Annotated in this window: 52 protein-coding genes (1 of these 52 running past the window's edge); 23 read left to right on the top strand and 29 right to left on the bottom strand. The window is 59.7% G+C overall.

Annotated features, from left to right (window positions below; genetic code table 11):
* Nucleotides 1-211: 211 nt before the first annotated feature.
* Entirely contained in the window at nucleotides 212-1,405 is a 1,194-nt protein-coding gene (gene fabV, locus FW800_RS01880) for an enoyl-ACP reductase FabV (RefSeq protein ID WP_046072680.1), read from the bottom strand.
* 277 nt (nucleotides 1,406-1,682) lie between these two features.
* Between fabV and FW800_RS01875 the strand changes: the two genes are divergently transcribed.
* The 4 genes from FW800_RS01875 (at nucleotide 1,683) to FW800_RS01860 (ending at nucleotide 4,849) form a co-directional block, all read left to right on the top strand.
* Entirely contained in the window at nucleotides 1,683-2,507 is an 825-nt protein-coding gene (locus FW800_RS01875) for an aspartyl/asparaginyl beta-hydroxylase domain-containing protein (protein ID WP_446436850.1), read from the top strand.
* Nucleotides 2,508-2,655: 148 nt separating this feature from the next.
* Entirely contained in the window at nucleotides 2,656-4,029 is a 1,374-nt protein-coding gene (ppnN, locus tag FW800_RS01870) for a nucleotide 5'-monophosphate nucleosidase PpnN (protein WP_078820649.1), read from the top strand.
* A gap of 170 nt (nucleotides 4,030-4,199) precedes the next feature.
* Complete coding sequence (locus FW800_RS01865; protein ID WP_078820648.1) at nucleotides 4,200-4,457, top strand: AbrB/MazE/SpoVT family DNA-binding domain-containing protein; 258 nt, start codon at nucleotides 4,200-4,202, stop codon at nucleotides 4,455-4,457.
* On the top strand, nucleotides 4,454-4,849 hold the full coding sequence (locus FW800_RS01860) for a PIN domain-containing protein (protein WP_446436849.1): 396 nt from the start codon (nucleotides 4,454-4,456) through the stop codon (nucleotides 4,847-4,849). The genes FW800_RS01865 and FW800_RS01860 overlap by 4 nt, the downstream gene beginning before the upstream one ends.
* A gap of 54 nt (nucleotides 4,850-4,903) precedes the next feature.
* Here FW800_RS01860 and FW800_RS01855 read toward each other — a convergent pair whose 3' ends face one another.
* From FW800_RS01855 to FW800_RS01840, 4 genes are all read right to left on the bottom strand, one after another.
* Entirely contained in the window at nucleotides 4,904-5,233 is a 330-nt protein-coding gene (locus FW800_RS01855; RefSeq protein ID WP_005786252.1) for a YXWGXW repeat-containing protein, read from the bottom strand.
* 130 nt (nucleotides 5,234-5,363) lie between these two features.
* Complete coding sequence (locus FW800_RS01850; RefSeq protein WP_103733556.1) at nucleotides 5,364-6,269, bottom strand: DMT family transporter; 906 nt, start codon at nucleotides 6,267-6,269, stop codon at nucleotides 5,364-5,366.
* Nucleotides 6,266-7,048, bottom strand: a complete 783-nt coding sequence (locus FW800_RS01845; RefSeq protein WP_446436848.1) for a 2OG-Fe(II) oxygenase family protein — start codon at nucleotides 7,046-7,048, stop codon at nucleotides 6,266-6,268. Before FW800_RS01845 ends, FW800_RS01850 begins: the two co-directional genes overlap by 4 nt.
* A 326-nt stretch (nucleotides 7,049-7,374) precedes the next feature.
* Complete coding sequence (locus tag FW800_RS01840; protein WP_446436847.1) at nucleotides 7,375-7,656, bottom strand: DUF6124 family protein; 282 nt, start codon at nucleotides 7,654-7,656, stop codon at nucleotides 7,375-7,377.
* 127 nt (nucleotides 7,657-7,783) lie between these two features.
* On the opposite strand from FW800_RS01840, the gene FW800_RS01835 reads away from it, so the two are divergent.
* Complete coding sequence (locus FW800_RS01835) at nucleotides 7,784-8,632, top strand: LysR family transcriptional regulator (protein WP_446436846.1); 849 nt, start codon at nucleotides 7,784-7,786, stop codon at nucleotides 8,630-8,632.
* A gap of 60 nt (nucleotides 8,633-8,692) precedes the next feature.
* On the opposite strand, the gene mqo is transcribed toward FW800_RS01835, so the two are convergent.
* Nucleotides 8,693-10,339: a malate dehydrogenase (quinone) gene (mqo, locus tag FW800_RS01830; RefSeq protein ID WP_446436845.1), complete on the bottom strand. Its 1,647-nt coding sequence runs from the start codon at nucleotides 10,337-10,339 to the stop codon at nucleotides 8,693-8,695.
* 482 nt (nucleotides 10,340-10,821) lie between these two features.
* Here mqo and FW800_RS01825 point away from each other — a divergent pair, with 482 nt between their 5' ends.
* The gene (locus FW800_RS01825; protein WP_446436844.1) at nucleotides 10,822-12,009 is read left to right on the top strand and encodes an MFS transporter; all 1,188 of its coding nucleotides are present in this window, start codon (nucleotides 10,822-10,824) and stop codon (nucleotides 12,007-12,009) included.
* Between the two features lie 100 nt (nucleotides 12,010-12,109).
* Here FW800_RS01825 and FW800_RS01820 read toward each other — a convergent pair whose 3' ends face one another.
* Both FW800_RS01820 and FW800_RS01815 read right to left on the bottom strand, forming a co-directional pair.
* Nucleotides 12,110-12,328, bottom strand: coding sequence for a hypothetical protein (locus FW800_RS01820; RefSeq protein ID WP_446436843.1), 219 nt, complete (start codon nucleotides 12,326-12,328; stop codon nucleotides 12,110-12,112).
* A gap of 145 nt (nucleotides 12,329-12,473) precedes the next feature.
* Nucleotides 12,474-12,764, bottom strand: coding sequence for a DUF6124 family protein (locus FW800_RS01815; RefSeq protein ID WP_248090874.1), 291 nt, complete (start codon nucleotides 12,762-12,764; stop codon nucleotides 12,474-12,476).
* Nucleotides 12,765-13,273: 509 nt separating this feature from the next.
* Between FW800_RS01815 and FW800_RS01810 the strand changes: the two genes are divergently transcribed.
* The 3 genes from FW800_RS01810 (at nucleotide 13,274) to tal (ending at nucleotide 16,477) form a co-directional block, all read left to right on the top strand.
* The gene (locus FW800_RS01810) at nucleotides 13,274-13,711 is read left to right on the top strand and encodes an acetyltransferase (RefSeq protein WP_032877202.1); all 438 of its coding nucleotides are present in this window, start codon (nucleotides 13,274-13,276) and stop codon (nucleotides 13,709-13,711) included.
* 227 nt (nucleotides 13,712-13,938) lie between these two features.
* Complete coding sequence (dusA, locus tag FW800_RS01805; protein WP_446436842.1) at nucleotides 13,939-14,934, top strand: tRNA dihydrouridine(20/20a) synthase DusA; 996 nt, start codon at nucleotides 13,939-13,941, stop codon at nucleotides 14,932-14,934.
* A gap of 616 nt (nucleotides 14,935-15,550) precedes the next feature.
* Entirely contained in the window at nucleotides 15,551-16,477 is a 927-nt protein-coding gene (tal, locus tag FW800_RS01800; protein WP_003189693.1) for a transaldolase, read from the top strand.
* A 201-nt stretch (nucleotides 16,478-16,678) separates the two neighbouring features.
* Here tal and rssC read toward each other — a convergent pair whose 3' ends face one another.
* The 3 genes from rssC to FW800_RS01785 all read right to left on the bottom strand — a co-directional run bounded on the left by rssC (nucleotide 16,679) and on the right by FW800_RS01785 (nucleotide 19,364).
* Nucleotides 16,679-17,161 (bottom strand): anti-sigma factor antagonist RssC, encoded by a 483-nt coding sequence (gene rssC, locus FW800_RS01795; RefSeq protein WP_010212025.1) that lies wholly within the window; start codon nucleotides 17,159-17,161, stop codon nucleotides 16,679-16,681.
* Nucleotides 17,161-18,342: a two-component system response regulator RssB gene (gene rssB, locus FW800_RS01790; protein ID WP_005786210.1), complete on the bottom strand. Its 1,182-nt coding sequence runs from the start codon at nucleotides 18,340-18,342 to the stop codon at nucleotides 17,161-17,163. The genes rssC and rssB overlap by 1 nt, the downstream gene beginning before the upstream one ends.
* A 332-nt stretch (nucleotides 18,343-18,674) precedes the next feature.
* Complete coding sequence (locus FW800_RS01785; RefSeq protein ID WP_005786208.1) at nucleotides 18,675-19,364, bottom strand: MlaA family lipoprotein; 690 nt, start codon at nucleotides 19,362-19,364, stop codon at nucleotides 18,675-18,677.
* Between the two features lie 196 nt (nucleotides 19,365-19,560).
* Here FW800_RS01785 and FW800_RS01780 point away from each other — a divergent pair, with 196 nt between their 5' ends.
* Together FW800_RS01780 and FW800_RS01775 are read left to right on the top strand one after the other, a co-directional pair.
* Complete coding sequence (locus FW800_RS01780) at nucleotides 19,561-20,169, top strand: hypothetical protein (protein ID WP_032877205.1); 609 nt, start codon at nucleotides 19,561-19,563, stop codon at nucleotides 20,167-20,169.
* 111 nt (nucleotides 20,170-20,280) lie between these two features.
* A complete protein-coding gene (locus FW800_RS01775; RefSeq protein WP_446436841.1) occupies nucleotides 20,281-20,547 on the top strand; it encodes a DUF4404 family protein in 267 nt (88 codons plus the stop codon).
* A 138-nt stretch (nucleotides 20,548-20,685) separates the two neighbouring features.
* Here FW800_RS01775 and queF read toward each other — a convergent pair whose 3' ends face one another.
* Both queF and copI read right to left on the bottom strand, forming a co-directional pair.
* Nucleotides 20,686-21,516 (bottom strand): NADPH-dependent 7-cyano-7-deazaguanine reductase QueF, encoded by an 831-nt coding sequence (gene queF, locus FW800_RS01770; RefSeq protein ID WP_032877206.1) that lies wholly within the window; start codon nucleotides 21,514-21,516, stop codon nucleotides 20,686-20,688.
* Between the two features lie 66 nt (nucleotides 21,517-21,582).
* The gene (gene copI / locus FW800_RS01765; RefSeq protein WP_446436840.1) at nucleotides 21,583-22,104 is read right to left on the bottom strand and encodes a copper-resistant cuproprotein CopI; all 522 of its coding nucleotides are present in this window, start codon (nucleotides 22,102-22,104) and stop codon (nucleotides 21,583-21,585) included.
* 158 nt (nucleotides 22,105-22,262) lie between these two features.
* On the opposite strand from copI, the gene FW800_RS01760 reads away from it, so the two are divergent.
* Together FW800_RS01760 and FW800_RS01755 are read left to right on the top strand one after the other, a co-directional pair.
* On the top strand, nucleotides 22,263-22,943 hold the full coding sequence (locus FW800_RS01760; protein ID WP_005786195.1) for a heavy metal response regulator transcription factor: 681 nt from the start codon (nucleotides 22,263-22,265) through the stop codon (nucleotides 22,941-22,943).
* The gene (locus FW800_RS01755; protein WP_446436839.1) at nucleotides 22,940-24,286 is read left to right on the top strand and encodes a heavy metal sensor histidine kinase; all 1,347 of its coding nucleotides are present in this window, start codon (nucleotides 22,940-22,942) and stop codon (nucleotides 24,284-24,286) included. Before FW800_RS01760 ends, FW800_RS01755 begins: the two co-directional genes overlap by 4 nt.
* Before the next feature lie 117 nt (nucleotides 24,287-24,403).
* Here the strand turns inward: FW800_RS01755 and FW800_RS01750 are convergent, their stop codons facing one another.
* From FW800_RS01750 to FW800_RS01740, 3 genes are read right to left on the bottom strand one after another with little or no spacing between them, the layout of a single operon-like run.
* Nucleotides 24,404-25,648, bottom strand: coding sequence for a lipoprotein-releasing ABC transporter permease subunit (locus FW800_RS01750; RefSeq protein WP_005786190.1), 1,245 nt, complete (start codon nucleotides 25,646-25,648; stop codon nucleotides 24,404-24,406).
* 60 nt (nucleotides 25,649-25,708) lie between these two features.
* The gene (lolD, locus tag FW800_RS01745) at nucleotides 25,709-26,392 is read right to left on the bottom strand and encodes a lipoprotein-releasing ABC transporter ATP-binding protein LolD (protein WP_019818240.1); all 684 of its coding nucleotides are present in this window, start codon (nucleotides 26,390-26,392) and stop codon (nucleotides 25,709-25,711) included.
* Nucleotides 26,393-26,399: 7 nt separating this feature from the next.
* Nucleotides 26,400-27,650: a lipoprotein-releasing ABC transporter permease subunit gene (locus FW800_RS01740; protein WP_032877209.1), complete on the bottom strand. Its 1,251-nt coding sequence runs from the start codon at nucleotides 27,648-27,650 to the stop codon at nucleotides 26,400-26,402.
* 94 nt (nucleotides 27,651-27,744) lie between these two features.
* Here FW800_RS01740 and FW800_RS01735 point away from each other — a divergent pair, with 94 nt between their 5' ends.
* Nucleotides 27,745-28,323 (top strand): PilZ domain-containing protein, encoded by a 579-nt coding sequence (locus FW800_RS01735; RefSeq protein ID WP_446436838.1) that lies wholly within the window; start codon nucleotides 27,745-27,747, stop codon nucleotides 28,321-28,323.
* A 44-nt stretch (nucleotides 28,324-28,367) separates the two neighbouring features.
* Nucleotides 28,368-29,090, top strand: a complete 723-nt coding sequence (locus FW800_RS01730; protein ID WP_003172585.1) for a glycerophosphodiester phosphodiesterase — start codon at nucleotides 28,368-28,370, stop codon at nucleotides 29,088-29,090.
* Nucleotides 29,091-29,132: 42 nt separating this feature from the next.
* On the opposite strand, the gene sthA is transcribed toward FW800_RS01730, so the two are convergent.
* Nucleotides 29,133-30,527, bottom strand: a complete 1,395-nt coding sequence (gene sthA / locus FW800_RS01725) for a Si-specific NAD(P)(+) transhydrogenase (RefSeq protein WP_056847305.1) — start codon at nucleotides 30,525-30,527, stop codon at nucleotides 29,133-29,135.
* Between the two features lie 213 nt (nucleotides 30,528-30,740).
* Here sthA and FW800_RS01720 point away from each other — a divergent pair, with 213 nt between their 5' ends.
* Complete coding sequence (locus FW800_RS01720) at nucleotides 30,741-31,274, top strand: chalcone isomerase family protein (RefSeq protein ID WP_078820627.1); 534 nt, start codon at nucleotides 30,741-30,743, stop codon at nucleotides 31,272-31,274.
* Between the two features lie 184 nt (nucleotides 31,275-31,458).
* Here the strand turns inward: FW800_RS01720 and FW800_RS01715 are convergent, their stop codons facing one another.
* Nucleotides 31,459-32,922, bottom strand: a complete 1,464-nt coding sequence (locus FW800_RS01715; RefSeq protein ID WP_032803369.1) for a glyceraldehyde-3-phosphate dehydrogenase — start codon at nucleotides 32,920-32,922, stop codon at nucleotides 31,459-31,461.
* A 340-nt stretch (nucleotides 32,923-33,262) separates the two neighbouring features.
* Here FW800_RS01715 and mfd point away from each other — a divergent pair, with 340 nt between their 5' ends.
* The 3 genes from mfd to FW800_RS01700 are packed head-to-tail and all read left to right on the top strand — an operon-like array spanning nucleotide 33,263 to nucleotide 39,990.
* Nucleotides 33,263-36,712 carry a transcription-repair coupling factor gene (mfd, locus tag FW800_RS01710; protein WP_148852349.1) on the top strand — a complete coding sequence of 1,150 codons (3,450 nt, stop codon included), beginning with the start codon at nucleotides 33,263-33,265 and terminating at the stop codon, nucleotides 36,710-36,712.
* 11 nt (nucleotides 36,713-36,723) lie between these two features.
* Nucleotides 36,724-37,290: a CsiV family protein gene (locus FW800_RS01705; protein WP_032877214.1), complete on the top strand. Its 567-nt coding sequence runs from the start codon at nucleotides 36,724-36,726 to the stop codon at nucleotides 37,288-37,290.
* 9 nt (nucleotides 37,291-37,299) lie between these two features.
* Nucleotides 37,300-39,990: a DEAD/DEAH box helicase gene (locus FW800_RS01700; RefSeq protein WP_446436837.1), complete on the top strand. Its 2,691-nt coding sequence runs from the start codon at nucleotides 37,300-37,302 to the stop codon at nucleotides 39,988-39,990.
* 94 nt (nucleotides 39,991-40,084) lie between these two features.
* Here FW800_RS01700 and nagZ read toward each other — a convergent pair whose 3' ends face one another.
* Both nagZ and FW800_RS01690 read right to left on the bottom strand, forming a co-directional pair.
* Nucleotides 40,085-41,095: a beta-N-acetylhexosaminidase gene (gene nagZ, locus FW800_RS01695; RefSeq protein ID WP_446436836.1), complete on the bottom strand. Its 1,011-nt coding sequence runs from the start codon at nucleotides 41,093-41,095 to the stop codon at nucleotides 40,085-40,087.
* A 136-nt stretch (nucleotides 41,096-41,231) separates the two neighbouring features.
* Complete coding sequence (locus tag FW800_RS01690; protein ID WP_005786171.1) at nucleotides 41,232-41,939, bottom strand: TetR/AcrR family transcriptional regulator; 708 nt, start codon at nucleotides 41,937-41,939, stop codon at nucleotides 41,232-41,234.
* A gap of 263 nt (nucleotides 41,940-42,202) precedes the next feature.
* Between FW800_RS01690 and lexA the strand changes: the two genes are divergently transcribed.
* Together lexA and sulA are read left to right on the top strand one after the other, a co-directional pair.
* Nucleotides 42,203-42,811, top strand: coding sequence for a transcriptional repressor LexA (lexA, locus tag FW800_RS01685; protein ID WP_003172575.1), 609 nt, complete (start codon nucleotides 42,203-42,205; stop codon nucleotides 42,809-42,811).
* Between the two features lie 10 nt (nucleotides 42,812-42,821).
* The gene (gene sulA / locus FW800_RS01680; protein ID WP_005786162.1) at nucleotides 42,822-43,295 is read left to right on the top strand and encodes an SOS-induced cell division inhibitor SulA; all 474 of its coding nucleotides are present in this window, start codon (nucleotides 42,822-42,824) and stop codon (nucleotides 43,293-43,295) included.
* Nucleotides 43,296-43,348: 53 nt separating this feature from the next.
* On the opposite strand, the gene FW800_RS01675 is transcribed toward sulA, so the two are convergent.
* The 7 genes from FW800_RS01675 to FW800_RS01645 form a co-directional block, all read right to left on the bottom strand.
* A complete protein-coding gene (locus tag FW800_RS01675; RefSeq protein ID WP_005786160.1) occupies nucleotides 43,349-43,582 on the bottom strand; it encodes a hypothetical protein in 234 nt (77 codons plus the stop codon).
* 115 nt (nucleotides 43,583-43,697) lie between these two features.
* Nucleotides 43,698-44,219: a DUF6586 family protein gene (locus FW800_RS01670; protein WP_032877217.1), complete on the bottom strand. Its 522-nt coding sequence runs from the start codon at nucleotides 44,217-44,219 to the stop codon at nucleotides 43,698-43,700.
* A gap of 193 nt (nucleotides 44,220-44,412) precedes the next feature.
* Nucleotides 44,413-47,034 (bottom strand): type I DNA topoisomerase, encoded by a 2,622-nt coding sequence (gene topA, locus FW800_RS01665; protein WP_032877218.1) that lies wholly within the window; start codon nucleotides 47,032-47,034, stop codon nucleotides 44,413-44,415.
* Between the two features lie 114 nt (nucleotides 47,035-47,148).
* A complete protein-coding gene (locus FW800_RS01660; protein ID WP_046071494.1) occupies nucleotides 47,149-47,385 on the bottom strand; it encodes a DUF1653 domain-containing protein in 237 nt (78 codons plus the stop codon).
* Between the two features lie 98 nt (nucleotides 47,386-47,483).
* A complete protein-coding gene (gene fadA, locus FW800_RS01655) occupies nucleotides 47,484-48,659 on the bottom strand; it encodes an acetyl-CoA C-acyltransferase FadA (protein WP_005786153.1) in 1,176 nt (391 codons plus the stop codon).
* A 29-nt stretch (nucleotides 48,660-48,688) separates the two neighbouring features.
* Nucleotides 48,689-50,836: a fatty acid oxidation complex subunit alpha FadB gene (fadB, locus tag FW800_RS01650; RefSeq protein ID WP_005786151.1), complete on the bottom strand. Its 2,148-nt coding sequence runs from the start codon at nucleotides 50,834-50,836 to the stop codon at nucleotides 48,689-48,691.
* A gap of 458 nt (nucleotides 50,837-51,294) precedes the next feature.
* Complete coding sequence (locus tag FW800_RS01645; protein ID WP_446436835.1) at nucleotides 51,295-51,732, bottom strand: hypothetical protein; 438 nt, start codon at nucleotides 51,730-51,732, stop codon at nucleotides 51,295-51,297.
* Between the two features lie 105 nt (nucleotides 51,733-51,837).
* On the opposite strand from FW800_RS01645, the gene FW800_RS01640 reads away from it, so the two are divergent.
* The gene (locus FW800_RS01640) at nucleotides 51,838-52,278 is read left to right on the top strand and encodes a universal stress protein (RefSeq protein WP_005786147.1); all 441 of its coding nucleotides are present in this window, start codon (nucleotides 51,838-51,840) and stop codon (nucleotides 52,276-52,278) included.
* Between the two features lie 182 nt (nucleotides 52,279-52,460).
* Here FW800_RS01640 and FW800_RS01635 read toward each other — a convergent pair whose 3' ends face one another.
* On the bottom strand, nucleotides 52,461-54,380 hold the full coding sequence (locus FW800_RS01635) for an ATP-binding cassette domain-containing protein (RefSeq protein WP_446436834.1): 1,920 nt from the start codon (nucleotides 54,378-54,380) through the stop codon (nucleotides 52,461-52,463).
* A 213-nt stretch (nucleotides 54,381-54,593) separates the two neighbouring features.
* On the opposite strand from FW800_RS01635, the gene FW800_RS01630 reads away from it, so the two are divergent.
* A complete protein-coding gene (locus FW800_RS01630) occupies nucleotides 54,594-56,522 on the top strand; it encodes a transglycosylase SLT domain-containing protein (protein ID WP_078820622.1) in 1,929 nt (642 codons plus the stop codon).
* Nucleotides 56,523-56,657: 135 nt separating this feature from the next.
* On the opposite strand, the gene FW800_RS01625 is transcribed toward FW800_RS01630, so the two are convergent.
* Nucleotides 56,658-56,726 carry the end of an ABC transporter transmembrane domain-containing protein gene (locus FW800_RS01625; protein ID WP_223018569.1) on the bottom strand. 1,698 nt of this gene lie beyond the right edge of the window, so only the last 69 of its 1,767 coding nucleotides appear in the window; its start codon lies off the right edge, out of view; its stop codon occupies nucleotides 56,658-56,660.

The following is a 56,726-nucleotide window of genomic DNA, read 5'->3' as shown; positions in this document are numbered from 1 at the left end:
TCCTCCGTTGGCGTGGCTTGATAGCTACAGGAGTCTGACAGATCCAAAAGAGCGAAGCGCGCGCCGGGGTGTAAGAAGTGTCTGAAAAGACGCGGTCCAAATGTGGGAGGGGGCTTGCTCCCGATAGCAGTGTGTCAATCAATGAAGATGTTGACTGGTACACCGCTATCGGGAGCAAGCCCCCTCCCACATTTTAGATCTGCATCAGATCTTAGGCTTGGACCAGGCCGTTGATCTTGACGGTCGGGTTCACGTCCGCGTCGTAGTCCACGCCGTCGACTTCAAAGCCGAACAAGCGCAGGAACTCAGCCTTGTAACCGGCAAAGTCGCTGATCTCGTTGACGTTATCATCGGTGACTTGGTTCCACAGCGCAGCCACGGCGTCCTGGACCTTGGGTTCCAGCTCAGCCAGGTCGGCGCGCAGGCGGCCATCGGCATCCAGCTTAGGTTCTTTACCGTACAGGCTGTCCTTGAACAGGCCGTAGACTTGCTCGATGCAGCCTTCGTGGGTGCCCTGCTCTTTCATCACCTTGAACAGCAACGACAGGTACAGCGGCATGATCGGGATCGCCGAGCTGGCCTGGGTCACCACGGCCTTGAGCACAGACACGCGGGCGTCGCCCTTGAGCGCCGCGAGGTTTTCGCGCAGGGTCAGGACTTTCTTGTCCAGGTCTTTCTTGGCTTCGCCGATGGAACCGTTCCAGTAGATATCCTGGGTCAGCTTCTCACCGAGGTAGGTGAAGGCGGTGGTCTTGGCGCCTTCGGCCAACACATCGGCGTCACGCAGGGCATCGATCCACAGCTGCCAGTCTTCGCCGCCCATGACCTTCACGGTGCCGTCGATTTCTTCCTGGGTTGCAGGCTCAAGCGTGGTGTCTACCACCACGCCCTTGTCGGTGTTGATACCGCGCAGGGTCACGGCCTTGCCGATTGGCTTGAGGGTGGAGTTGTGCACCACGCCTTGCGGGTCGGTACGGCGTGGCGCGGCCAGGCTGTAGACCACCAGGTCGATCTTGCCCAGGTCTTTCTTGATGGTGTCGATGGTCAGGCGCTTGATCTCGTCGGAAAACGCGTCGCCGTTGATGCTCTTGGCGTACAGGCCTTTTTCCACGGCAAACTTCTCGAATGCCGCGCTGTTGTACCAGCCGGCGGAGCTCAGCTTGCCTTCTTCGCCTTCTTTCTCAAAAAACACGCCCAGGGTGTCGGCGCCGCAGCCAAACGCGGCACTGATGCGCGCGGCCAGGCCGTAACCGGTGGAGGCACCGAGGACCAGCACCTTCTTGGGGCCGCCTTCGATGACGCCATTCTTGGTTACGTAGTCGATCTGCTCTTTGACGTTCGCTTCACAGCCAACAGGGTGGGCGGTCACACAGATAAAGCCACGAACCCGCGGTTTGATGATCATAAAAATTTCTGCCTCTTCCAAGGTGCCGAAGGCCAGTGGTGGCCATTCAACTTCAATCGTACCGGTCTATGACGTCCAAAAAACCGAAGCGTCACGATAGTCGCAAATCTTCTGTTCTCAAAATTCAATCCACAACGCCCCCGGCTCGCCCCTGCCGGGGGTTAAAAATTGTGCAGAGGCTTCACAATTTTCGAACCATTTAAAACGCCTGCGCGGGCCATAAAGCCCTATCATGACGATATTGTTTCATTATGTTTCAAAGTTGGAGCCATGTTTCATGAGCAAAAGTGCTGTCGGCAAAAAGCTGGTGTCCCTCGCCTGGATACTCGGCGTGTTGCTATTGATGGGCTGTTTTCCGCGAACCTGCCTGGTGTTTCTGCTGCTGGTGGTGGTGTGCGGTGTCTATGATTTCTTGCGCAACGGCCTGTACGATCGCGGCACCATCAAGAAATACTTCATCGGCAACGGTCGCAATACCTGGGTGCTGGCACCGTTCAACACCCTGCTCGATCTGCTGAGCAGCCGCAACCGCCATGTCTATACGATGCAAGACCTGCCACCGGCCTGGCGCGAAGACCTGCAACAGGTGATCGACGACGCCATGGCCCGCAAGGATGAAATCATCGGGTATCTGGACGAACGCATGGCTGAGAAGAAACGCGGCATGTTGTTTTTCCAGTGGTACGGCCGCCCCATCGAGACCACGCTGGATATCCCGCAACTGCGCAAGAAATTGCCATTCGTGAAGACCATCGGTGTCTCGGTATTCAACGAGAACCGTTCCACGTCCTTTCACTTCGGCCCCCTGCGCATGATGTTCCGCGTGCTCTACAACATGGCCCCGGCGCCCCACCACGAAGGCGTGTATATCCAGGTAGGCAAGCACAAGCACTACTGGCACGACGACCCGCTGTTCATCTTCGATGACACCCTGATGCATGCGTCCTTCAACAAAAACGACGCCAAGCGCTACTGCCTGTTCATCGACATCGTGCGCCCGACCTTGCTGCCGTCAGTGCTCAACGCCGTGATCGCAGGCTTTGCCGGGCTGGTCTTTACCCTGCGTCGGGTTTTCTACAAAAACTGGAAGCTGATTCAGTAAGTTCTGCGGCATGATGGTGCTGGACGGTATTTGCGCTGGGCCTCGCGCCTGAGGTAAATAACCGTCTCGTGCGACCTTAATTGGCGCTCACCATTCTCAAGCCATCGCCCCGAAACGGGCGCGGTGGCTGTGCTTTCAAGGAATCAGAATGCCCCAACGTCAAGTCATCAATGCCTCCGTCAGCCCCAAGGGCAGCCTCGAAACCCTGTCCCAACGTGAAGTGCAGCAACTGAGTGAAGCCGGCACCGGCAGCATCTACACCCTGTTCCGCCAATGCGCCTTGGCCATCCTCAACACCGGCGCGCATATCGACAACGCCAAGACCATCCTTGACGCCTACAAAGACTTTGAAGTGCGTATTCACCAGCAGGACCGCGGCGTGCGCCTGGAACTGCTCAACGCCCCGGCCGATGCCTTTGTCGATGGCGAGATGATCGCCAGCACCCGCGAGATGCTGTTCAGCGCCTTGCGTGACATCGTCTACACCGAGAACGAGCTGGACAGCCAGCGCATCGACCTGAGCGACTCCCAAGGCATCACCGACTACGTGTTCCACCTGCTGCGCAACGCCCGCACGCTGCGCCCGGGTGTGGAGCCCAAGATCGTGGTGTGTTGGGGCGGCCATTCGATCAACACCGAAGAATACAAATACACCAAGAAAGTCGGGCACGAACTGGGCCTGCGCAGTTTAGACGTGTGCACCGGCTGCGGCCCCGGCGTGATGAAAGGCCCGATGAAGGGCGCGACCATTTCCCACGCCAAGCAACGCATCACCGGCGGGCGTTACCTGGGCCTGACCGAGCCTGGGATCATCGCCGCCGAAGCACCGAACCCCATCGTCAATGAACTGGTGATTTTGCCGGACATCGAAAAACGCCTGGAAGCCTTCGTGCGCGTCGGCCACGGCATCATCATCTTCCCCGGCGGCGCCGGCACGGCAGAAGAGTTTTTGTACCTGCTGGGCATCCTGATGCACCCCGACAACCGCGACGTGCCGTTCCCGGTGGTGCTGACCGGGCCCAAACACGCCGCGCCTTACCTGGAACAGCTGCACGCGTTCGTCGGCGCCACCCTCGGCGAAGCGGCGCAGCAGCATTACCAGATCATCATCGACGACCCCGCCGAAGTGGCGCGCCAGATGACGGCCGGCCTCAAGGCAGTGAAGCAGTTCCGCCGCGAGCGTAACGACGCGTTCCACTTCAACTGGCTGCTGAAGATCGACGAAGGCTTCCAGCGCCCGTTCGATCCTACCCACGAAAACATGGCCAGTCTGCAACTGAGCCACGCGCTGCCGCCCCATGAACTGGCAGCCAACCTGCGCCGGGCGTTCTCGGGGATCGTGGCGGGTAACGTCAAGGACAAGGGCATCCGCCTGATCGAAGAGAACGGCCCGTATGAGATCCACGGCGACCCGGCGATCATGAAACCGCTGGATGAATTATTGAAGGCGTTCGTGGCCCAGCACCGCATGAAACTGCCGGGCGGCGCGGCGTATGTGCCGTGCTATCGCGTGGTGCAGTAAGCCAGCGGCGGTCGGTCATAGTTTGTATCTGTTTGGGGCGTAGCCAACGGTGTGAGTATCGAGCATTCGGACTAGGGTTTTACTACCGACTGACTCACACCTGCGAGCGACCTATGGACCAACGGATATTGTCCTCTGTCATTCCTTACCCTAAGGTAAGGAATATCACGATGGAGATCTTCACTATGGCTACCGCCACACTCACTTCAAAAGGGCAAATCACCATCCCTGTCCAGGTCAGGACAGCCCTGGGCCTGGAAACAGGCGACCGTGTGGAATTCGTCGAATTGGAAGACGGCAAGTTTTCCATGATCGCCGCCAGCAAAACCGTCAAGGACCTCAAGGGGTTGATCCGCAAACCCGCTCACACCGTGTCTATCGAAGACATGAACCGAGCCATCGCGGCCCAGGGAGCAACCGCTGGATGATTGGCCTGGATACCAACGTGCTGGTGCGTTATGTGACCCAGGATGATCCTGCGCAATCGGCCAAGGCGTCCCAACTGATCGAATCGCTCACCGCCGCCTCACCCGGTTTTGTCAGCCTGGTGACGCTTACGGAGCTGGTGTGGGTGTTGCAGTCCTGCTACCAGTCGGCCAAAAGCGACGTGGTGACGGTGCTGGAAACCTTGCTGCACACACGGGAACTGACCGTCGAGCACGCCGATATCATCTGGCAGGCCCTGCGCAGGTTCACCGCAAGCAAAGCGGACTTTGCCGACTGCCTGGTTGAACGCTGTGGCCATGCGGCGGGCTGCGAGTACACTGCCACCTTTGATCTGAACGCGGCCAAGGCAGCGGGGATGAAACGGCTCGGCTAGGCCGGCTTTTTTGTAGGAGCGAGCAAGCTCGCTCCAATGGGAGAAAGCGTTGGGTCAGCGAACCCAGCCGCCGATCTGCCAGTGGTAGCCATCATTACGCTGCACCCAGTGCGGGTGTACATAACGATAGCCCTGACGCACTGGTTCCCAATGGCCATGCACTGCCACATAACGCCCGCCTTCCCAACGCCAATAACCGCGTGACCAGATATAACCTTCGCGCACCGCAGGCTCCACTTCGATCACCTGCACCGGCGGCGGTTGCGGCGCCACCACATCAACGTACTCGTGTTGTACCGGCCTGCGCTCATGCACAACACGCTCCTGCACACACCCGGAAGCGGCGACCACCATGGCGGCCAATGCTGCATAACGTAGCAACATACAAAACCCTCGGGCGCGAACGCCCAACACCTGCACTGGTAAAAATCCCCCCTTGTTTCAGCCACGCTCCTGCTTGGCCCTGGGTACTTTTTAACAGGCGGTGTCTGTCGGGTTGCTGAACCTGCCAGCCTCAGTAAGTACAGGCGACAGTCGGTCGCTTCAGGCGCACCAGCACCAACCCCGCCACGACCACGGCAATACCCGCGTAGGTCGATGCGTGGATCACATCGCCAAACATCAACGCCGCCCACACCAACGTCACCGGCGGCTCCAGGTACACCAGCGCCGCCACATGGGTGGCCGTCATCACCCGTAGCAGCATCCACAGGCTCAAATAGGCGAGGAAGGTGGAGAACACCGTCAGCCACACAATCGAAATCAGTACGTTGGTGTCATGGGGAATACTCAGGGTGTCGGTGTAGATCACGGCCGCGGTAAAACCTATCAAGGTCAACAGCGACTGGATAAACAGCGGCAATACCAACCCGCTGTCCTGGGTCTGCACCGAACGACGCTCGTACAAGGTCGCCAGTGTCAGCCCAAGTGCCGACACCAGAGGCAAGAGATACATGACCAACCCGACACCCTGCCCGCCACCACCATACTGCCCGGCAATCACAATCGACACACCGACAAAGCCGATCATCAACCCCAACCACTGCCAGCCGCCACTGCGCTCGGACGCCATGCCTGTCGACAATGCCGCTGTCATCAACGGCTGTAACGCCGCAATGATCGCCGCGATCCCGGGCGGTAGACCGTTCTGGATCGCCACGTAGAGGCAACTCAAATATAGGAACTGCGACAGGAACCCGACAACTGCGTGATGACGAATCTGCTGCCAGGAAACCCTCAGCAACCGTCTGTTCAAAAACACTGCCAGGCATAACGAAACCAACAAAAAACGCCAGAACAAAAGGTTGAAGGCTCCAGCACTCTGCGCGCCTAACTTGGCACCTATAAAGCCGGAACTCCAGGATAGGACAAAGACGACCTGAAGCAGTAACAACCGCGTGTAGCCGATACGAGCCGTCATCGTGCCCCCTGCAACTGCAACGGCACGAGTTCGCCAAACGTGATGGGGTCAATCCCCAAACGCCGATATTGCTCGCTGGCGGGTCGCACCAGGTCACGCTTGAGCTGGAACCACGGCTTGATGGTACGCAGCACGCCATCGTCGGATGCCAAGTGCCAGAACTTATTGACATCCGCCTGACTGTAAGGACAGTGAAACGACAACACCAACGACATGCGCCGGCCTTGAGTGAGTGGGCGCACGCCATGAAACACTCGACTGCCGTAGATATACACCGCATCGCCACTGGCTTTCACACCACAGCTTCGCACGTTGTCATTGAGGCTTGCGACATCAAAGCGCTCCACAGGGCCCTCAAAATAAACGAACTCTCCACCTTCATACTCGCTGGGCTCAGACAGCACTATGTTCAGCACAAAGCTGGTTCCATCGGTATGCCACATACCGATCTGTGCCCTATCGTGCTGAGCCTGGGGCGGGTAGAAGTAATTGACCTGGGAACGGGCGCGCAAGAAAGGGTGCGGAACCAGCGGCACACCTGCAATTTTTGACACCGCCAGCAGGAACGCCCGACTGTCCATCATCTCCCGGATAAGTGTCGATGACCGCGTTGCCGCACGGGTACGGTTAGAGATAATCCAGTCGCTGGTGCTGGACCCCGCCTCCAACTGATAACACGCTCGCCTCAACTCGGCGATGCCCTTCTCACTAAACAGCCCCGAGACCTGGGCCACGGCCGTCAATTGCTCGGGCTGGGCCATCGCCAGTGGCGATCTCATGTACCCCAGGTTCGCTAAGCTGCGGTGACCTGTGAGGCATGGGCCATCACCTCGCAAATAACTGTCACTCCAGTGTTGCAACGTGTCGAGCAGCGCCCCGGGATGCTTGCATCGGGATGTGGGAGCCAGTGATGCTTGCAGGGCTGACTTCAGGTGACCGACTCCCCGAAGTGATACCAAATATCGAGTACCATACTTCATATCTATCTGACTCCATGCTTTGTCACTCACAATGGATGCCAGCAAAAGCCGTACGCTCTCACTGGCACTTGCCGTGTATATCGAAGTTCATCAATGCCACAGGCGCCATCCATCATTAGGTCACCCTAGACAGGTGCCACTTGCTCCAATGCCTTATCAACCAACAACAAACCTTGCTCGGTCATCTGCTGAATCCCGAGAGCAAGCCCCCTGTGAGCGCCTTCAAGCTCAAATGCCAGGCTGGATATCAAATTATTAACGGATGAGAACGTCTCAGCAGCGTTAGCCAGAAGTGTTTCGGTATCCACATCAGAAGAAACCGAAAAGAGACTAACCTTTGATCGAGCCGCCATAGCGGAGTTGTCTGCTTTCGTACTTCGAGAACGGTTGGGTTTTGTCTTATCCATAGCGCAGTTCCTTTCGCAGTTTTGATCACACAGCGCCGTGATGACGCCGGCTGAATAAAAGGCTAGGCTGCGAGCATGATTTTGTATATTTGAATAACCTGCACAACTAATCCTCAAAAGAAGAATCATGAGCAAGCAACTCAATATCGATCTGCTGCGAACCTTCCATGCGGTCGCCCGCTTCCGTCGCTTCAATGAAGCGGCGAGCCATGTGCATCGGAGCGCTTCGACCGTTACGACGCAGATTCAAAAGCTGGAAGACTTAGTCGGCCAACGCCTGTTCAGCCGGAGTAACCAAGGTGTTGAGCTGACGATGTATGGCAAGAAACTACTCAGCGAAACCACCGACTTTCTCAAGAGCCACGACCGCTTACTGGCCTCCTTAACCCCCCAGCGCATGCAAGGAAGGATTCGCCTGGGGCTTCCCGATTCTTATGCGCCGGCTTTCATGCGCGATTTCCTGCCGCAGCTTATCGCTGACAATCCCTTGCTTGAGTTGGAAATAGAAGCCAGATCCAGTGGCGAACTGTTCACCATGTTCAGCCGGGAACAGATTGATTTGGCATTGGTCGTCAGTGCTCAGCCCTTGGAGCAGGGAGAACAGTTGGGTTCGATACAGCCTGTATGGGTTGTTTCCGACCAATTCAAAACACCGGAACAGGCGCCGCTACCTATCGCCGTGCAATTAACCGGATGCCCCTATCGAGCCTCGGCGATACGGGCGTTGAAAGAGCATGGCGCCTACTATCGAGTCCTGCTGGAAAGTGCCAGTTCTACTGCGGTAGAAGCCGCCGTGATCTGCGGATTGGCCGTTGGCCTGATTGAAGAAAGCCGAATAACCGCTGGGTTGACCCAAAATATCCCCGGCGTTCAACTGCCTGAATTGCCGCGCCACCACATCTACTTGTTGTCCGATAGCGCAAACCATCTGGCGCTTCATCTGCATGAGCAACTCAAGAAGGGATTCACCCTCTGAATGCCCACAAAAAAGCCCGCTGACCGTCACCGGTTCAGCGGGCTTTTTCGTGGGTGTTGCTTACAGCGCCAGGTCAGACGCCGGCTTGCTTGGCTCAGCCGCAGGCTTGGCAGCCTCGGTAGCCTGTGGAGCAGCCAGTTGCGGGATAGCTGGCGGTGGTGTCAGTTGCAGCACACCGGCAGTGTAGGCCCATTCCTTGGCAACAGCTTCAGGGCTGTCGTTCAGCTTGGTGCCGTAGCTTGGCACGATCTGGTGCAGTTTTTCCTGCCAGGCCGGGCTTGCTACCTTGTCCTTGAAGACTTTTTGCAGCACGGTCAGCATGATCGGAGCCGCGGTGGACGCGCCTGGCGATGCACCCAACAGGCCGGCAATGGAGTTGTCAGCAGAGCTGACCACTTCGGTACCGAGTTTCAGCACGCCGCCCTGCTCTTCGTCACGCTTGATGATCTGCACGCGCTGGCCGGCTTGCCACAGGCGCCAGTCGGACTGCTTGGCGTTCGGGAAGTACTCTTGCAGCGCCTTGAAGCGGTCGTCGTCCGACAGCATCAGTTGGCCGGCGAGATACTCGACCAGTGGGTATTCACGAATACCGACTTTGGTCATGGGCCAGATGTTGTGGGTGGTGGTGCTGGTCAGCAGGTCCAGGTACGAGCCTTCTTTCAGGAACTTGGTCGAGAAGGTTGCGAATGGGCCAAACAGGATCACGCGCTCGCCATCCAGCACGCGGGTATCCAGGTGCGGAACCGACATCGGTGGCGAACCGACCGAGGCTTTACCGTAGGCCTTGGCCAGGTGCTGCTCGGCGATTGTCGGGTTCTCGGTCACCAGGAACGAACCACCGACCGGGAAGCCAGCGTATTCCTTGGCTTCCGGAATGCCCGACTTCTGCAGCAGGTGCAAGGCACCGCCGCCGGCGCCGATGAACACGAACTTGGCGTCGGTTTCAGTTTTGGTGCCGTCTTTGAGGTTTTTGTAGCTCACACGCCACGAACCGTCGTCGTTGCGGGTGATGTCCTGCACTTCGCTCGACAGCTTCAAGTCAAACTTCGGCGTGGTTTGCAGGTGAGCGACGAACTGGCGGGTGATCTCGCCGAAGTTCACGTCGGTACCGATCGGGCTCCAGGTGGCCGCGATTTTCTGGCTCGGGTCACGCCCTTCCATCATCAGCGGAACCCACTTGGCGATCTGCGCCGGGTCTTCGGAGTACTGCATGCCGGCGAACAACGGGCTGGCCTTCAGGGCTTCGTAGCGCTTTTTCAGGAACTTGATGTTGTCATCGCCCCACACAAAGCTCATGTGCGGTGTGGAGTTGATGAACGAACGCGGGTTCTTCAACACGCCCTGCTGAACCTGCCAGGACCAGAACTGACGGGAAATCTGGAACGCTTCGTTGATCTCGACCGCTTTCGGGATCTCAACGTTGCCGTTCTTGTCTTCCGGGGTGTAGTTCAGCTCAGCCAGGGCCGAGTGACCGGTACCGGCGTTGTTCCAGCCGTTGGAGCTTTCTTCGGCCACGCCATCGAGGCGCTCGACCATCTCCATCGACCAGTCCGGTTCCAGCTCATTGAGCCAGACACCCAGGGTCGCACTCATGATGCCGCCGCCGATCAGCAGCACATCGACTTTCTTTGCCTCTTCCGCGTGAACGGACGTGATCCCCATCGACAAAGCCAGCCCCAGCAGGGCAGTGTTTACTTTTTTAAACATCAGTAGCACCTATGATAAAACGCCATCCGCCCTACCGCCCCCGATCATGAGTAACCCTCGTTCACGCTACGTCAGGCAACGTACCGCGGGGTCTGCACATTCACATGAAGGCTGCAGGGTGGGCACACAAGGCCGATGGATCGACCTCACTGTTATGTCCCTTCTGCGCTGACTTCTTATCGTTATTGGCTTCAGCTACCTGGGCGACAGCCAACCGCTGGGACGTATACGGGTGTACGCACCAGGGAAAGACTAGACCAAGACGGCGCGCAGAATATCACGCTAAACAGCGTTTATGCGCCGTTTGGCCAATTGACAGGCCTAAATCGCGGGTTTTAATGCGCCGGTGTCAAGCCTGACAGCCGCGACCTGCGGTCACAGGCCCGGAACTCTCACGCAAATGGCGGTTCTAGACACCTTCGCCATTGCCTGCGTAGCATCGGCAGCTGTCCTTCGTGCACACCTTCCACACAGAGTTACCCATGACTACCCAGCAAACACTCGGGCACGTACTGCCCGCGCGCAGCGCCGCGAAAATGGAAGCGGCCATGGCCGTAGGCGCCTTCGCGATCGGCACCGGCGAATTCGCCATCATGGGCCTGATGCCCGACATCGCCCAGAACCTGGGCCTGAGCGAACCGCAAGTCGGCCACGCCATCAGCGCCTACGCCCTGGGCGTGATGGTCGGCGCCCCACTGCTGGCCATCCTCGGCGCCAAGCTGCTGCGCAAACACATGCTGCTGTTACTGATGGGCCTGTACGCCCTGGGCAACTTCGCCACCGCCTTCACCCCCACCTTCGGCTCGCTGGTGGCCTTCCGCTTTATCAGCGGCCTGCCCCACGGCGCCTACTTCGGCATCGCCGCCGTGGTCGCCTCCAGCATGGTGCCCACCGACAAACGCGCCGGCGCCGTAGCCCGCGTGATGATGGGCCTGACCCTGGCCATGCTGCTCGGCAACCCCATCGCCACCTTCCTCGGCCAACACCTGGGCTGGCGCTCGGCGTTCGCCCTGGTCAGCGTGATCGCCCTGCTCACCATCGCCCTGGTCTGGCAATTCGTGCCCCACCGCCACGACGAACAACGCAGCGACCCGCGCAAGGAACTGCGCGCCTTCACCAAACCCCAGGTCTGGATGGCCCTGTCCATCGGTGCAATTGGCTTTGCCGGGATGTTCTGCGTATTCAGCTACCTGGCGCCAACCATGCTCGAAGTGACCAAGGTCTCGCCGCAATGGATCCCCTTCGGCCTCGCCGCGTTCGGCGTCGGCGGTATCATCGGCAACATTGCCGGCGGCAAGCTGTTTGATCGCATGCAGTTTCGAGCCGTAGGCTTGATATTGGTGTGGTCGATGGCCGTGCTGCTGTTCTTCCCCTTCGCCGCCTCGTCGCTATGGGGCGTGCTGCTGAGCATGGGGTTGGTTGGCACTATGGTTGCGCTGGCAGCACCGTTGCAGATTCGCCTGATGGACATTGCCCACGAAGCGCCAAGCCTGGCGGCAGCGTCCAACCATGCCGCGTTCAACCTGGCTAATGCGCTCGGCCCGTGGTTTGGCGGCATGGCCATTACTGCCGGTCTAGGCTGGACCAGCACCGGCTACATCGGCGCCGCAACAGCCCTGGTCGGCCTGGGCCTCTACCTGATCGCTCGGCGTATGAAAGGCGGCCACTAACGCCACAAGTTTTGCGCCGATCATAGATCCAATGTGGGAGGGGGCTTGCCCCCGATAGCAATGGGCCAGTCAACACACCACTGACTGACCCACCACCCCATCAATCATCATGCAACAACCCCGCCCCATACTCCCCATAACTACTCCCCAGTCCACTACCACCAAAATTCATCTTGGCGGCTTTGCTGTGGCTGTGGTCGCCAAACGCCTGGCATCCACCTGAAAAGCACGGGTCACTGCTCACGGCTGGTGAAGATGAACAAGCACTCAACATCAACGTGCCGGTGATCACCACAACTTTGACGAGGTTCGAGATCATGGTTTCAGTTCCCTGTGGACTGGAGGCGCTGGGGTCCTCTCTTGCAGGGAATCGTAGACCTCAACTGCGCAGGGAATTATGAAACTTTACTGGGGGACAGCATGAGTTCAGGTCGCCGCCTTGGGTAAGGCGGCAGGGTTGGTTGTCAGGCTTTAACTGAGGCGGTCACAGGCGCAACCTGCTCCTGGGCTCGGTCAACCAGCAGCGAGCTCAACTCGATTAACTGCTGAATGCCTAGGGCGATGGCGCGCTGGGAATCGTCGAGGTCGAACGCCAAAGTGGCGGCCATTTCGTTGGCGGCTGCGAGGTTTTCGGCGGCGTTAGCCAGGAGGGTTTCGGGGTCGAGGGTTGGGTTTACGAGGAATAGGTTGTTGCTTGGACATTCGATGGACGATTTACTTTGATCAAGTGAAGGACTGCGAGTGTCGTGGTGCATGGGCGAAGCTCCAATATTCGGGAGTTAAAAACGCCTTAGCAATACGGACTTCCACCTCCGGCCACTGGGTATTCAGCGGCTTGACGAGATTAGCTATGGATGATCCAGGGGGCAAGCCGAAAAAGCGTAGGATATTTCCTGGAAATCCTGACCTATTCCCATAGATCACTCTGTCGCTTCATACGTTGCACCGATGACGGCTTGGACAAAATATTTTTAAAGGCTTCCAGACCAGATTTCTGCGTACCATTTTTTGCACCTTTCATGCTGTAGAAGCCCCTACTGAGTACCGGCATTGAGTGCGCACATTTTGAATATCGATCAAGTGCCCGTTTTCTTGACGCATCGAAAAACACAAAGTATTTTTCAGCTCCCCTCCTTTTCGGCTACCTCTGCCGTGCACCGCCCAGGCGTTAACTCGCGAAGCGGTCATACAGATGCCGACACTTACACGGCCGCTATTTACCGGCGAGCCTCTATTTAGATATCAAGTGTATAAGGTTGATTTCATGATTATTCGTCAGGCAAGTGCTGCCGACTATCCGCAACTGCTCGACATTTGGCTGCGATCCGTTCGCGCCACTCACCACTTTCTTCAAGAGTCCGACATAGATGCGCTGCTTCCGCAGCTCCGCGACATCTATCTACCCGTTGTTGACGTATGGGTTGCGGTAGACGTGAAAGACAACCCGCTTGGCTTTATTGGACTCAACCAAAGCCACGTAGAAATGCTCTTTATTGATCCTGATCTTCGCGGCCAAGGTATGGGCCGTGCACTACTAAATCACGTTCGCAGTTCGCGCTCTACGATGAGCGTTGACGTAAACGAGCAAAACCCCCAGGCGGTAGGCTTCTATCTCCATTACGGGTTCGTTCAAACAGGCCGCTCTCCTTTGGATGGTGAAGGCAGGCCGTTCCCGCTACTACACATGAACTTATCCCGCTAAGAGCACGATAAAGAATCGGCCCTACACATTCGTGTAGGGCCGACTCACAAGTAGTGAAACCAGGCCCCCAGGACCGAAAAGAGGCCGTGCGTTCGGGAAAAGGGGACCGGGAAACGGGGACAGATTTATTTAATATTTGGGGCTCGCGCCACCCAATCAACACCCAGCCCCCTCCGACCCATTCCTGATAAACTGCCCACCCTTCGCATTCTCCATCCAAGACTCCAATGCCTTCAGCCATAGCTCCACCGAAAGCCATCTCCCGCCGCTTCTCCGTCGCCCCGATGATGGACTGGACCGACCGCCACTGCCGGTTCTTCCTACGCCTGCTCTCCAAACACGCCCTGCTCTACACCGAGATGGTCACCACCGGCGCTATCCTCCACGGCGATCACGACCGCTTCCTGCGCCACAACGAAGCCGAGCACCCGCTGGCGCTGCAATTGGGCGGCAGTGTTCCGGCTGATCTGGCCGCCTGCGCCCGTATGGCCGAGGCCGCCGGTTACGACGAAGTGAACCTGAACGTTGGCTGCCCCAGCGACCGGGTGCAGAACAACATGATCGGCGCGATCCTCATGGCGCACCCTGCCCTGGTGGCGGATTGTGTGAAGGCGATGCGCGATGCGGTATCGATCCCGGTGACGGTGAAGCACCGTATCGGCATCAATGGCCGGGACAGTTATGCCGAGCTGTGTGATTTCGTCGGGACGGTGAAGGATGCCGGTTGCACCAGTTTTACCGTGCATGCGCGGATTGCGATTCTGGAGGGGTTGTCGCCCAAGGAGAACCGGGACGTTCCGCCGTTGCGTTATGACGTGGCGGCGCAGTTGAAGCGGGATTTTCCGGAGTTGGAGATTAATCTCAATGGTGGGATCAAGACGTTGCAGCAGTGCCAGGAGCATTTGCAGACGTTTGATGGGGTGATGTTGGGGCGGGAGGCGTATCACAATCCGTATTTGCTGGCCGAGGTGGATCAACAGCTGTTTGGCAGCACTGCGCCTGTCATCACCCGCGCCGAGGCGCTGGCACAGTTGCGCCCGTATATAGCCGAGCACTTGGCAACAGGTGGCTCGATGCATCACATCACGCGCCACGTTCTGGGGCTGGGAACCGGTTTCCCGGGGGCGCGTAAGTTTCGGCAATTGTTGTCGGTGGATATTCATAAGGCGGTGGATCCGTTGGCGTTGCTGGATCAGGCGGGGGAATTGTTGGAGGGGCGGTGACGGGTTGGGTGTCAGTGGGGGTATTTGGGGCTGACAGGCTGCTTTCGCGAGCAAGCCCGCTCCCACAGTTTGACTGATGGGGGGTCAGGTGAATGTCAGTGGCTGGACTGGCTTCATCGCAGGCAAGCCAGCTCCCACAGTTTGACTGATGGGGGTCAGGTGAATGTCAGTGGCTGGGCTGGCGTCATCGCAGGCAAGCCAGCTCCCACAGTTTGACTGATGTGTGTCAGGTGAATGTCAGTGGCTGGGCTGGCGTCATCGCAGGCAAGCCAGCTCCCACAGTTTGACTGATGTGTGTCAGGTGAATATCAGTGGCTGGACTGGCTTCATCGCAGGCAAGCCAGCTCCCACAGTTTGACTGATGGGGGTCAGGTGAATATCAGTGGCTGGGCTGGCGTCATGCAGGCAAGCCGGCTCTCACAGTTTGATTGGGGTGGTTATCGGGCAGTTGGGTTGAACCTGCCAACGATTTTGCCCTCCTATTGTGCACCATTGCCGGTAATTCAAACGGCCGTTTCCAGGTTATTGCCCTCGCAAACGACCTAACGCATTTGCGCCCTTGAGCGCTTGCCAGCGCTCGGGTAATGTCATCAGACCCACAGGACAGAGCACGCCCATGACTTCCAAGCTGGAACAACTCAAGCAATTCACCACTGTCGTAGCCGATACCGGCGATTTTTCCACCCTCGCCAAGCTCAAGCCGCAAGACGCGACCACCAACCCTTCCCTGCTGCTCAAGGCTGCGTCGATCCCGGGCTATGCCAAGCTGCTGGATGAGTGTGTACAGGACTGCAACGGCGATGTGGGCCTGGCCAGTGACCGCTTTGCGGTGGCGGTGGGTCAAGAAATTCTCAAAGTAGTGCCGGGCCGTATTTCCACTGAGGTGGATGCGCGCCTGTCGTTCGACGAGGCAGCCATTCTCAAGCGTGCGCACCGTCTGATCGACCTGTACGACAAAGCCGGAGTTAGTCGCGATCGCGTGCTGATCAAGATCGCCTCCACCTGGGAAGGCATCCGCGCCGCGGAGAAGCTGGAAAAAGAAGGCATCCAGACCAACCTGACGCTGTTGTTCTCCTTCGCCCAGGCCGTTGCCTGTGCTGAAGCAGGTGTGTTCCTGATTTCGCCGTTCGTGGGCCGTATCTACGACTGGTACAAGAAGGCCAACGGCAACGACTACACCGGTTCCGATGACCCGGGCGTGCAGTCGGTGACGCGCATCTACAACTACTACAAGGCCAATGGCTACAAGACTGTGGTGATGGGTGCGAGCTTCCGTAACCTGAGCCAGATCGAAGAGCTGGCCGGGTGTGACCGCCTGACCATCAGCCCGGACCTGCTGGAGAAGCTGGCGGCGGATGAAGGCAAGCTGGAGCGCAAGCTGGCGCCAGGCCATGCCGGTGAGGCGCGGGTGCATATGACTGAAGCGCAGTTCCGTTGGGAGTCCAACGAGGATGCGATGGCGACTGAGAAGCTGGCAGAGGGCATTCGCCAGTTTGCTCGGGATCAGGAGAAGCTGGAGGCGTTGTTGTCGGCCAAGCTGTAAGGACAGATAGCAGCAAAAAGGGCGGCACCTGTGAGGGTGCCGCCCTTTTTTGTGTGCGCCAGCCTCAAGCCAGTCGCAGATCAACTGTGGGAGGGGGCTTGCTCCCGATTGCGGACTGTCAGTTGGATATGTGCCGACTGATACACCGCTATCGGGAGCAAGCCCCCTCCCACATGGGTATGTGTTTCGACAGGGAAGCCGTCAGTGGCGCTCTAGGGCGTTGACCAGGTCGTGGAAGGCTTCGCGGTTGGACTCGTTGAGGCCCATGAGGATCTTGTGCGCTTCGAGCACCTTGACCCGTACGATCTCTTCGGACTGGTCTTGCGACGGCAGGTCGGTGAGGCATTCCGGGCAGGGAATTGGGCGGTCAACGATGTTGAACACCTGGTCGAAGCCCATCGACTGCAACAGACGGGTGATGTCTTCGTGGGTGGTGACGACCGTCGGCAACAGGCCGACCTTCTGCCGAGACAGAATCGACAGCTTGGCCAACAGCCCCAGGGTGGTGCTGTCGATACTGCGGGTTTCGGTCAGGTCGATCACGATCGCCGAGAAGTTCAGCGCTGTGAAGATCCGCTCAATCGTCGCATCCAGGGCCGAACACAAGGTCAGGCGCACTTCACCGACAAACTTCAGGACGAAGGTCCCGTCTTGCTCGGCGAATTGGATTCTTCCGGTACTCATCAAAGATTCCTGCTCAACACCAATAGGGCGATATCATCCGGCATCTCCCCTAGCGTGGCCAATCCAAAAACCTGCCGCAGGCCATCCAGGCTGCCGCCCGCCGACTTGACCTTTTGGGGCAAGGCGGCTTCTTTCTCTTTGAGTGTAGGCTCTGGAAGAAGGTCCAGGATGCCATCGGACATCAGCGTCAGGCTGAAGGTCGGCGGCAGTTCCAGGATGTGGTCTTCGTAGGTGGCTTCGTTGAACAAGCCCACCGGCAGGCCACGCCCTTCCAGGTAGCGCACACTGTCAGGAGTGTACAAAACAGGCATCGGCAGGTGACCGCCAATGCTGTAGGTCAAAAGACCGGTTTCTTCGTCGATCACGCCGCCGACCATCGTCACGTGCTTGCCCAGCTTGCAGCTGATCAGGCCCCGGTTGATGTGGCCCAGCACCTCGGAAGGGGTGAACTCCGGCAAGGTGCCATTGCGCTTGGACTCGAACAACAGCCGCGTGGTCATGAACTTCAACAACACGGTCACAAAGGCAGAAGAGGCGCCATGGCCGGAAACGTCGGCCAGGTAGAACGCCACGCGTCGCTCATCCACACGGAAATAGTCGACAAAATCACCCGACAGGTATAACGACGGGATGATCTGGTGGGCAAACTTGAACTCGTCGATGCTCCAGGGGCTCACCGGCAGCATGTTCATCTGCACCTGGCGACCGGCGTTCTGGTCTTCCTGGAGCAGATTCAGGCTGGCTTCGAGCTCGCGGTTGGCGGTCTCGAGCTTTTCGCGGTAGCGCTGGTTTTCCAGGAGCAGGCGGGCACGGTCCAGGGCGCGGCGCACCGAGTGCTCCAGCACGGCCAGGTCTTCCAGGGGCTTGATCAGGTAATCGGCAGCGCCCAGGCGCAGGGCTTCGACAGCGTCGTTCATGACACCGGCACCGGACACGACAATCACCGGCGTTTGCGGGGCAAGCTCGGTCACCTGGCGAATCAGCTCCAGGCCGCCCATCTGGGGCATGCGCAGGTCGCAGATCACAAGGTCGGGCTTGTCGCGCTCGAATACCTGGAGACCCTGTTGGCCATTACTGGCCTGCAGGACGCTGAAGCCACTGTCTTCCAAGTAGGCCGCGAGGCTCGCGCGCACTACTTCGTCGTCATCGATTATCAGCAGCGTGGCACTGGTTTTTTGCATGTGGGCAAACGGCGCCAGAATTAGGTTGGCGTAGGCGGCTCGGCAATGGCCGGGCTCACGTACTGGATTCGCTTTCTAGCCTCTCTGTCCTACAAAGCATTGGGATTTCGCCCATGCACAACGGTAAAGCAGAGGTGCCCTTCTAAGGCGCAGACGGTACTCCCATCCGTGAGGGGTTTCAAGCTCATGGCGATGGTCGCCGGGCGTCTTTACCCTGCAAATCACCGGGAGTTATAAGAACCGCTTGGACCACAACACAAAGTAAGGTTGTGGCACCCATAAAAAAGGCGACCATCAAGAGGTCGCCTTATTTCATTTCAAGATGTCACGGCTTAAAAGTCGTCGACAACCTTGCCATCCTTGACCTTGAACTCACGGTTCTGCAGGTAGGCGTTACGGATAAAGGTGTACTTGTCGCCGCTGATCAGCTTCTCGCTGTCGAGCAGGCTGGCGCGCACGTCAACGACGTTGAGGCCGAAGGTGCTGTTACGCCAGCCGATGTCGTTCATGTAGCGGTACGGCTGGGTGTAGCTGTCGACGTACTTGGACGGCGCATCACGCAAGGTGCTTGGGCCCAGCAATGGGATCATCACGTAGGGGCCGCTGCCGACGCCCCAGTAGCCGAGGGTCTGGCCGAAGTCTTCGTCGCTGCGCTGCAGCCCCATTTTGGTGCCGACATCGATAAAGCCCAGCACGCCAAAGGTGGTGTTGACCAACAGGCGAGCGGTGTCGACGCCTGCATTGTGCGGCTTGAGTTGCAGCACGTTGTTGGCCAGGTTGCCGACATCGCCGATGTTACGGAAGAAGTTGTGAACGCCGTCCTGCACAAACTGCGGGGTGACGAACTGATAGCCCTGGGCGATCGGCTTGAGGGCGTAGGTATCAACGGTGTCGTTAAAGGTGAAGATCGGGCGGTTGACGCTTTCCCATGGATCATCTTCCGACGCGGCTTGAGCGGCGAACGGTGCCAACAGGATGGTGGCACACACCGATAGCTGAGCGAAGTAGTGGCTCCAGCGCATAGCTTTTGCTCCTTGAATGGTCTGTCATGGGCGCTATGCCCTGAATAAGGCCGTCAGTATATGACGGAAGTGTGTGTTTAGGCAGCTACCAGGGTCCTGTCTCACGAAAAATGCACAAAATTCCTACAAACACAGTCAGTGTCATGGCCTTGTCATGCCACCCCGATAGTGTTGCTGCTATTTCAGGGACGTTCAGATGCCACACGCCGAGATTGCCATCGCCACAGCCCCCTCGTTGACCGCCGTGCTATTTGGCCTGAGTGGCTGCCTGGTGGATTTCGGTTCCCTCGCGCGTACCGACTCGCCCTGCCCCGGCTGCGTGGCTACACCCGGCGCCTTGAAAAGCCTGCGTAGCCTGAAAGAACAAGGCGTGCCCTGCGCCTGGCTGGATGAACTGCCCCCATCGGTGACCGCGCCCCTTTCCGCCAGCCTGCCAAGCTGGATCAAGGCCGCCTCGCCCTCCTCCATCCGCTGGCCCGCGCCCCACGCCTGCTGGCAAGCCTTGATGGAGTTGAACATTGAGCGCCTGGAAGGCTGCGTGCTGGTCAGCGGCGAGCCGCGCCTGCTGCAATCGGGCTTGAATGCCGGGTTGTGGACTATCGGCCTGGCCTCCTGTGGCTCGCTCTGCGGCCTGTCACCCGAGCAATGGCAGGCACTGACCGCGCAGCAACGCGAATACAAGCGCGGCAAGGCGACGGTAGCGCTCTATGGCCTGGGCGTGCACTCGGTGATCGACCACCTGGGCGAGTTGGGCAGTTGCCTGGCGGACATCAGCCTGCGCCGGCTCAAAGGCGAGAAGCCCTGATCAAGATCATGCACGGTTGGCCGCAGTGGATTAATCTAGAGGCCAGCCCGTAGACCTTTCCCGGCGCGCCGCGGTCTATGCCAGTGACTATCGATAAAAGGAAAGAACGTCATGCCTGATCGCAAAAAGCTGGAAGAACAGATCGAGATCCTGCGTGGGCAGTTGGAACAGGAGCTACCGCTGTCACCTGAAAAACGTGAAGCGTTGGAGGAATTGATTGCCAAGTTCGAAGTGCAACTTGAATTGGAGCCGGCCACTCAGACGCCAAGCATCTCCGACGATGTGAATCAAGCGGCCATAGAGTTCGACGCTGAGCACCCGGTCATTTCCGGGACATTGCGCAATATCATGATCACCCTGGGCAATATCGGCATCTAACCCGACCCTAAGCCAAATAAAGAACCAAAATGTGGGAGGGGGCTTGCTCCCGATAGCAGAAGTTCAGACACAGATGCTGTGACTGACACTCCGCTATCGGGAGCAAGCCCCCTCCCACATTTGCTTGTTTATGCAGGCTTACTGACGCGCCAGACGCACGTTCAGGAACTGGGTATTTTCAGTACTGCGGTACGGGTTGATATCCAACCCTCCCCGACGCACATAACGCGCATACACGGTCAATTTCTCCGGCTTGAGCAAGCGCTGCAAGTCCAGGAAGATCCGCTCCACGCACTGCTCATGGAAGTCCGAGTGCTGGCGAAAGCTGACGATATATTCCAGCAGGCTGGCGTGATCCAGCGCCGCGCCACGGTACTCCACTACCACGCTGCCCCAATCGGGCTGGCTGGTCACCGGGCAGTTGGATTTGAGCAGATGGCTGTGCACGCTCTCCTCAACAACACGCGAGTCATCACAGCGCAGCAGCTCCGGGCGCGGGTGCTCGTAGCTGCTGACATTGATATCCAGGCCGTCGATGCACGCACCCGGCAACGCCATCACACCTTCGGCCTCGATGTCAGCCAGGCTGCGGATACGCACAGTCACCGGCTTGCCGGCAGCAGCGCTGAGGTCGGTGCGCAAGGTAGCTTCAAGGCTTTGCGTATCGGCAAACGCAGTCTGGTTCAGCGAGTTGAGGTACAGCTTGAACGACTTGGACTCGATGATGTTCGGCGAGTCCGCCGGAATGCTGAACTCACCGATGGCCACCACCGGCTTGCCCGATGGCAGCAACCAGGACAATTCAAAGCAGTTCCAGAAATCCACGCCCTTGTACGGCAGGGTGTCGGCGCTCAGGCCCAGTTCGGCCCATTTGGCGGCACGCGGAATCGGGAACAGCAACGAAGGCGTATAGGTAGAGATGTATTCACTGGACTTGCCCAGCGGCGAATGTTCGGCTGCGGGATGCATGGCGGAAACCTGGCTAAATAAACCGCGCCAGTCTACCAGCCTTTGCCCCCGCCCTTAACAAACGCCTCACTCAACGGTCAGTTTACCGACCATGCCCGCCTGATAATGGCCGGGAAGGTTGCAAGCGAACTCCAGGCCAGTGGCCTTGGTGAAGGTCCAGGTCAGTTCGGCCGTCTTGCCCGGCTCCACCAACACACTGTTGGGATCGTCATGCTTCATGCCGCCCATATCGCCGTGGCCCATGGCGCTGTGGTCCATCTTGCCCATGCCGGTGGCGGTGAGCATACCGCTGGCTTGCATCTGCAGCATCTCTTTCTGGTGAGCGGCATGCATTGCCGCGTCGCCCAGGTTGAATTCATGGAGCAAGCGGCCTTTGTTGACCAGTACAAACTGCACGGTTTCACCGGCTTTTACGTCCAGGCTCTTGGGCTCGAAGGCAATGTCCTGCAGGGTGACTTTCACGGTACGCGTGGCCTTGGCTGCCGGAGCCGGTTGGCCGAATGCGTAACCATGAGCCGCATCCGCCAGCGCATTGAAGCTCAGCGCCAATAAGCAGACCGCCGTTAACAGGGATGTACGCAACGCCATTTCTCACGCTCCAAAAATAGGTGACCAGCTTGGGCCGCACTTTAAGATAGCCTCGCTGCCAGCCAGCTGACTGCTAGATTACAACTTTGTCAGCTTGCGCCCATACCTCTGCGCCCACGGTATAAAGGCCCGCGCTTACCCCTTGCCAAGAGCCCAACATGAAACTGCTGATCGTCGAAGACCAACCCAAAACCGGCCACTATCTGCGTCAAGGCTTGGCCGAGGCGGGCTTTACCACCGAACTGGTGGCCGACGGCACGACCGGCCAGCACCTGGCGCTGAGCGGGGATTATGACTTGTTGATCCTCGATGTGATGCTTCCGGGCCGCGACGGCTGGCAGATCCTGCAGGCGGTGCGCAGTGCCGGCCTGGACATGCCGGTGCTGTTCCTCACCGCTCGCGATGCGGTGGAGGACCGCGTACATGGCCTGGAACTGGGCGCCGACGACTACCTGGTCAAGCCCTTCGCCTTTTCCGAACTGCTGGCCCGGGTGCGCACTTTGTTACGCCGTGGCAGCAGCACACCGCAGGAAACCACCCTGCAACTGGCCGACCTGCGTCTGGACCTGATCCGTCGCCGCGTCGAGCGCGACGGCCAGCGCATCGACCTCACCGCCAAGGAGTTTGCCCTGCTGGAAATGCTGCTGCGTCGCCAGGGCGAGGTGCTGCCCAAGACGCTGATCGCGTCCCAGGTGTGGGACATGAATTTCGACAGCGACACCAACATTATCGAAGTGGCGATCCGCCGCCTGCGCCTGAAAGTCGACGATAACTTCCCCAACAAACTGATCCACACCGTGCGCGGCATGGGTTACGTGCTGGAGGAGCGCTTCACGTGATCAAGCGCCTGTCCCTGACCAGCCGCCTGGCGCTGCTGTTTGCCGCCTGCACCGCGGTGGTCTCGTTGATCGCCGGCGTACTGTTCAATCGCGCCAGCGAAGCGCACTTCGTCGAGCTGGACCAGCAACTGCTCGACAGCAAGCTGGTGGCCCTGCGCAGTGCCTTGCAGGGTGTCGACTCACGTGAAGCCTTCGCCCTGCGCGGCCCGCAATTGCGCGCCGAGCTGGATCACCAGCCCGACTTCACCGTGCGCATCACGGCGGCCGGCCAGCGCTGGGTGGACGGTGCGCCGAACCTCAGCGTGCCCGCCGCCCCGGGCCTGCACAGCCTGCAAAACGCAGGCACCGACTACCGTGTGTACAACGCGCCGTTGACGCCCGGCCAACCCGGTTCGCCACAACTGAGCCTGATACTCGACATCACCCACCACCAGCACTTCCTGGAGCATATGCAACGCTTGATCTGGCTGACCGTCGGCCTCTCCGCGCTGGCTACCGCCCTGCTCGGCGCCTGGGCTGCGCGCAGTGGGTTGCGACCGTTGCGGCGCATGGGCGAGGTGGCCGCCAGCGTATCAGCCCACTCGCTGACCCAACGCCTGCCCCAGGCGCAAATGCCGGTGGAGCTGGCGGAACTGGCCCAAGCTTTTAACGCCATGCTGGGGCGCCTGGACGACGCGTTCCAACGCCTCTCGGCGTTTTCCGCCGATATCGCCCACGAACTGCGTACCCCGCTATCGAACCTGCTGACCCAAACCCAGGTCATTCTCACCCAGCCACGCCCACTGGAGGATTACCGCGAGGCGCTGCACAGCAACCTGGAAGAGTTGCAGTGGATGGCGCAACTGGTCAACGACATGCTGTACCTGGCCAAAGCCGACCACGGCCTGCTGATGCCCAACCGTGAAGCCCTGGATCTGGGCGATGAGGTCGACGCACTGTTGGAGTTTTTTACCCTGCTGGCAGAGGATGCGCAGGTCACGCTGGTACGCGAAGGCAGCGCCCATACGCTGGGCGATCGCGGCATGTTGCGCCGGGCTCTGTCGAACTTGCTGGATAACGCGCTGCGGTTTACTCCACCAGGCGGTGAAGTGCGGGTGCGGATAGAGAGTGGCGTGACACTGACAGTTGAGAACACCGGGGAAGGTATTCCTGCGCAGCTGTTGCCGCGGCTGTTTGACCGGTTCTACCGAGCCGACCCGTCAAGGCGGCCAGGCAGCAGTGAACATGCGGGGCTGGGGTTGGCGATTACCCAGTCGATTGTGCGGGCGCATGGGGGGAGGATTTATTGTGAGTCGCAGGCGGGCTGGACCAGGTTTGTGATTGAGTTGCCCAAGGGAGATTGATGCAAGCTGGGCCGGCCCTATCGGGGGCAAGCCCCCTCCCACATTTTGACCTCATTGTTCCTGTATAAACGCGGTCCAGTGTGGGAGGGGGCTTGCCCCCGATAGCGGTCTAAGACCTTACGAATATCTCAAGGCATGGGCCGGCTCAATCTTCGCCGCCCGATACGCCGGGTAAATCGTCGCCAAAAAGCTCAACACAAACCCCGCCGAGCAAATCAGCAACACATCCCCACCTTGCAGCTCCGAAGGCAGGTTGCTGACAAAATACACATCCGAACTAAAGATATGCTGCCCGCTCACCCGCTCCAGCCAACCTACCAGTTCGCTCACGTTCAGCGCTGCAATTACCCCCAGCACGCCGCCGATCAAGGTGCCGACCACGCCGATCACCGTGCCCTGCACCATGAAGATCGCCATGATCTGCCGAGGCGTGGCGCCGATGGTGCGCAGGATCGCGATGTCCGCGCCCTTGTCGTTCACCACCATGATCAACGTGGCGATGATGTTGAACGCAGCGACTGCGACGATCATCAGCAACAACAGACCGATCATGGTCTTTTCCATCTTCATCGCGCTGAACAGGCTGCCCTGGGTGTGGGTCCAGTCATCCGGCTTGTAAGCCGCGCCGAGACTGGCAGCGATATCCGCCGAGACTTTGGGCGCTGCGTACAGGTCCTTCACCGCTAGGCGCACGCTTTGCACCTGGTTGGGCTGCCAATGCTGGATTTCTGCCGCGTCGGCCATGTGGATCAGGGCCATGGAGCCATCCAGCTCGGCGCCGACCTTGAAGATGCCCACCACGTTCAACCGCTGCATACGCGGGGTGATGCCACCCGGGGCGCTGCTGAGTTCCGGGACGATCAGGGTCAGCTTGTCGCCCACGTTCAGGCGAAAGCGCCGCGCGGTGATATCACCGACCACCACGCCGAACTCACCGGGTTTGAGGTCGTCCAGTTTGCCGCGCACGATGTGCTGGGTCACGATCGACACCTTGCCTTCCTGGGCCGGGTCGACGCCGCTGATCTCGATCGGCTGCATGGCGCCCTTGTAGGAGAACATGCCGTCCATCTGTGTGAACGGTACCGCAGCTGTAACTTGCGGATTCTTCATCGCGGCAGCCGCCACCGGTTGCCAGTCATCAATCGGCTTTACGCCGACGATGGTGGCGTGGGGCACCATGCCGAGGATGCGCGAGCTCATTTCGCGCTGGAAGCCGTTCATCACAGACAGCACCACGATCATGGCCAATACGCCCAGGGCGAGGCCGATCATCGAGGTCATCGAGATAAACGAGACAAAACGGTTACGGCGCTTGGCGCGGGTATAGCGCGTGCCGATGAAAATGGATAACGGTCTGAACATTCGCGTACACCGCCTGAAAAAATGAAAAAGCCCGACGCCAGGCGCCAGGCTTGAAACAGGTCAGATGGCGACCAGGTGACCTTCCTGCAGGTGCAACACGCGGTCCATCTGCCGGGCCATGCTCATGTCATGGGTCACCACCAGGAACGCGGTGCGCATCTGGGTGCTCAGTTCCAGCATCAAGTCCTTGATGCCCTGGGCGGTGTGGGAGTCGAGGTTGCCGGTCGGCTCGTCGAGCATCACCAGGCCAGGGTTGTTCACCAGGGCGCGGGCAATCGCCACACGCTGGCGCTCACCGCCGGAGAGTTCGGCCGGCTTGTGCTCCAGGCGATGGCCGAGGCCGACGCGTTCCAGCAAGGCGGTGGCACGTTGGCGCGCCTCCGGGATCGCGGTCTTGCCGATCAACAGCGGCATGCACACGTTTTCCAGGGCGGTGAATTCCGGCAACAGGTGGTGAAACTGGTACACAAAGCCCAGCGAGCGATTACGCAGTTGGCCTCGGGCCTTTTCATTCAACGCCGACAGTTCTTCGCCGGCCAGCCATACGCTGCCCTGGGACGGCGTATCGAGGCCGCCCAACAGGTTCAGCAAGGTGCTTTTGCCGGAGCCGGAACTGCCGACGATCGCCACGCGTTCGCCCGGATGCAGTTCCAGTTGCAGGTTCGACAGCACGACCACCGATTCCGGGCCTTCCTCGTAGGATTTGCCCAGGTTGCGGCAGCTCAGGATTGCTTTTTCACTCATGCCCGATTCACTCATAACGTAATGCCTGTGCTGGCTGGGTACGTGCCGCGCGCCAGGCTGGATACAGGGTGGCAAGGAAGCTCAGGACCAACGCGGCGCCGCCCACCATCAGCACGTCCTGGGTTTGCACCTGGGACGGCAAGTAGTCGATGAAGTAGACGTCAGCGTTGAGAAACTTGTGGCCGATCACTTTTTCAAGCAAGGCGATGGCGGCGCTGACGTTCAGCGCCGCCAGAATGCCCACCGCGGTACCGATCAGGGTGCCGACCACGCCAATCACGGTGCCCTGCACCATGAAGATCGCCATGATCTGCCCCGGCGTGGCGCCCAGGGTACGCAGGATGGCGATATCGCCCTTCTTGTCGTTCACTACCATCACCAGCGTGGAAATGATGTTGAACGCAGCCACGGCGACGATCAGCAGCAACAGCAGGCCGATCATGGCTTTCTCCATGCGGATGGCCTGGTAGAGGTTGCCGTGGGTACGGGTCCAGTCGCGGGCGTAATACTCGGATTCACCCAAGTGCTGAGCGATTTCCCAGGCGCCGCGCGGGGCGTCGAACAGGTCGTTGAACTTCAGCCGCAGGCCCTGCACCTGGTCAGGCTGCCAGCGATGCAGGCGGGCCAGGTCGGTAAGGTTGGTCAGGCCGATGTAACCGTCGATCTCGCCAGCGCCGACGTGGAAGGTACCCACCACGGTAAAGCGCTTCATACGCGGGAACATGCCCGCCGGGGTCACGGTGACTTCCGGAGCGACGAAGGTCAGCTTGTCGCCAACGCCCACACCGAGCTTGGCCGCGGCCTTGTCACCGATAACGATGCCGAAACTGCCAGGGGCCAGGTCGTCGAGCTTACCTTGCTGCATGAACTTGTCGATGATCGAGACGTTGCGCTCCTGGGCCGGGTCGATGGCATTGAGCAGGATCTTCTGCACCTTGCCGTCGTTGGTCAGCAACCCCTGCATCTGGGTAAACGGCGCGACCGCCACCACCTTGGGGTTCTGCTTGACCTTGGCGGCCAGGCTTTGCCAGTCGTTGATGGGCGCATCGCCCTCAATGGTCGCGTGGGGCACCATGCCCAGCACGCGGGTGCGCATCTCATGATCGAAGCCGTTCATCACCGACAGCACCACGATCATCACGACCACGCCCAGGGCGAGACCGATCATCGAGGTCAAGGAAATGAACGACACAAAATGATTGCGACGCTTTGCACGGGTATAACGCGTGCCGATAAATACGAAGAGAGGTCTGAACATGTCGGGGCTTGTTCGGAGGAAAAGAAGACGTCCCGGTGGCGGGGTCTGGTAAGCAGCTTTACACTCAGACCATTACCGTTACCTGGGGTTCGCCATGTCGACATTAGATGAAGAAGAGCGCCGCGAATACTACCGTATCGACGACATGATCGCACTTCAAATCAGCACATTGTCTGGCCCCGACGCGGCGAGCAAGGAAGTGTTGCTGGATGATTCGCCGCTGTTCAATCTGCTCAGCGAACTGCACCTGAGCGAATTCGAAGCCCAGCACCTGCTGCGTCAGATCAGCGAGAAAGATCGCAGCCTGGCGGCCTTCCTCAAAGTACAAAACAAGCGCCTGGATCTGCTCAGCCAGGTCATGGCCCGCGGCCTGCTGGCTGAAGTGGGCGCGCCGCAACCGGTGATTCTTTCCGAAGGCGGCATCGACTTCCAGCACCCTACCCCGCTGGCCCCCGATACCCATCTGGCAGTCAAGCTGGTGCTGATGCCCCAAGCGCTCGGCCTGTTACTGCGCGCACGAGTGACCCATTGCGATCCCCAGGGCGAGGGCTTTGATGTGGGCACGGAATTCGAATCCATGACCGATGCCCAACGCCAACTGCTGGCGCGCTACATCCTGCAAAAGCAGGCGCAGGAACGCCGTCTGGCGCGAGAGCAAAGCGACGACCTCTGAATACCTATTCATTCCGCCAGCGATCCTGGCGCAAAGGAGCAACTGTGACCCTGATCTACGGCCATCGCGGTGCCAAAGGCGAAGCACCGGAAAATACCCTGACCAGCTTTCAGGAATGCCTCAAGCACGGCGTACGTCGTTGCGAACTGGACCTGCACCTGTCCATGGACGGCGAGCTGATGGTCATCCATGACCCGACCCTCAAGCGCACCGCCGACCGGCGCGGCAAGGTCGTCGAGTACTCGGCGGCTGATCTGGTGAAGATGGACGCGCGCAAAGGCGGCCCGGGTTGGGTCAGCCCGTGCCCGATCCCACGCCTGGAGGAGCTGTTCGAAAAGTGCGACTTCGATCACTGGCAACTGGAAGTCAAAAGCGCTTCACGCACTCGCGCTGCAACCACCGTGCTGGCAATCCGTGAGATGGCCGTACGCTTTGGCCTGATGGACAAGGTCACCGTGACGTCAAGCTCACGGGAGGTGTTGAAAGCCGCAGTAGAACTCACCCCGGACCTGTCACGCGGGCTCGTGGCCGAGTACGCCTGGCTCGACCCGTTGAAGGTCGCGCAGAACTACGGCTGTGAGTACCTGGCATTGAACTGGACGTTATGCACCCCTGAGCGGCTGGAGAAAGCCCAGCGCCAGGGTTTGCATGTATCCGTGTGGACGGTCAACGAACCTGCGCTGATGCGCAGGCTCGCCGACTTCGGCGTAGATAGCCTGATTACAGACTTTCCCGGTTTGGCCACTGCCACTCTCGGGAATTACTGAAATCGGTCTCCCCGGCCGGCTCAGGCCACCGGCCGGAGCCGCTCAAAAAAGCCGGTTGAGGCCGTCGTAGGCGGCTACCCGATAGGCTTCGGCCATGGTCGGGTAGTTGAAGGTGGTGTTGACGAAATACTTGAGGGTGTTGAGATCACCCGGCTGGCTCATGATCGCCTGGCCGATGTGCACGATCTCCGACGCCTGGTAGCCGAAGCAATGCACGCCGAGGACCTCCAGGGTTTCACGGTGGAACAGAATCTTCAGCATGCCTTGCGGCTCACCGGCAATCTGCGCACGCGCCATGCTCTTGAAGAACGCCTTGCCCACTTCGTAAGGCACCTTGGCCTTGGTCAGTTCGTGCTCGTTCTTGCCGATGGAGCTGATCTCGGGAATCGTGTAGATCCCGGTCGGCACATCATTCACGTAGCGCCAGCTGCCATTGTCGACGATGCTGCCGGCGGCCGAACGGCCCTGGTCATGGGCGGCGCTGGCCAGGCTTGGCCAGCCGATCACGTCACCGGCACCGTAGATATTGGTTACGCAGGTGCGGTAGTTCTCGTCCACCTCGATCTGGCCACGGCTGTTGACCTTGACCCCAATATTTTCCATACCCAGCTTGTCGGTGTTGCCGGTACGGCCATTGCACCACAGCAAGGCGTCGGCCTTGATCTTCTTGCCGGACTTGAGGTGCAGGATCACACCGTTGTCCAGGCCTTCGACCCGCTCGTACTCTTCGTTGTGGCGCACGGTGATGTTGTTGTTGCTGAAGTGGTAGCTCAACGCCTGGGAAATTTCCGAGTCGAGGAAGCTCAGTAACTGGTCACGGTTGTCCACCAGCTCCACCAGTACACCCAGGCCGCTGAAGATCGAGGCGTATTCGCAGCCGATCACGCCGGCGCCATAGATGATCAGTTTGCGCGGGGTGTGGCCCAGGCTGAGGATGGTGTCGCTATCGTAGATACGCGGGTGGTGGAAATCGATGTCCGCCGGGCGATACGGGCGCGAACCGGTGGCGATGATGATGTGCTTGGCCACCAGCTTCTCGACCACGCCATTGGCGCAGACCACTTCGACGGTTTGCTCGTCGGCGAAGCTGCCGGTGCCGAAGAACAGGTCGACGCGGTTACGGGCGTAGTAGCCGGTACGCGAAGCGACTTGCTTGGAGATGACTTTTTCGGCGCTTTTCAACACGTCCGGGAACGAGAACCAGCGCGGCTCGCCAATGGCCCGGAACATCGGGTTGGTGTTGAACTGCATGATCTGGCGCACGGAGTGACGCAACGCCTTGGACGGGATGGTACCCAGGTGGGTGCAGTTACCGCCGACCTGACGACGGCTATCGACCATCGCCACCTTGCGCCCTGCTTTGGCAGCGTTCATCGCCGCACCTTCTCCAGCCGGGCCGGAACCCAGTACCACCACGTCGTAGTTGTAGACAGCCATGCGTACTCCTCAGAACAGGCCAGGCGTACGGTTGGACGCCGGGCTAAATCATGCCGCGGCCAGCGGACATGAAGGACAATTTGGCTCAAGTGTGTGAACCGGGGCACAGTCTATAGAAGGCCGAGCGCCGCGAACATTAACCCTTGGTCGCGTCGTAGGCCAGTGTTGCCATACTACAGGACGCAAATCAGCGCCGAATTGAGGGTGAGCCTTATGCGACAACTATTTTTTTGTTTAATGCTGATAGTGTCGCTCACGACGCACGCCAACGATGCGAAGCGGCTCAAGCAGGCAAGCTTCCCCGCACAGGTCGAGGGGCTGGCCCTGAAAAACCAGGCGGTGTTCAACTATCTTTGGGCGGATGTGTATGCGGCGGCGCTGTATGCACCGGCTGACCTCGCTGCAAAGCAAGCCTGGGAGCAACAGAAGGCTGTGCGCCTGGCGTTGTATTACTTTCGCGACATTGACCGCGATGATGTAATCAAGGCGGCCACGGTAACCCTGGAACGCCAGCAAGCCAATGCTCGATTAAAGCCGCAGTTGGATCAGTTGCACGCCAGCTTTCGCAACGTCCGCAGCGGTGATCGTTATGCCCTGGATTTTCGTCCGGGCCGTGGGTTGAAGCTGGAGATCAATGAGCAGGTGGTGTTCAGCAGTCGTGATGAGGAACTGGCGCGGGCCTACCTGGGCATCTGGCTGGCGCCCAAAGGGCTGTCTGATGAGTTGCGCGACAAGTTGCTGAATTGATGTGTCGGCTGTAGCACCGCCATCGGGGGCAAGCCCCCTCCCACAGTTGACCGAGGCCACCCTGAAGGAATACGACCCAATGTGGGAGGGGGCTTGCCCCCGATGAGGCCCTCCAGGCGACACAAAATCCACAGCCATAAAAAAGCCCCGAACCAGTCGGGGCTTTCTCATTCAGCCCAAAGGCTTAGCGCGGGAACGCAGGCGGGTTGACCCCAGCCATGTCTTCCATCACGCGAACCACCTGGCAGCTGTAGCCAAACTCGTTGTCGTACCACACGTACAGCACAACACGGTTGTCCTGGGTGATGGTCGCTTCAGCGTCCACCACACCGGCGTGGCGCGAGCCAACGAAGTCGGTGGAGACCACTTCCTGCGAGTTGACGAAGTCGATCTGCTTGTGCAGGTCGGAGTGCAGCGCCATGTAGCGCAGGTACTCGTTCATCTCTTCGCGGGTGGCGGCTTTCTCAAGGTTGAGGTTGAGAATGGCCATCGACACGTTCGGCGTCGGTACACGGATCGCGTTACCGGTCAGCTTGCCGGCCAGCTCAGGCAGGGCCTTGGCAGCAGCGGTGGCAGCACCGGTCTCGGTGATCACCATGTTCAACGCGGCGCTACGACCACGGCGATCGCCCTTGTGGAAGTTGTCGATCAGGTTCTGGTCGTTGGTGTACGAGTGAACGGTTTCAACGTGGCCGTTGACGATACCGAACTTGTCATTCACAGCTTTGAGCACCGGCACGATGGCGTTGGTGGTGCAGGAAGCGGCGGACACGATCTTGTCGTCAGCGGTGATTTCAGCGTGGTTGATGCCGTGCACGATGTTCTTGAGCTTGCCTTTGCCAGGCGCGGTCAACACGACACGGTCGATACCCGGGCAAGCCAGGTGCTGGCCCAGGCCCTCGGCATCACGCCATACGCCGGTGTTGTCCACCAGCAGGGCGTCCTGGATGCCGTACTGGGTGTAATCCACCTCGGTCGGGTTCTTCGCGTAGATCACCTGGATCAGGTTACCGTTGGCAGTAATGGTGTTGTTTTCTTCGTCAATGGTGATGGTGCCGTTGAACGAGCCGTGTACCGAATCGCGACGCAGCAGGCTGGCGCGCTTGGTCAGGTCGTTTTCGGCGCCTTTGCGCACCACGATGGCACGCAGGCGCAGGCCGTCGCCGCCACCGGTTTTCTCGATCAGGATGCGCGCCAGCAGGCGGCCGATACGGCCGAAGCCGTACAGCACCACGTCGGTGCCTTTGCGGGCGGCAGCGTTTTGCTGGCCAACCACATCGGCCATTTCTTCACGCACGAACTGCTCGGCACTGCGGCCGGCGCCTTCCTTGCGGAATTTGTAGGCCAACTTGCCCAGGTCTACCGAGGCCGCGCCGAGCTTGAGCTCGCTCATGGCTTTAAGCAGTGGGAATGTTTCGTGGACGGAGAGTTCGCTGTCGTCGGCGGAGCGATGGCGCGCAAAGCGGTGCGCCTTGAGAATCGCGATGACAGACTGGTTGATCAGGCTGCGGCCATAGATCGAGCTCACCACATTGTTATTGCGGTACAGCTGGCCGATAAGCGGAATCATCGCTTCTGCGAGTGCTTCACGGTCGATCCATTCACCAAGACACTGGTCGGGCTTCTGAGTCACGGGAACCTTCCACATGTAGGGGCAGAAAAAAGGGGCTACATTATGTCGCCCGACTGGCCGTTGAGCAATGCGCGAGGGGCAACAAAAAGCCCTTGCAAAAAAATACCTCCGCGCTACAGCCCAGTAAATACGCGGGTTCCAGAAGGCCACTAGTCCAGCGCCATCGCCGACTTGTCCGTAACCCTCCTAAACATTCGCGCATTTTGGCACTACATATTGAGTCAAAACCGGTCATTGTTTGTCTTAGCCACTACATTTCCTACAAACCGTAATAGGCACAGTCAGCAACTGACAGGCGGCACCTGGGGCCGTTACAATTACCGACTTTGTCGCAACGCTTGGAGCTCAACCTTCCGTGCCCGTTCTGCGTCTACCGCTTCTCCCTGCCGCGGCAGGTAAACAGCACTGGGGCAACCTGCCCGGTGCCGCCCTGAGCCTGGCCATTGCCGAGGCTGCCAGCGCAGCCAAGCGCTTTACCCTGCTGCTCACCGCCGACAGCCAAAGTGCCGAACGGCTGGAGCAGGAGCTGAGCTTCTTCGCCCCGGATTTACCGGTGCTGCATTTTCCCGACTGGGAAACCCTGCCTTACGACCTGTTCTCGCCGCACCAGGACATCATATCCCAGCGCATCGCCAGCCTGTACCGCTTGCCGGAACTGGCCCACGGCGTGCTGGTGGTGCCGATCACCACGGCGCTGCACCGCCTGGCGCCGACCAAGTTCCTGCTCGGCAGCAGCCTGGTGCTGGATATCGGCCAGAAGCTCGACGTAGAACAGATGCGCACGCGCCTGGAAGCCAGCGGCTACCGCTGCGTCGACACGGTGTACGAGCACGGTGAGTTCGCAGTGCGCGGCGCCCTGATCGACCTGTTCCCGATGGGCAGCAAGTTGCCGTATCGCATCGACCTGTTCGATGACGAAATCGAGACCTTGCGCACCTTTGATCCGGAAAACCAGCGCTCCATCGACAAGGTCGACTCGATCAAGCTGCTGCCGGCGCGGGAGTTCCCGCTGCAAAAAGACGCGGTCACCCGTTTCAAGGCGCGCTTTCGTGAGCGCTTTGACGTGGATTTCCGTCGCTGCCCAATCTTCCAGGACTTAAGCAGCGGGATTACCCCAGCGGGTATCGAGTACTACCTGCCATTGTTCTTCGACGAAACCTCCACCCTCTTCGACTACCTGCCCCAGGACACCCAGGTGTTCTCGCTGCCAGGCATCGAGCAGGCGGCGGAAAACTTCTGGAACGACGTGCGCAACCGCTATGAAGAGCGCCGCGTCGATCCGTCCCGGCCTTTATTGCCGCCCGCCGAATTGTTCCTTCCCGTAGAAGACTGCTTCGCCCGCTTGAAAAACTGGCCGCGCGTGGTCGCCAGCCAACAAGATGTAGACGCCGGCAGTGGTCGGGAACGCTTCCCCGCGGGAACCCTGCCCGACCTGGCGATCCAGGCCAAAGCCACGCAACCGTTGGAAGCGCTGTCCAATTTCCTCGGTGACTTCCCTGGCCGCGTGCTGTTTACCGCCGAGTCCGCCGGGCGCCGCGAAGTGCTGCTGGAGCTGTTGGAACGCTTGAAACTGCGGCCCAAGACCGTCGACAGCTGGCCGGATTTTGTAAATAGCAAAGAGCGCCTGGCGATCACCATCGCCCCCTTGGACGAAGGCTTGTTGCTGGACGACCCGGCCCTCGCACTGATCGCCGAGAGCCCGCTGTTCGGCCAGCGCGTGATGCAACGCCGTCGCCGGGAAAAACGCGCAGACGCCAACAATGATGCGGTGATCAAGAACCTCACCGAGCTGCGCGAAGGCGCGCCGGTGGTGCATATCGACCATGGTGTAGGCCGCTACCTGGGCTTGCAGACACTGGAGATCGACAACCAGGCCGCCGAATTCCTCACCATGGAATACGCCGAGGGCGCCAAGCTCTACGTGCCAGTGGCCAGCCTGCACCTGATCGCCCGTTACACCGGTAGCGACGACGCTTTGGCACCGTTGCATCGCCTGGGCTCCGAGACCTGGCAGAAAGCCAAGCGCAAGGCCGCCGAACAGGTTCGCGACGTGGCCGCAGAATTGCTCGACATCTATGCCCGCCGTGCCGCCCGCGAAGGTTACGCGTTCGCTGACCCGAAAGCCGACTACGCCACCTTCAGTGCCGGCTTCGCCTTCGAAGAAACTCCGGACCAGCAAACCACCATCGAGGCGGTGCGCGCCGACATGCTCGCGCCCAAGCCGATGGACCGCCTGGTGTGTGGCGACGTGGGCTTCGGCAAAACCGAAGTGGCCATGCGCGCCGCCTTTATTGCAGTGCACGGCGGTCGCCAGGTGGCGATTCTGGTGCCGACCACCCTGCTCGCCCAGCAGCACTACAACAGCTTTCGCGACCGCTTTGCCGACTGGCCAGTGACCGTGGAGGTGATGAGCCGCTTCAAGTCCGCCAAGGAAGTGAATGCCGCCGTTGCCGACCTGGCCGAGGGCAAGATCGATATCGTCATAGGCACCCACAAACTGCTGTCGGACGACGTGAAGATCAAGAACCTGGGCCTGGTGATCATCGACGAAGAGCACCGCTTTGGCGTGCGCCAGAAAGAACAGCTCAAGGCCCTGCGCAGCGAAGTCGACATCCTTACCCTCACCGCTACTCCGATTCCGCGCACGCTGAACATGGCCGTATCGGGTATGCGCGACCTGTCGATCATCGCTACACCACCCGCACGCCGCCTGTCAGTGCGCACCTTCGTGATGGAGCAGAACAAGAGCACGGTCAAGGAAGCACTGCTGCGTGAACTGCTGCGCGGCGGCCAGGTGTATTACCTGCACAACGATGTGAAGACCATCGAGAAATGCGCCGCCGACCTCGCCGAACTGGTGCCGGAAGCCCGTATCGCCATCGGCCACGGGCAGATGCGCGAGCGCGAACTCGAACAGGTAATGAGCGACTTCTACCACAAGCGCTTCAACGTGCTGATCGCCTCGACCATCATCGAGACCGGCATCGACGTGCCCAGCGCCAACACCATCATCATCGAGCGCGCCGACAAGTTCGGCCTGGCGCAGCTGCACCAACTGCGCGGCCGCGTCGGGCGCAGTCACCACCAGGCCTACGCCTATCTGCTCACGCCGCCACGCCAACAGATCACTTCCGATGCGGAAAAACGCCTGGAAGCGATCGCTAACACCCAGGACCTCGGCGCCGGTTTTGTGCTGGCCACCAACGACCTGGAAATCCGTGGCGCCGGCGAACTGCTGGGGGATGGCCAGAGCGGGCAGATCCAGGCGGTCGGCTTCACGTTATATATGGAGATGCTCGAACGCGCAGTGAAAGCCATCCGCAAGGGCGAGCAACCGAACCTCGATCAACCCCTGGGCGGCGGCCCGGAGATCAACCTGCGCTTGCCGGCATTGATTCCCGAAGACTACCTGCCGGATGTGCATGCGCGACTGATCCTCTACAAGCGCATCGCCTCGGCCACCGACGAAGAGGGCCTCAAGGACCTGCAAGTAGAGATGATCGACCGCTTCGGCCTGCTGCCCGAACCGACCAAGAACCTGGTGCGCCTGACCCTGCTCAAGTTGCAGGCCGAGCAGTTGGGGATCAAGAAGGTCGACGCCGGGCCGCAAGGTGGGCGTATCGAATTCGAAGCGCAGACGCCGGTCGACCCGTTGGTACTGATCAAGCTGATCCAGGGCCAGCCCAACCGCTACAAGTTCGAAGGGGCTACGCTGTTCAAGTTCATGGTGCCGATGGAACGTGCCGAAGAACGCTTCAATACCCTGGAGGCGCTGTTTGAGCGCCTCATCCCGAAATCCGCTTGAAGGACGCCGCCATGCGCTTGTTCCGCATTCTGAGCCTGTTGTTGGTGGTACTCGCGCCTTCGGCATTTGCCGACAGCCCGTACCAGGTGGAAATGATCCTGGTGCGCCAGAATGCCGAGCCGGTGATCAACAGCCGCGCCGCCCCGGAGAACTGGGACGGCGGCGCCCAGCGCCTGGGCGAGCGGCTGAGCCCGCCGCGCCTGGGCAACATCGTCGAAAAATTGCGCGCCGATTCCAACTACACCGTGCTCGCGCACAAGGCCTGGGAACAGAACCTGGGCGAGCAGCCGGTGAGGATCGCGATCACCGACGGCCAGGAGCAATTCGGCCAGTTCCCTATCGAAGGCGTGCTGAGCCTGCAACTGGGTCGTTTCACCGACATCGATGCCGACTTCTGGATCAACCAGTTCGACGGCAACGGGAGCGTGATCGCCAGTGAACACCTGGCGCAGAAAGACGTACGCACCAAGAACAACCAGCTTAATTACCTGGACGGCGGCCACCTGGCGTTGCTGATCAAGATCACCTCGCTGACCGCCAAGCCGCCCAGCGCACCGCCGCCCGACATGCAGGACTGATCCAGCACCATGCCCCTCACTTCGCCTCTGACCAAACCCCTGGCCCCTTCGTGGGCCAATCGCTTCAAAGAGCAGAGCCTGGAGCGCGGGCGGCGTTACGCACTGGAAAATCGCGTGCGTATCGTCGAGTGCGGTGACAGCACCATTACCGCCAGTTGCGAAGGCTCCGGCGGTAACGTCTATCGGCAAACCATCTCGTTGCGTGAGTCGGCCAAGGGCCTGCTGATCCTGGTGGACAGCCGCTGTACCTGCCCGGTGCACACCAACTGCAAACACATCGCAGCGGTGTTGCTCAAGGTCCAGGAAACCCTGGCCTATCCGGCGGCGACCCAGGATGCGCAACTGCTGGAAAAACTCCAGGCCGTGCTGGATAACCGCGTGGTCCTGCCGCAGGTGGTCATGGAGGATGTGCAGCCCGTGCCACGCCTGTGGCTGGCGAGCGTCGAGTTCAGCGCGTTTGAACCGCGCAACGGCAAGATGCAGCGCTATATCCAGCACCGTGCGGCACTGTCGTTCAACTACCTGGGCAATTACGTCAGTGGGCAAAAGAACGCCGATATCATCGTGCGCCAGGACACCCAGAGCCTGCGAATCAAGCGCCATCCCGAGCAGGAACAAGCCTGTCGCGAACAACTGCGTCTGCTGGGTTTCAAGATCGCCACGCGACAGAGCAAAGCCCTGCCGGAAAGTGCCGGCGAGCTGTTCGAGATGGTCAACGACAGCGCCTGGCTGAACTTCACGCTCAACTCATCGCCAACGCTGCGGGCAGAGGGCTGGGAGCTGCAAATTGATGAAGACTTCGGTTTCGACCTGAGCCCGGTGGACGACTGGTACGCCAGCGTCGATGAAGCGCCGGAGCGTGACTGGTTCGACCTGGAGTTGGGCATCATCGTCAATGGCGAACGGTTGAGCCTGCTACCGATATTGCTGAACCTGATGCGCTCCCACACCGAGATCCTCAACCCGGAAAGACTCGCAAGGCGCCGCGATGATGAACTGATCCTGGTGAATATTCCCGGGCTGCCCAACGGCCACGGCCCGCTGCAAGTGGCGCTGCCCTACGGGCGTTTGAAGCCGGTGCTGGCGACTCTCGGCGAGTTCTACCTGCAAGAAACCGGCACCACGACGTTGCGCCTGGCCAAGGCCGACGCAATTAGGCTCAATCCACTCGAAGACCTGCCGTTGCAATGGGAGGGTGGCGAGAAGATTCGCAACTTCGCCCAACGTCTGCGGGACATCAAGGACTTCACCTGCGTGGCGCCCGAGGGCCTGAACGCAACCTTGCGCCCCTATCAACTGGAAGGCTTGAGCTGGATGCAGTCACTGCGCCAGTTGGAAGTGGGCGGGATTCTCGCGGACGACATGGGCCTGGGCAAAACCCTGCAAACCCTGGCGCATATTCTCACCGAGAAAATCGCCGGGCGCCTTGATCGGCCCTGCATGGTCGTGATGCCCACCAGCCTGATTCCGAACTGGCTCGACGAAGCAGCGCACTTCACCCCGCAACTGCGGGTGCAGGCTCTGTATGGCGCGGGGCGCAAGAAACATTTTGCCAACCTCCAGGACTACGACCTGCTGCTGACCACCTACGCCCTGCTACCCAAGGACATTGAGCAACTCGCCGCCCTGCCCTTGCATGTATTGATTCTCGATGAAGCGCAGTACATCAAGAACCCGTCCAGCAAGGCCGCCCAGGCCGCACGCGAGCTGAATGCCCGCCAGCGCCTGTGCCTGAGCGGCACGCCATTGGAAAACCACTTGGGTGAACTGTGGTCGCTGTTCCACTTCCTGTTGCCGGGTTGGCTGGGCGACGTGAAGAGCTTCAACCGTGATTACCGCGTGCCGATTGAAAAGCGCGCCAGCGAAGTGCGACTTCAGCACCTCAACGGTCGGATCAAGCCCTTCCTGCTACGCCGTACCAAGGAACAGGTGGCCACGGAATTACCGCCCAAGACCGAGATCATCCACTGGGTCGACCTCAACGAGGCCCAGCGCGACGTGTACGAAACCATGCGCCTGGCCATGGATAAAAAGGTGCGCGACGAAATCACCCGCAAGGGCGTGGCCCGCAGCCAGATCATCATCCTTGAAGCGCTGCTCAAACTGCGACAAGTGTGCTGCGACCTGCGCCTGGTCAACGACGCCACTCTGCCAGCGCGTGGCAGCAGCTCGGGCAAGCTCGACAGCCTGATGGACATGCTCGACGAGCTGTTTGCCGAAGGTCGCAGGATTCTGCTGTTCTCGCAGTTCACTTCGATGCTGAGCCTTATCGAAATCGAACTGAAAAAACGCGGGATTGCCTACGCACTGCTGACCGGCCAGACCCGTGACCGACGTACACCGGTGAAGGATTTCCAGAGCGGCAAGTTGCAGATCTTTTTGATCAGCTTGAAGGCCGGTGGCGTGGGTTTGAACCTGACCGAAGCCGACACGGTGATTCACTACGACCCGTGGTGGAACCCGGCCACGGAAAACCAGGCCACCGACCGCGCGTATCGCATCGGGCAGGAAAAACCGGTGTTCGTGTACAAGATGATTGCCCGAGGCACGGTGGAGGAGAAAATCCAGCACCTGCAGAAGGAGAAATCCGACTTGGCGGCGGGTGTGCTGGATGGGCGGACCACTGGGGATTGGCAGTTGGGCAATGAGGAGATTGAGGCGTTGTTTGCGCCGTTACCCAACAAGCAAGAAAAGCGCTGACTGTTCGATTTCTATCGCGGGCAAGCCAGCTCCCACAGGAGGAAGCATTGCAAATGTGGGAGCTGGCTTGCCTGCGATGGTCGCGCCGCGCTCGTCAGCCGATCAACTGCGCATCACGCAACGCAGTAAGCGCTGCCAGCCAACGCGGATCCTGTTTGTAATCAGTCGACGCAACCGCCTGCCCACGCATACGCGCAATCCGCGCCGACGGCGTAACCTTCATCCGCTGCGCGGCGGTGAGTGCCAGCTCGGCAGCCGCGCGGTCATTGCATACCAGCCCCATATCACAACCCGCCGTCAGCGCCGCCTCGATCCGACTCGCCGCATCACCCACCACGTGGGCGCCCGCCATGGACAGGTCATCACTGAAAATCACCCCATCAAACTGCAACTCGCCGCGCAGGATGTCCTGCAACCAGCGGCGCGAGAAGCCGGCGGGCTGGCTGTCGACCTGCGGGTAGATCACGTGCGCGGGCATCACTGCGGCCAATTGCTTGCTCAAGCGTGCGAAAGGCACCAGGTCGTTGGCGCGAATCTGTTCCAGGCTGCGTTCGTCATTGGGAATCGCGACGTGGGAATCGGCCTCGGCCCAACCGTGCCCGGGGAAGTGCTTGCCGGTGGCGGCCATACCGGCGCTGTTCATGCCGCGAATAAAGGCACCGGCCAGTACGGCGGCGCGCTCGGGGTCGCCTTCGAAGGAGCGAGTGCCGACCACGGCGCTGCGTTGGTAATCCAGGTCCAGCACTGGGGCGAAACTCAGGTCGAGACCCACGGCCAGCACTTCGGTGGCCATGATCCAGCCGCACTGTTCTGCCAGGTATTCAGCGTTGGGGTTATCGGCCAGCGCGCGCATGGCTGGCAGGCGCACAAAGCCCTGGCGCAGGCGCTGTACGCGCCCGCCTTCCTGGTCGACCGCCAGCAGCAGGTCCGGGCGCACCGCACGGATCGCCGCACTCAGCTCGCGAACCTGGCGTGGATGCTCGATATTGCGCGCAAAAATAATCAGGCCGCCCACTTCCGGTTGGCGCAACAGGTGACGATCCTCGGCCGTCAGCCAGGTACCGGCAACGTCGACCATCAAAGAACCTTGCAGGGCAGCAGTCATAAACCTTCCTTAAATAACGCACACAACCCGTCGGGCTGACCAGGCACGGTCAGCACGACGGGTTGCGGATAAATAGCTGAAATCGGCATGGCGGCTAGCTTAGCGGATGCTAGCGGCCACGCACACCCAGGGGCGATCAAACCTTGGCGGCGACCGGTGCAGTTTTGCTGCGTGGGCGCAATTGGGCGGCAGCCATGGTCGAGTCGGTGACGCCGGTCTCGGCGCGCATACCCGCAGCGAGGAACGGCACCATCAGGCGCATCACCTGTTCGATCGAGGTGTTCACGCCGAAATCGGTCTCGGCTATCGCTCGCAACGCCTTGATCCCGGACATGCTGAACGCCGCAGCGCCGAGCATGAAATGCACGCGCCAGAACAGTTCGATAGGCGGAATACGTGGGGCCGCCTCGTTGACCAGCAACATATAGCGGCGGAATACTTTGCCGTACATGTCTTCCAGGTAACGACGCAGGTGGCCTTGGCTCTGGCTGAACGCCAGGCCCAGCAGGCGCATGAAGATCGACAGGTCATTACCACTGCGAGGTTGCACGACCAACGCCTGCTCTACAAGAATTTCCAGCAGTTCTTCCAGGCTTGGCTTGTGATCAGCCTTGGCCTGGCGGCGCTCCAACTCACGGTCGAGGCTGGCACAGAATGGACCCAGGAAGCGGGAAAACACCGCTTGGATCAGGGCTTTTTTCGAGCCGAAATGATAGTTCACGGCAGCGAGGTTGACCCCAGCCTTGCTGGTGATCAGCCGCAATGAGGTTTCAGCAAATCCTTTTTCCGCGAACAATTGCTCGGCAGCATCGAGAATGCGTTCAACGGTTTCCGACTGGGCCATGGCTACTCCGCCTGACAAACACTTGTTTGAAACATACGTTTCAGAGTGTGTCTTGTCAAGCCTGCGGGTTCGCTTTCCGGCCGGGCAGTCACCCCTTTCATCGCTATTTAATCACATCCCTTTCGCCGTGTAGGCAACACCCTATCTACGTTGTAGGAAGGGTGACGCATGACCGTCCAGCGGAGTCGCGCAAAAGGATGATTGCCAAGCGCAGTTCACTGTATATAATCCCAGTCACTGTATAAAAAGACAGAGCGATCAACATGCTAAAACTGACGCCACGCCAAGCCGAGATTCTGGCCTTCATCAAGCGCTGCCTCGATGACAACGGTTACCCGCCTACCCGTGCGGAGATTGCCCTGGAACTGGGGTTCAAGTCCCCGAATGCCGCGGAAGAACACCTCAAGGCGCTCGCTCGCAAAGGCGCGATCGAGATGACTCCAGGGGCTTCACGCGGTATCCGCATCCCTGGCTTTGAAGCCAAGGCCGACGAATCGACACTACCGATCATCGGCCGCGTCGCTGCCGGTGCGCCGATCCTGGCGCAGCAGCACGTCGAGGAATCCTGCAACATCAACCCGACCTTCTTCCACCCTCGCGCCGACTATCTGTTGCGTGTGCACGGCATGAGCATGAAGGACGTAGGCATCTTCGATGGCGACCTGCTCGCCGTGCATACCACCCGTGAAGCCCGCAATGGCCAGATCGTCGTCGCCCGTATCGGTGATGAGGTCACGGTCAAACGCTTCAAGCGTGAAGGCAGCAAGGTCTGGCTACTGGCCGAGAACCCTGAGTTCGCCCCGATTGAAGTCAACCTGAAAGATCAGGACCTGGTGATCGAAGGCTTGAGTGTCGGCGTCATTCGCCGCTAAAGGAGGCATCATGCAGCTCGTGCACACCCCACAACACACACAACTGTCGCTGTTCGAGGCCTTTATGGCCCAACCCCTTGCGCCCATCCTCAAGGAAACGGTCGAAGCCCCCTGGGGCGGTGAACCTGAGGCGTTCAGTGAATTGTCGTTGCGCGGTGCGGCCGAAAGCTGCCTGAACCTGCTGGCGCCAATTCTGCGCGAATTGAGCGAAGACCAGGACGCACGCTGGCTGACGCTGATCGCCCCGCCCGCCAGCCTGACCCAGGCCTGGCTGCGGGACGCCGGCCTCAACCGCGAGCGCATCCTGCTGTTGCAGCCACGGGGAGCGCAGAGCGCCCAGCAGTTGACCTGTGAGGCCTTGCGTCTAGGCCGCAGTCATACGGTGGTGAGCTGGTTGAATCCGTTGAATGCGAGCGCCAAGCAGCAACTCATCAGTGCCGCACGTACGGGCGACGCTCAGAGTTTGAATATTCGTTTGGGATAAAACTACAGCTTGGCTTGCAGTGATCGGGCTTGGAAGCCCCTTCACCACAAGACTCAGTGAAGTACCCGCGGGCCGTCGTCCTTCTCCGGTTCGCCTTCAGCCAGGCGACCTGCCATCTGCACGCCCACGCTCAACATGGCTTTAGCCACTTCCACGTGCTGGCCCTGCAGGAACACTTTGGCATCTTCGGAAAAATCCAGAATAACCAGAGAACCTTCGTCCTCAGCCCGGCGCAGTTCGATTCGGCCATCAGGCAGTTCAACAATTTCCAGAAAGGACGTTGGCATAAAAGTCTGTTCTCCACGAAAGGCCGAGATTATATCAGTCATCCACCCAGCCTCGCAGAGGAACCGGGCAGGTTTCTTTACGGCTTGATGAATGGTGCCCGGCGAGCGCCTACCTTCAGCACTCGTTCAACCCCTCACGAAAACGCAGCGCCATCTTTTTCAGCTCCTGGCGCCAGCCTTCCAACTCTTCGCGCCCCAAGGGCTTGGGCTCATCCTGTTCCAACGCCACGGCAACGATCAGCGGCTGGGTGACATCGCCCTTGGGCACATGGGGAATACGTGGTGGATGGAACATATCGGCATGGGCCTTGAGCAGCCGTGCCACCCAACTGTCAGGGCTCTGGGCCATTTCCACCAGCTCGGCCAACTCAGGGATCGCCATCGAATCGAGCACTTCACGATTCATGATCATTTCTGCACGGGGGGCACCCGCCTGGGGCAAGCGATAGAACCCTGCAATTTCATGGCACAGCCCCAGCAACGCGCCATAGAGATGAAACAAGGCCGCTTCGCGCCCCGCCTGCACCAGCGCGATGGCATTCATCTCCTTCCCTTCCTCTGCACGGCCAAGGGCGTCCAGGGATAAACCCGCGAAGTAAATTTTCTGATTGGTACGGGTATAGAGTTCGTTGGCCATGACGGCAATCTCCACAACGAATAGGCGTGATGCTGGCTGAACAGTGTCACGGATCAGCCGAACGTACTGCAAGTGCAAATGTGGGAGGGGGCTTGCTCCCGATGGCGGTGGGTCAGTTACAGATGTATCAACTGACACTCCCTCATCGGGGGCAAGCCCCCTCCCACATTGGATCTTCAGCGCATCCGACGGATCAAGCGCCCTGGCGCTTGTCCTCGACCTTCCACTTGCCGCCGTCGTAGAACGCTTTCCAGCCGGTAGGCTTGCCGTCCACTTCGGTCTGCACGTACTGCTCCTTGGTCTTGCGGCTGTAGCGGATTACGGCTGGGCGACCATCCGGGTCCTTCTTCGGCGCTTCACACAGGAAGTGGTACTTCGGATCGATCTCGTCCTTGTGCGGCACGATCTCCAGCACCAGCGGCGCACGGGTCTCGCGGTTTTTCGGGAACTGGCTGGCAGCCAGGAACAGCCCCGAAGCACCGTCACGCAGGATGTAGGTGTCGTTGACCTTTTCGCACTTGAGCTCCGGCATCTTCACCGGATCCATCTTCGGCGGCGCCGCATCACCGCTTTTGAGCAGTTTGCGCGTGTTCTTGCAGGTAGGATTGGTGCAGCCGAAGAACTTGCCGAAACGGCCGGTCTTGAGCTGCATCTCGCTGCCGCACTTATCGCATTCCAGGCTCGGACCTTCATAGCCTTTGATGCGGTAGGTGCCCTCTTCGATCTCGTAGCCATTGCAATCGGGGTTGTTACCGCAGATGTGCAACTTGTGCTTCTCGTCCAGCAGGTAGGCGTCCATCGCCGTGCTGCAGATCGGGCAGCGGTGCTTGCCACGCAGCACCAGCGACTCGGACTCACCCTCGTCATCAGCCGCGATTTCATCACCCGGCACCAGGTTGACGGTCGCCTTGCAGCGCTCTTTGGGCGGCAGGCTGTAGCCTGAGCAACCGAGGAATACGCCCGTGGAGGCGGTACGAATCTGCATTGGTCGACCGCAGGTGGTGCACGGAATATCCGTCATCACCGGCTGGTTGGCGCGCATACCGCTCTCAGGGTTCTCGGCTACTTCGAGTTTTTTCTTGAAGTCGCCGTAGAACTCATCCAGCACGTTTTTCCAGTCGCGTTCGCCCTGGGCCACGTCATCGAGATTCTCTTCCATGCCGGCGGTGAAGCCGTAGTCCATCAGGTTGGAGAAGCTCTCGGACAGACGCTCGGTAACGATATCGCCCATCTTTTCCGAATAGAAACGACGGTTGTGCAGCGCGACGTAGCCACGGTCCTGGATGGTAGAAATGATCGCTGCATAGGTCGACGGGCGACCGATACCGCGCTTTTCCATCTCTTTCACCAGGCTGGCTTCGGAATAACGCGCCGGTGGCTTGGTGAAGTGCTGGGATGGGTCGAGCTTGATCAGCTTCAACGTATCGCCCTGGGCCATGTCCGGCAGCACGTCGTCATCGCCTGGCTTGGCGATTTGCGGCATGACGCGGGTGTAGCCGTCGAACTTGAGGATACGGCCCTTGGCGCGCAGCTCGAAGTCGCCAGCACCCACACTGACAGTGGTAGACAGGTATTGCGCCGGCAGCATCTGGCAGGCCAGGAACTGGCGCCAGATCAGCTCGTAGAGGCGCTCAGCGTCACGCTCCATGCCGCTCAGCTTGGCGGGCGTGGTGTTGGCGTCGGAAGGACGAATCGCTTCGTGAGCCTCTTGTGCGCCTTCCTTGCTGCTGTAGACGTTCGGCTTCTCCGGCAGATAGGTCTTGCCGAACTCGCTTTCAATATACGTGCGCGCCATCGCCACCGCGTCTTGCGACAGGTTGGTGGAGTCGGTACGCATGTAGGTGATGTAACCGGCTTCATACAGACGCTGGGCCATCATCATGGTCTTCTTCACCCCGAAGCCCAGGCGGTTGCTCGCGGCCTGTTGCAGGGTAGAAGTGATAAACGGCGCCGACGGCTTGCTGCTGGTCGGTTTGTCTTCGCGTTTGACGATGCTGTAGCTGGAGGCCTTGAGCTTCTCCAGCGCGGCCATGGCCTGGGCTTCGTTCAGCGGCTTGAAGGCCTCGCCTTTCTCGCGGGCCACTTCAAAGCGCACGTTGGCGCCCTTGGCGGTGCCCAGGTCAGCGTGGACTTCCCAATACTCTTCGGGGTTGAACGCACGAATCTCACGCTCACGCTCCACCACCAGCTTCACCGCAACCGATTGCACACGGCCGGCGGACAAACCACGGGCAATTTTCGCCCACAGCAGTGGCGAGACCATGTAGCCCACGACGCGGTCGAGGAAGCGACGGGCCTGCTGGGCGTTGACGCGGTCAATATCCAGCTCGCCCGGCTTGGAGAAGGCTTCCTGGATGGCTTTCTTGGTGATTTCGTTGAACACCACACGCTTGTAGCGGCTGTCATCACCGCCGATGGCTTCGCGCAGGTGCCAGGCAATGGCTTCCCCTTCGCGGTCCAAGTCCGTCGCGAGATAGATGGTGTCAGCATCCTTGGCGAGCCGGCGCAGCTCTTCGATGACCTTTTCCTTGCCCGGAAGGATTTCGTACTTGGCCTTCCAGCCATGGTCCGGGTCCACACCCATGCGCGAGACCAGCTGCTTGCGCGCTTTCTCTTTAGGGCTGAGCACCGGACCTTCGCCCGCAGCCGCCTTGCCGCGCTTGGCGGCAGGCTCCTTGCTGGCGCTAGCCGAACCGCTGGTGGGCAGGTCTCGGATATGGCCGATACTCGACTTCACCACGTACTCGTTGCCCAAGTACTTGTTGATGGTCTTGGCCTTAGCCGGGGATTCCACAATGACCAGCGATTTGCCCATGGATCGGAAAATTCCTGAATTCGAGAAGTGAAAGGCAGTTGGCGCCTGTCGCGGCAACGCTATATATAGTGGCAACAAGGTGAGGTCAAGCGCAGCACTCTGCGCGACCTGCCGTTATTGCCCTTTAAAAAGACTGGGTTCGGCCTGGACCAAAGCAAAGCGCGGGACCTGCTCGCCGTCAACTTCAACGGTCTGAAGGAACATGCTCAAGGGACGCACCCAAAAGCCGTATTCGCCATACAGTGCTTGGTAAAACACCACTTCTTCTTCGGTTTCGGAGTGCCGTGCCACGCTGAAAACGCGGTACTGCGGCCCCTTATAATGTTGGTAGAGCCCTGGTTCAACTTTCATGCTCTGCCCCTCGTACAAAATTTGTTGAAAAAAAATATTAAAAAGTTCCAAAAAACAAAAACCGGGGCACTTGGCCCCGGCTTCCGTCAACCGAACGTTTAGACGCGTTCGAAGACGGTGGAGATGCCTTGGCCGAGACCAATGCACATGGTAGCAACCCCGAGGTTGCCGCCATTTTGCTTCATCACGTTAAGCAAAGTGCCGGAGATACGTGCACCGGAGCAACCGAATGGGTGGCCCAGGGCAATCGCACCGCCGTGCAGGTTAACCTTCTCGTTCATCTTGTCGAGTACTTTCAAATCTTTCAGCACTGGCAGGGCCTGTGCGGCGAAAGCTTCGTTGAGCTCGAAGAAGTCGATATCGGAGATGGAAAGGCCCGCGCGCTTCAAGGCTTTTTGTGTGGCCGGTACTGGACCATAGCCCATGATCGCCGGGTCCACACCTGCTACCGCCATCGAACGGATCACGGCCAGCGGCTGGATACCCAGGTCCTGGGCACGCTGCGCCGACATCACGATCATGCACGAAGCACCGTCGGTGATCTGCGACGACGTACCGGCTGTCACGGTGCCGCCCTTTGGATTGAACGCAGGCTTCAACGCCGCGAGGCTTTCCAGGGTGGTGTCCGGACGAATGGTTTCGTCGTAGTCGAACAGTTTCAGGAAACCGTTTTCGTCGTAGCCGTTCATCGGGATGATCTCATCCTTGAACTTGCCTTCCACGGTCGCCTTGTGGGCGAGCTGGTGGGAACGCAGGCCGAACGCGTCCTGGGCTTCGCGAGTGATGCCGTGCATCTTGCCAAGCATTTCCGCGGTCAGGCCCATCATGCCCGAGGCTTTCGCTGCGTACAGCGACATGTGCGGGTTGGGATCGACACCGTGCATCATGCTGACGTGGCCCATATGCTCCACGCCGCCGACCACGAATACATCACCGTTGCCGGTCATGATCGCTTGTGCAGCGGTGTGCAGCGCGCTCATCGACGAACCGCACAGGCGGCTGACGGTCTGACCGGCTGCGGTGTGCGGGATCTGGGTCATCAGCGACGCCATGCGCGCGATGTTCCAGCCCTGCTCCAGGGTCTGGTTGACGCAGCCCCAGATCACGTCTTCGACTTCGTTCGGGTCAACCTTGACGTTACGTTCCAGCAGCTTGCTGATCAGGTGCGCCGACATGTCTTCAGCGCGGGTGTTGCGGTGCATGCCGCCCTTGGAGCGGCCCATCGGAGTACGACCGAAGTCGACAATCACGACGTCTCTTGGATTCAAGCTCATAAATATTCTCGCTCTAGTCGATTGGGCGCTTAACCGAAGAAGCTCTGGCCATTCTTGGCCATTTCACGCAGCTTCGCGGTCGGGTGGTACAGCGGGCCCAAATCAGCGTATTTGTCAGCCAGGGCAACGAACTCGGCCACACCGATCGAATCGATGTAGCGCAGTGCACCACCACGGAATGGAGGGAAACCAATACCGTACACCAGGCCCATATCGGCTTCGGCGGCGGTTTCGACGATGCCGTCTTCCAGGCAACGCACGGTTTCCAGGCACAGGGCGATCATCATCCAGTTGATGATGTCCTCGTCCGACACCTCACGCTGTTCGTAGATGACCGGAGCGAGCACTTCGTGCACCGACGGATCGGCGACTTTCTTCTGCTTGCCCTTCTTGTCGGCCTCGTAGGCGTAGAAGCCCTTGCCGTTCTTCTGGCCCAGGCGCTTGGCCTCGTACAGCGCGTCGATCGCCGAGCGGCGGTCGTCTTTCATGCGGTCCGGGAAGCCCTCAGCCATAACGTCGCGGCCGTGGTGGCCGGTGTCGATACCGACCACGTCCATCAGGTACGCAGGGCCCATGGGCCAGCCGAATTTCTCCATGACCTTGTCGATGCGCACGAAGTCCACACCGGCACTGACCAACTTGGCGAAACCGCCGAAGTAGGGGAACAGCACGCGGTTGACCAAAAAGCCCGGGCAGTCGTTGACCACGATCGGGTTCTTGCCCATTTTCTTGGCGTAGGCAACGGTGGTGGCAACGGCCAGCTCGCTGGACTTCTCGCCACGGATCACTTCCACCAGCGGCATCATGTGCACCGGGTTGAAGAAGTGCATGCCGACGAAGTTTTCCGGACGCTTGAGGGCCTTGGCCAGCAGCGAAATGGAAATTGTCGAGGTGTTGGAGGCCAGGATGGTGTCATCTTTGACCTGGGCTTCCACTTCAGCCAATACCGCCTGCTTGACCTTCGGGTTCTCGACAACCGCTTCGACCACCAGGTCGACGTGGCCGAAATCGCCGTAGGACAGCGTAGGACGAATGCCGTTAAGCACTTCAGCCATTTTTGCAGCGGTCATGCGACCTTTATCAACGCGGCCCACCAGCAGCTTGGCGGCTTCGGCCAGGCCCTGCTCGATACCGTGCTCGTTGATGTCTTTCATCAGGATCGGCGTGCCTTTGGACGCCGACTGATAGGCGATACCGCCGCCCATGATACCGGCGCCGAGTACGGCAGCCTGTTTCACGTCCTTGGCAATTTCGTCGTAGGCCTTGGCCTTTTTCTTCAGTTCCTGATCGTTCAGGAACAGGCCGATCAGGCTCTGGGCCGCCGAGGTTTTCGCCAGTTTGACGAAGCCTGCCGCTTCCACTTCCAGGGCTTTGTCACGACCGAAGTTCGCGGCCTTCTGGATGGTCTTGATCGCTTCAACCGGGGCCGGGTAGTTCGGGCCGGCCTGGCCTGCCACGAAACCTTTGGCGGTTTCGAACGACATCATCTGTTCGATAGCGTTGAGCTTGAGTTTTTCCAGCTTCGGCTGACGCTTGGCCTTGTAGTCAAATTCCCCGCTGATGGCGCCCTTGATCAGGTTCAGCGCGGCTTCGGCCAGTTTGTCCGGAGCCACCACTGCGTCGACGGCACCGACCTTCAGTGCGTCCTCGGCCTTGTTTTCCTTACCGGCGGCGATCCATTCGATCGCATTGTCGGCACCGATCAGGCGCGGCAGGCGCACGGTACCGCCGAAGCCCGGGTAGATGCCCAGTTTGACTTCCGGCAGGCCGATCTTGGCGGTCGCGGACATGACACGGAAATCCGCTGCCAGGCACATTTCCAGGCCGCCACCCAACGCAATGCCATTGATCGCGGCAACGGTCGGCACGTTGAGGTCTTCGAAATCGCTGAAGATCTTGTTGGCTTCGAGGTTGCCAGCCACCAGCTCGGCATCGGGCAGCTTGAAGTTGTCGACGAATTCGGTGATGTCAGCGCCGACGATAAACACGTCCTTGCCGCTGGAGACGATCACGCCCTTGACCGAAGCATCTGCTTTGATGGTGTCTACGGCCTGACGCAGTTCGTTCAGGGTTAGACGGTTGAACTTGTTGACGGACTCACCCTTGAGGTCGAATTTCAATTCGACGATGCCACTTTCAAGAGCCTTAACCGTGATGGCTTTACCTTCGTAAATCATCAACTGATCTCCACGATATGGAAGCTGAACAGTACACACCGGACGCTGGCCTCTGGTTTGACGTTGATAGTCGCATCAATGCTCAAACCCATCCGCCAGGCACACCCGCCAGTGCGATAGTCGGGGTTATGTATGAGCTGCCTGTAGGACAAACGCTCAATTCATACGCCCGTTTGATTTGGGTACGCCACCTTCATCCAATTCCGAGCAATTGTCAATCGCTCCAAAGGCTAGGAAAAACGCGACTTTCCAGTCATTTCAGAACCCGGACCACAGGCAGGCAACCCGTCAATATTCAAATATTCACAAGATCAATAATAGAAAAGATGTGGGAAGCGGCTGTACAGAAAGGGATATACGGCTAGGCTAGCGGGAACTTGCAGATTTACCGGCCTGCCTGGCCACCTCCAGCCCGATGATGAAGTCGGGCTTTTTATTGCCCGGCCTCTGTAGGAGTGTCAGGCCAAGGCCCTGAGCAACGCATCAATATCCTTCAACACACTCATGTCGCCCTTCTCGCCCCAGTACAAGGCGATCATCTGCTTGTCGGCCTCGACCTTGTAGACGTTCGCCGGCAGCGTCGCAAAATACGGCAACAACTTTTCATCCACACACCCTTCGCGCCATTGATTGACCCACACACCCGGCTCCAACTGCCAGTAACTCCAGATGGCCGGCGTGCTCCCACGCCGCGGTCGACAGTACTGCGCACAAGGGCTCGGCGGCTCTTGCTTGAGCCAGTGCGGCCATTCCTGGGGCGCCAACTGCATGGCCAGGCCGATGCGGCGTGCCTCCATGCGCAGGGCCATGCGCCCGCTCTGCCCACGCGACGGGCGCAGCCAGGCCAGGGGGCTTAAAACCACCGCAAGGATTGACACCACTATCCACACCGTCATATGTGTACTCCCGAATTTCTAGATGAGCGGATTTGACCTGACGCAACCCCATCCGCTTGAAAGCAGCCATACTGAACTTATTGCAGTCCCTTGGAGGAACGCCTCATGCCCTACAAACATATTCTGGTCGCTGTCGATCTGACCGAAGAGTGCGATCCGGTGATCAAGCGCGCGCAGGAATCCGCATTGGCCAATGGCGCCATACTGTCGCTGGTGCATATCGTCGAGCCCATGGCCATGGCCTTTGGCGGTGACGTACCGATGGACCTTTCCCAGTTGCAGCAACAACAATTCGACCAGGCCAAGGAGCGCCTGGACCGTTTGATTCTCAAATACCCGCACCTGAAAAAGGAAGACTGCCACCTGACATACGGCCAGCCGCGCCAGGAAATCCACCACTTGGCCAAGGAAAAGGCCTGTGACCTGATCGTGGTCGGCAGCCACGGCCGTCATGGCCTGGCACTGTTGCTGGGCTCCACCGCCAATGATGTATTGCACGGCGCGCCTTGCGATGTACTGGCCGTCAAACTGGCAAAGAGCTCGTAAGACCGATGAAGGTCTAATATGGGAGCTGACTTGCCTGCGATAGCAGCCTGTCAGTTGATGCATCAGGTGGCTGTTACACCGCTATCGCAGGCAAGCCAGCTCCCACAGTTGAATCGCATTTCATATTAAAAAGCCCGGCGCTCATAGAAGAGTGCCGGGCTTTTTTATTGCGGTGCAATCACTCAGGCATCCAGCTCGGCCCAACGCTCAACCAACGCTTCCAGCTCCTGGTTCAACGCCTCCAGGGAAGCGATGACCTTGGCGGTTTCAGCTGCGGGTCGCAGATAGAAACCGGCGTCAGCCATTTCAGCTTCGACCGCAGCAATCTGCTGTTCCTTGGCGTCGATCTCACCCGGCAAGGCTTCCAGCTCACGCTGCAGCTTGTAGCTGAGTTTCTTCTTGGCCGCGGGTGCAGCTTCCTGGGCCGGTGCAGCCTCTTGCACAGGAGCCACCACCGCCGTATTCAGGTCGGCCTTGCCGGACTTGCTCTCGGTCACGCCCAGCAGACGTGGCGAACCACCCTGACGCAACCAGTCCTGGTAACCACCGACGTATTCGCGCACCTTGCCTTCACCTTCGAAGACCAGGGTGCTGGTGACCACGTTGTCGAGGAATTCCCGGTCGTGGCTGACCATCAGCACAGTGCCGTTGAACGTCAGCAGCACTTCTTCGAGCAACTCGAGGGTTTCCACATCGAGGTCGTTGGTCGGTTCGTCGAGCACCAGCAGGTTGGCCGGTTTGCTGAACAGCTTGGCCAGCAGCAAACGCGCGCGCTCACCACCCGACAGGGCCTTGACCGGGGTACGTGCACGTTGCGGGCTGAACAGGAAGTCGCCCAGGTAGCTGAGTACGTGGCGGCTCTGGCCGTCGATGTCGATAAAGTCGCGACCTTCGGCGACGTTGTCGATCACGGTCTTTTCCAGGTCCAACTGGTGGCGCAACTGGTCAAAGTAGGCCACGTCGATGCGTGTGCCCTCTTCCACCTTGCCGCTGGTCGGCTGCAGACCGCTGAGCATCAGCTTGAGCAAGGTGGTCTTGCCGGTGCCGTTGGCGCCCAGCAGGCCGATACGGTCGCCGCGTTGCAGGACCATGGAGAAGTCTTTGATCAGGAACGGGCCGTCCGGGTGATGGAAGCTGACATTCTCCAGCACCATTACCTGCTTGCCCGACTTGTCGGCGGTGTCCAGCTGGATATTGGCCTTGCCGGTACGCTCGCGGCGCTCACTGCGCTCCACGCGCAAGGCTTTCAAGGCACGTACGCGGCCTTCGTTACGGGTGCGACGGGCCTTGATGCCCTGGCGGATCCAGACTTCTTCCTGGGCCAGCTTTTTGTCAAACAGCGCGTTGGCGGTTTCTTCGGCAGCCAGGGCGGCTTCCTTGTGCACCAGGAAGCTGGCGTAGTCGCCGTTCCAGTCGATCAGGCCGCCACGGTCCAGCTCGAGGATGCGCGTGGCCAGGCTCTGCAGGAAAGCACGGTCGTGCGTGATAAACAGCACGGCGCCCTGGAAGTCCTTGATGGCTTCTTCAAGCCAGGCAATGGCGCCGATGTCCAGGTGGTTGGTCGGTTCGTCGAGCAGCAGCAGGTCCGGCTCGGACACCAGGGCCTGGGCCAGCAGTACACGACGACGCCAGCCACCGGACAACTCGGCGAGGGTCTTGTCGGCCGGCAGTTGCAGGCGGCTCAGGGTGCTGTCCACCAGTTGCTGCAAGCGCCAGCCGTCACGGGCTTCGAGGTCTTGCTGGACGTGCATCAGCTTGTCCAGGTCTTCCTCGGTGACGCAGTTCTGCGCCAGGTGATGGTATTGCGCGAGCAACTCGCCGACGCCGTCCAGGCCTTCGGCAACCACGTCGAACACTGTCCGTCCGTCGGCCACCGGCAATTCCTGCGGCAATTCGCCGATCTTGAGGCCCGGGGCACGCCAGACAGAGCCGTCATCAGGCTTCTGGTCGCCTTTTACCAGCTTCATCATGCTGGACTTGCCGGTGCCGTTGCGGCCGATGATGCACACCCGCTCACCACGGGCGATCTGCCAGGACACCTTGTCCAACAACGGCATGGCGCCGAAAGCAAGGGACACATCGCTGAATTTGAGCAGGGTCATACGCTTCTCCAAAAACTGGGCGCGCATTCTACCTGACTTGAGGGTGGGATGCGGTCGGCATTTTCTCTATTGACACGTTCTGTAGGACATTTCCGGCGAACTTGAACGAACCAGACGGCAAAGCTTTCGCGGGCCGCTGGCAAAAGGCTAAGCTAGGGGCAATCAGTGTCGGCAGTGCCGGTGCTAGTCGTGATTTCTCTGCACGGACGTCTCATGCGCAGTCGCCTTTTCAACTTTTTATCTTGTCTGCTTCTTTCCGCCACTGCCGTTCAAACCGCCCAGGCGGTGGACCTCACCACCCAACGTCAGTATTACGATCAAGCCAAACGCGCCCTGGCCAAGGGCGACAGCGGCCCGTACATGCAATACAGCCAGGCCCTGGCCGACTACCCGCTCACGCCGTACCTGGCGTATGACGAGCTGACTGCACGCCTGAAAACCGCGAGCAACGAGGAAATCGAACAGTTCCTCGCCAAACACGGCGACCTGCCCCAGGCCAACTGGATGAAACTGCGTTGGCTGCGCTGGCTGGCCGAGCGTGGCGATTGGCAGACCTTTGAAAAGTACTACGACACCAAGCTCAATTTCGTCGAGCTGGACTGCCTGCATGGCCAGTACCAGCTCAGCCACAATCTGAAGGCTGAAGGCTACAAGACCGCCGAAAAGTTGTGGATGACCGGCAAATCCCAGCCCGCCGCCTGTGACGCCACCTTCGGCCAATGGGCCGCTGCCGGCCAACTGACCGAACAGAAGATTTGGGACCGCACCAAGCTCGCCGCCGAAGCCCGCAATTACGCGCTGGCCAACAGCCTGGTGAAGACCCTGCCAACCCTAGGCGCCCAAGGCCGCCTGATGGTGGATGTGGCGCAAAAGCCTGACATGCTCAGCGATCCGTCACGCTTCCTGCCGGCCACCGAGGCGATGTCTGACGCCGTCGGCCTGGGCCTGCGCCGCCTGGCCCGCCAGGATCCGGACAAGGCCATGGCCCTGCTCGACGGCTACGCCAGCAGCATGCACTTCTCCCGTGACGAAAAGGTGTCGATTGCCCGCGAGATTGGCCTGACCCTGGCCAAGCGCTTCGACCCACGTGCGCTGGACGTGATGACCAAGTACGATCCGGAACTGCGCGACAACACCGTGTCCGAATGGCGCCTGCGCCTGCTGTTGCGCCTGGCACGCTGGGAAGATGCCTACCAGTTGACCCGCAAACTCCCACAAGACCTGGCCACCACTAACCGCTGGCGCTACTGGCAGGCGCGCAGCCTGGAGCTGGCCGAACCGAAAAACCCGCAGGCCCTGGTGCTGTACAAAAACGTGGCTAAGGAACGGGACTTCTACGGTTTCCTTGCTGCTGACCGTTCCAAATCCCCTTACCAACTGAACAACAAGCCGCTGGTGATGAGCCAGGCATTGGTCAACAAGGTCCGCAATACCCCCGGGGTGCGCCGCGCCCTGGAGTTCTACGCCCGTGGCCAGATCGTGGACGGTCGCCGCGAGTGGTACCACGTCAGCCGGCACTTCAACCGTGACGAGATGGTCGCCCAGGCCAAGCTGGCCTACGACATGAAGTGGTACTTCCCGGCGATCCGTACCATCAGCCAGGCGCAGTACTGGGACGACCTGGACATCCGTTTCCCGATGGCGCACCGCGATACCCTGGTGCGCGAAGCCAAGGTGCGCGGCCTGCATTCAAGCTGGATATTTGCCATCACGCGTCAGGAAAGCGCGTTTATGGACGACGCCCGCTCCGGCGTGGGCGCCAGCGGCTTGATGCAACTGATGCCCGGCACCGCCAAGGAAACCGCACGCAAATTCAGCATCCCCCTGGCCTCCCCGGCCCAGGTGCTGGACCCGGATAAAAATATCCAGCTCGGCGCCGCCTACCTGAGCCAGGTGCACAGCCAGTTCAACGGCAACCGTGTGCTCGCTTCCGCCGCCTACAACGCCGGCCCCGGCCGCGTACGCCAATGGCTGCGCGGTGCAGACCACCTGAGCTTCGATGTGTGGGTTGAAAGCATCCCGTTCGACGAAACCCGCCAGTATGTGCAGAACGTGCTGTCTTATTCGGTGATCTACGGGCAGAAGCTCAATTCGCCGCAGCCGCTGGTGGATTGGCATGAGCGGTACTTCGACGACCAGTAAGGCACTGAACCTGCTTCCAATGTGGGAGGGGGCTTGCTCCCGATAGCGGTGGGTCAGCAACAAAACTGCTGATTGACACTCTGCTATCGGGAGCAAGCCCCCTCTCACATTGGCATTTCTGCAATGCTTATGGCGCTAGTGATCTGCGCTGAACTGCAGCGCCGCCAACCGCGCATACAGTGGATTGCTCGCAATCAACTCCTG

This window comes from Pseudomonas sp. 910_23 (assembly GCF_052850795.1).
The sequence above is the reverse complement of the archived record's forward strand: the minus strand, read 5'-3'. Positions and strand labels throughout refer to the sequence as shown.

Bases quoted from the DNA above. Each gene is read 5' to 3' on its own strand.
- queF (WP_032877206.1), bottom strand. From the start codon at position 21,516: ATGCATCCCGCAGCCGAACATTCGCCGCTGGGCAAGTCCAGTGAATAC.
- tal (WP_003189693.1), top strand. From the start codon at position 15,551: ATGACTTCCAAGCTGGAACAACTCAAGCAATTCACCACTGTCGTAGCC.
- FW800_RS01865 (WP_078820648.1), top strand. From the start codon at position 4,200: ATGGAGATCTTCACTATGGCTACCGCCACACTCACTTCAAAAGGGCAA.
- FW800_RS01645 (WP_446436835.1), bottom strand. From the start codon at position 51,732: ATGACGGTGTGGATAGTGGTGTCAATCCTTGCGGTGGTTTTAAGCCCC.
- lexA (WP_003172575.1), top strand. From the start codon at position 42,203: ATGCTAAAACTGACGCCACGCCAAGCCGAGATTCTGGCCTTCATCAAG.
- FW800_RS01780 (WP_032877205.1), top strand. From the start codon at position 19,561: ATGCCACACGCCGAGATTGCCATCGCCACAGCCCCCTCGTTGACCGCC.
- FW800_RS01785 (WP_005786208.1), bottom strand. From the start codon at position 19,364: ATGCGCTGGAGCCACTACTTCGCTCAGCTATCGGTGTGTGCCACCATC.
- sulA (WP_005786162.1), top strand. From the start codon at position 42,822: ATGCAGCTCGTGCACACCCCACAACACACACAACTGTCGCTGTTCGAG.
- FW800_RS01705 (WP_032877214.1), top strand. From the start codon at position 36,724: ATGCGCTTGTTCCGCATTCTGAGCCTGTTGTTGGTGGTACTCGCGCCT.
- FW800_RS01740 (WP_032877209.1), bottom strand. From the start codon at position 27,650: ATGTTCAGACCTCTCTTCGTATTTATCGGCACGCGTTATACCCGTGCA.
- rssC (WP_010212025.1), bottom strand. From the start codon at position 17,161: ATGAGTACCGGAAGAATCCAATTCGCCGAGCAAGACGGGACCTTCGTC.
- FW800_RS01850 (WP_103733556.1), bottom strand. From the start codon at position 6,269: ATGACGGCTCGTATCGGCTACACGCGGTTGTTACTGCTTCAGGTCGTC.
- mqo (WP_446436845.1), bottom strand. From the start codon at position 10,339: ATGTTTAAAAAAGTAAACACTGCCCTGCTGGGGCTGGCTTTGTCGATG.
- FW800_RS01775 (WP_446436841.1), top strand. From the start codon at position 20,281: ATGCCTGATCGCAAAAAGCTGGAAGAACAGATCGAGATCCTGCGTGGG.
- sthA (WP_056847305.1), bottom strand. From the start codon at position 30,527: ATGGCTGTCTACAACTACGACGTGGTGGTACTGGGTTCCGGCCCGGCT.
- FW800_RS01700 (WP_446436837.1), top strand. From the start codon at position 37,300: ATGCCCCTCACTTCGCCTCTGACCAAACCCCTGGCCCCTTCGTGGGCC.
- FW800_RS01635 (WP_446436834.1), bottom strand. From the start codon at position 54,380: ATGACCCTGCTCAAATTCAGCGATGTGTCCCTTGCTTTCGGCGCCATG.
- FW800_RS01840 (WP_446436847.1), bottom strand. From the start codon at position 7,656: ATGGATAAGACAAAACCCAACCGTTCTCGAAGTACGAAAGCAGACAAC.
- fabV (WP_046072680.1), bottom strand. From the start codon at position 1,405: ATGATCATCAAACCGCGGGTTCGTGGCTTTATCTGTGTGACCGCCCAC.
- FW800_RS01875 (WP_446436850.1), top strand. From the start codon at position 1,683: ATGAGCAAAAGTGCTGTCGGCAAAAAGCTGGTGTCCCTCGCCTGGATA.
- rssB (WP_005786210.1), bottom strand. From the start codon at position 18,342: ATGCAAAAAACCAGTGCCACGCTGCTGATAATCGATGACGACGAAGTA.
- FW800_RS01675 (WP_005786160.1), bottom strand. From the start codon at position 43,582: ATGCCAACGTCCTTTCTGGAAATTGTTGAACTGCCTGATGGCCGAATC.
- FW800_RS01735 (WP_446436838.1), top strand. From the start codon at position 27,745: ATGTCGACATTAGATGAAGAAGAGCGCCGCGAATACTACCGTATCGAC.
- dusA (WP_446436842.1), top strand. From the start codon at position 13,939: ATGCCTTCAGCCATAGCTCCACCGAAAGCCATCTCCCGCCGCTTCTCC.
- topA (WP_032877218.1), bottom strand. From the start codon at position 47,034: ATGGGCAAATCGCTGGTCATTGTGGAATCCCCGGCTAAGGCCAAGACC.
- FW800_RS01640 (WP_005786147.1), top strand. From the start codon at position 51,838: ATGCCCTACAAACATATTCTGGTCGCTGTCGATCTGACCGAAGAGTGC.
- ppnN (WP_078820649.1), top strand. From the start codon at position 2,656: ATGCCCCAACGTCAAGTCATCAATGCCTCCGTCAGCCCCAAGGGCAGC.
- FW800_RS01855 (WP_005786252.1), bottom strand. From the start codon at position 5,233: ATGTTGCTACGTTATGCAGCATTGGCCGCCATGGTGGTCGCCGCTTCC.
- FW800_RS01860 (WP_446436849.1), top strand. From the start codon at position 4,454: ATGATTGGCCTGGATACCAACGTGCTGGTGCGTTATGTGACCCAGGAT.
- FW800_RS01845 (WP_446436848.1), bottom strand. From the start codon at position 7,048: ATGAGATCGCCACTGGCGATGGCCCAGCCCGAGCAATTGACGGCCGTG.
- FW800_RS01810 (WP_032877202.1), top strand. From the start codon at position 13,274: ATGATTATTCGTCAGGCAAGTGCTGCCGACTATCCGCAACTGCTCGAC.
- FW800_RS01825 (WP_446436844.1), top strand. From the start codon at position 10,822: ATGACTACCCAGCAAACACTCGGGCACGTACTGCCCGCGCGCAGCGCC.
- FW800_RS01750 (WP_005786190.1), bottom strand. From the start codon at position 25,648: ATGTTCAGACCGTTATCCATTTTCATCGGCACGCGCTATACCCGCGCC.
- FW800_RS01815 (WP_248090874.1), bottom strand. From the start codon at position 12,764: ATGCACCACGACACTCGCAGTCCTTCACTTGATCAAAGTAAATCGTCC.
- nagZ (WP_446436836.1), bottom strand. From the start codon at position 41,095: ATGACTGCTGCCCTGCAAGGTTCTTTGATGGTCGACGTTGCCGGTACC.
- FW800_RS01660 (WP_046071494.1), bottom strand. From the start codon at position 47,385: ATGAAAGTTGAACCAGGGCTCTACCAACATTATAAGGGGCCGCAGTAC.
- copI (WP_446436840.1), bottom strand. From the start codon at position 22,104: ATGGCGTTGCGTACATCCCTGTTAACGGCGGTCTGCTTATTGGCGCTG.
- FW800_RS01760 (WP_005786195.1), top strand. From the start codon at position 22,263: ATGAAACTGCTGATCGTCGAAGACCAACCCAAAACCGGCCACTATCTG.
- FW800_RS01670 (WP_032877217.1), bottom strand. From the start codon at position 44,219: ATGGCCAACGAACTCTATACCCGTACCAATCAGAAAATTTACTTCGCG.
- FW800_RS01720 (WP_078820627.1), top strand. From the start codon at position 30,741: ATGCGACAACTATTTTTTTGTTTAATGCTGATAGTGTCGCTCACGACG.
- fadA (WP_005786153.1), bottom strand. From the start codon at position 48,659: ATGAGCTTGAATCCAAGAGACGTCGTGATTGTCGACTTCGGTCGTACT.
- lolD (WP_019818240.1), bottom strand. From the start codon at position 26,392: ATGAGTGAAAAAGCAATCCTGAGCTGCCGCAACCTGGGCAAATCCTAC.
- FW800_RS01630 (WP_078820622.1), top strand. From the start codon at position 54,594: ATGCGCAGTCGCCTTTTCAACTTTTTATCTTGTCTGCTTCTTTCCGCC.
- FW800_RS01820 (WP_446436843.1), bottom strand. From the start codon at position 12,328: ATGATCTCGAACCTCGTCAAAGTTGTGGTGATCACCGGCACGTTGATG.
- fadB (WP_005786151.1), bottom strand. From the start codon at position 50,836: ATGATTTACGAAGGTAAAGCCATCACGGTTAAGGCTCTTGAAAGTGGC.
- FW800_RS01835 (WP_446436846.1), top strand. From the start codon at position 7,784: ATGAGCAAGCAACTCAATATCGATCTGCTGCGAACCTTCCATGCGGTC.
- FW800_RS01690 (WP_005786171.1), bottom strand. From the start codon at position 41,939: ATGGCCCAGTCGGAAACCGTTGAACGCATTCTCGATGCTGCCGAGCAA.
- FW800_RS01715 (WP_032803369.1), bottom strand. From the start codon at position 32,922: ATGTGGAAGGTTCCCGTGACTCAGAAGCCCGACCAGTGTCTTGGTGAA.